General features: G+C 51.8%; 58 protein-coding genes, 1 pseudogene and 1 other annotated feature (2 of these 60 running past the window's edge). Of the genes and pseudogenes, 29 read left to right on the plus strand and 30 right to left on the minus strand.

What is annotated here, in order from left to right; all coding sequences use genetic code 11:
- Both AC6I8T_RS13505 and gcvA read right to left on the minus strand, forming a co-directional pair.
- Positions 1-650, minus strand: partial view of a hypothetical protein gene (locus AC6I8T_RS13505; RefSeq protein ID WP_497834014.1) — the start only. The gene continues 5659 nt to the left of window position 1, outside the view; only the first 650 of its 6309 coding nucleotides appear in the window; the start codon lies at positions 648-650; its stop codon lies beyond the left edge, outside the window.
- 113 nt (positions 651-763) lie between these two features.
- A complete protein-coding gene (gene gcvA / locus AC6I8T_RS13510) occupies positions 764-1648 on the minus strand; it encodes a transcriptional regulator GcvA (RefSeq protein WP_208724029.1) in 885 nt (294 codons plus the stop codon).
- Between the two features lie 146 nt (positions 1649-1794).
- Here gcvA and AC6I8T_RS13515 point away from each other — a divergent pair, with 146 nt between their 5' ends.
- Positions 1795-2403, plus strand: a complete 609-nt coding sequence (locus AC6I8T_RS13515; protein ID WP_021182732.1) for a glutathione S-transferase — start codon at positions 1795-1797, stop codon at positions 2401-2403.
- A gap of 67 nt (positions 2404-2470) precedes the next feature.
- On the opposite strand, the gene AC6I8T_RS13520 is transcribed toward AC6I8T_RS13515, so the two are convergent.
- A complete protein-coding gene (locus AC6I8T_RS13520; protein WP_021182731.1) occupies positions 2471-3493 on the minus strand; it encodes an LLM class flavin-dependent oxidoreductase in 1023 nt (340 codons plus the stop codon).
- Positions 3494-3712: 219 nt separating this feature from the next.
- On the opposite strand from AC6I8T_RS13520, the gene AC6I8T_RS13525 reads away from it, so the two are divergent.
- Positions 3713-4684, plus strand: coding sequence for a fatty acid desaturase (locus tag AC6I8T_RS13525; protein ID WP_497829213.1), 972 nt, complete (start codon positions 3713-3715; stop codon positions 4682-4684).
- On the plus strand, positions 4677-5465 hold the full coding sequence (locus AC6I8T_RS13530; RefSeq protein ID WP_497834015.1) for a phosphate/phosphite/phosphonate ABC transporter substrate-binding protein: 789 nt from the start codon (positions 4677-4679) through the stop codon (positions 5463-5465). The genes AC6I8T_RS13525 and AC6I8T_RS13530 overlap by 8 nt, the downstream gene beginning before the upstream one ends.
- A gap of 2 nt (positions 5466-5467) precedes the next feature.
- Here the strand turns inward: AC6I8T_RS13530 and fusA are convergent, their stop codons facing one another.
- Positions 5468-7564, minus strand: coding sequence for an elongation factor G (gene fusA / locus AC6I8T_RS13535; protein WP_497834016.1), 2097 nt, complete (start codon positions 7562-7564; stop codon positions 5468-5470).
- A 202-nt stretch (positions 7565-7766) separates the two neighbouring features.
- Between fusA and AC6I8T_RS13540 the strand changes: the two genes are divergently transcribed.
- Positions 7767-8678, plus strand: coding sequence for a ketopantoate reductase family protein (locus AC6I8T_RS13540; RefSeq protein WP_208724025.1), 912 nt, complete (start codon positions 7767-7769; stop codon positions 8676-8678).
- A gap of 86 nt (positions 8679-8764) precedes the next feature.
- Here AC6I8T_RS13540 and AC6I8T_RS13545 read toward each other — a convergent pair whose 3' ends face one another.
- On the minus strand, positions 8765-9691 hold the full coding sequence (locus tag AC6I8T_RS13545) for a LysR family transcriptional regulator (RefSeq protein ID WP_208724024.1): 927 nt from the start codon (positions 9689-9691) through the stop codon (positions 8765-8767).
- Positions 9692-9807: 116 nt separating this feature from the next.
- Between AC6I8T_RS13545 and AC6I8T_RS13550 the strand changes: the two genes are divergently transcribed.
- Genes AC6I8T_RS13550 through AC6I8T_RS13560 form a run of 3 tightly spaced genes read left to right on the plus strand, consistent with a single transcriptional unit; the run spans position 9808 to position 12588 of the window.
- Positions 9808-11247, plus strand: a complete 1440-nt coding sequence (locus AC6I8T_RS13550) for an NAD-dependent succinate-semialdehyde dehydrogenase (protein ID WP_497834017.1) — start codon at positions 9808-9810, stop codon at positions 11245-11247.
- 10 nt (positions 11248-11257) lie between these two features.
- On the plus strand, positions 11258-11590 hold the full coding sequence (locus AC6I8T_RS13555) for a carboxymuconolactone decarboxylase family protein (protein ID WP_021185921.1): 333 nt from the start codon (positions 11258-11260) through the stop codon (positions 11588-11590).
- Between the two features lie 17 nt (positions 11591-11607).
- Positions 11608-12588 (plus strand): NAD(P)H-quinone oxidoreductase, encoded by a 981-nt coding sequence (locus AC6I8T_RS13560; protein WP_497834018.1) that lies wholly within the window; start codon positions 11608-11610, stop codon positions 12586-12588.
- An 8-nt stretch (positions 12589-12596) separates the two neighbouring features.
- Here AC6I8T_RS13560 and AC6I8T_RS13565 read toward each other — a convergent pair whose 3' ends face one another.
- Positions 12597-13370 carry a YdcF family protein gene (locus AC6I8T_RS13565; RefSeq protein WP_208724022.1) on the minus strand — a complete coding sequence of 258 codons (774 nt, stop codon included), beginning with the start codon at positions 13368-13370 and terminating at the stop codon, positions 12597-12599.
- Between the two features lie 90 nt (positions 13371-13460).
- Here AC6I8T_RS13565 and AC6I8T_RS13570 point away from each other — a divergent pair, with 90 nt between their 5' ends.
- Positions 13461-14519 carry a LacI family DNA-binding transcriptional regulator gene (locus AC6I8T_RS13570; RefSeq protein WP_208724021.1) on the plus strand — a complete coding sequence of 353 codons (1059 nt, stop codon included), beginning with the start codon at positions 13461-13463 and terminating at the stop codon, positions 14517-14519.
- A 103-nt stretch (positions 14520-14622) separates the two neighbouring features.
- Here the strand turns inward: AC6I8T_RS13570 and tmaR are convergent, their stop codons facing one another.
- The 4 genes from tmaR to dacD form a co-directional block, all read right to left on the minus strand.
- The gene (gene tmaR, locus AC6I8T_RS13575) at positions 14623-14943 is read right to left on the minus strand and encodes a PTS system regulator TmaR (RefSeq protein WP_013509702.1); all 321 of its coding nucleotides are present in this window, start codon (positions 14941-14943) and stop codon (positions 14623-14625) included.
- Between the two features lie 161 nt (positions 14944-15104).
- The gene (locus AC6I8T_RS13580) at positions 15105-16163 is read right to left on the minus strand and encodes an FUSC family protein (protein WP_021185925.1); all 1059 of its coding nucleotides are present in this window, start codon (positions 16161-16163) and stop codon (positions 15105-15107) included.
- A 171-nt stretch (positions 16164-16334) separates the two neighbouring features.
- On the minus strand, positions 16335-16796 hold the full coding sequence (locus tag AC6I8T_RS13585; protein WP_497834019.1) for a GyrI-like domain-containing protein: 462 nt from the start codon (positions 16794-16796) through the stop codon (positions 16335-16337).
- 56 nt (positions 16797-16852) lie between these two features.
- The gene (dacD, locus tag AC6I8T_RS13590; protein WP_208724020.1) at positions 16853-18019 is read right to left on the minus strand and encodes a serine-type D-Ala-D-Ala carboxypeptidase DacD; all 1167 of its coding nucleotides are present in this window, start codon (positions 18017-18019) and stop codon (positions 16853-16855) included.
- A 196-nt stretch (positions 18020-18215) separates the two neighbouring features.
- Between dacD and sbcB the strand changes: the two genes are divergently transcribed.
- A complete protein-coding gene (gene sbcB, locus AC6I8T_RS13595; RefSeq protein WP_497834020.1) occupies positions 18216-19637 on the plus strand; it encodes an exodeoxyribonuclease I in 1422 nt (473 codons plus the stop codon).
- 33 nt (positions 19638-19670) lie between these two features.
- Here sbcB and AC6I8T_RS13600 read toward each other — a convergent pair whose 3' ends face one another.
- The 5 genes from AC6I8T_RS13600 to ltnD all read right to left on the minus strand — a co-directional run bounded on the left by AC6I8T_RS13600 (position 19671) and on the right by ltnD (position 24720).
- Entirely contained in the window at positions 19671-21023 is a 1353-nt protein-coding gene (locus AC6I8T_RS13600) for a GntP family transporter (protein ID WP_208724018.1), read from the minus strand.
- A gap of 121 nt (positions 21024-21144) precedes the next feature.
- The gene (locus AC6I8T_RS13605; RefSeq protein ID WP_497834021.1) at positions 21145-21924 is read right to left on the minus strand and encodes an HPr family phosphocarrier protein; all 780 of its coding nucleotides are present in this window, start codon (positions 21922-21924) and stop codon (positions 21145-21147) included.
- On the minus strand, positions 21924-22550 hold the full coding sequence (gene otnC / locus AC6I8T_RS13610; RefSeq protein WP_021185932.1) for a 3-oxo-tetronate 4-phosphate decarboxylase: 627 nt from the start codon (positions 22548-22550) through the stop codon (positions 21924-21926). Before otnC ends, AC6I8T_RS13605 begins: the two co-directional genes overlap by 1 nt.
- Positions 22547-23809, minus strand: coding sequence for a 3-oxo-tetronate kinase (otnK, locus tag AC6I8T_RS13615; RefSeq protein ID WP_497834022.1), 1263 nt, complete (start codon positions 23807-23809; stop codon positions 22547-22549). Before otnK ends, otnC begins: the two co-directional genes overlap by 4 nt.
- A 2-nt stretch (positions 23810-23811) precedes the next feature.
- Positions 23812-24720 carry an L-threonate dehydrogenase gene (gene ltnD, locus AC6I8T_RS13620; protein WP_497834023.1) on the minus strand — a complete coding sequence of 303 codons (909 nt, stop codon included), beginning with the start codon at positions 24718-24720 and terminating at the stop codon, positions 23812-23814.
- A 259-nt stretch (positions 24721-24979) separates the two neighbouring features.
- Here ltnD and ygbI point away from each other — a divergent pair, with 259 nt between their 5' ends.
- Complete coding sequence (ygbI, locus tag AC6I8T_RS13625) at positions 24980-25741, plus strand: DNA-binding transcriptional repressor YgbI (RefSeq protein WP_036627653.1); 762 nt, start codon at positions 24980-24982, stop codon at positions 25739-25741.
- A gap of 81 nt (positions 25742-25822) precedes the next feature.
- On the opposite strand, the gene AC6I8T_RS13630 is transcribed toward ygbI, so the two are convergent.
- From AC6I8T_RS13630 to AC6I8T_RS13640, 3 genes are all read right to left on the minus strand, one after another.
- Complete coding sequence (locus tag AC6I8T_RS13630) at positions 25823-27181, minus strand: APC family permease (protein WP_021185936.1); 1359 nt, start codon at positions 27179-27181, stop codon at positions 25823-25825.
- Positions 27171-27344: a hypothetical protein gene (locus AC6I8T_RS13635; RefSeq protein WP_021185937.1), complete on the minus strand. Its 174-nt coding sequence runs from the start codon at positions 27342-27344 to the stop codon at positions 27171-27173. The genes AC6I8T_RS13630 and AC6I8T_RS13635 overlap by 11 nt, the downstream gene beginning before the upstream one ends.
- 206 nt (positions 27345-27550) lie before the next feature.
- Positions 27551-28969 carry a glutamine synthetase family protein gene (locus tag AC6I8T_RS13640; protein ID WP_200864685.1) on the minus strand — a complete coding sequence of 473 codons (1419 nt, stop codon included), beginning with the start codon at positions 28967-28969 and terminating at the stop codon, positions 27551-27553.
- 207 nt (positions 28970-29176) lie between these two features.
- On the opposite strand from AC6I8T_RS13640, the gene puuD reads away from it, so the two are divergent.
- The 7 genes from puuD to AC6I8T_RS13675 all read left to right on the plus strand — a co-directional run bounded on the left by puuD (position 29177) and on the right by AC6I8T_RS13675 (position 34924).
- Positions 29177-29941, plus strand: a complete 765-nt coding sequence (puuD, locus tag AC6I8T_RS13645; protein WP_021185939.1) for a gamma-glutamyl-gamma-aminobutyrate hydrolase — start codon at positions 29177-29179, stop codon at positions 29939-29941.
- The gene (gene puuR / locus AC6I8T_RS13650) at positions 29938-30495 is read left to right on the plus strand and encodes an HTH-type transcriptional regulator PuuR (protein WP_021185940.1); all 558 of its coding nucleotides are present in this window, start codon (positions 29938-29940) and stop codon (positions 30493-30495) included. The genes puuD and puuR overlap by 4 nt, the downstream gene beginning before the upstream one ends.
- 24 nt (positions 30496-30519) lie before the next feature.
- Positions 30520-31797, plus strand: coding sequence for an NAD(P)/FAD-dependent oxidoreductase (locus tag AC6I8T_RS13655; protein ID WP_021185941.1), 1278 nt, complete (start codon positions 30520-30522; stop codon positions 31795-31797).
- Positions 31798-31914: 117 nt separating this feature from the next.
- A complete protein-coding gene (locus tag AC6I8T_RS13660) occupies positions 31915-32274 on the plus strand; it encodes a GtrA family protein (protein ID WP_208725570.1) in 360 nt (119 codons plus the stop codon).
- Positions 32271-33206: a glycosyltransferase family 2 protein gene (locus tag AC6I8T_RS13665; RefSeq protein ID WP_208724013.1), complete on the plus strand. Its 936-nt coding sequence runs from the start codon at positions 32271-32273 to the stop codon at positions 33204-33206. Before AC6I8T_RS13660 ends, AC6I8T_RS13665 begins: the two co-directional genes overlap by 4 nt.
- Positions 33193-33681 carry a hypothetical protein gene (locus AC6I8T_RS13670; protein WP_497829230.1) on the plus strand — a complete coding sequence of 163 codons (489 nt, stop codon included), beginning with the start codon at positions 33193-33195 and terminating at the stop codon, positions 33679-33681. Before AC6I8T_RS13665 ends, AC6I8T_RS13670 begins: the two co-directional genes overlap by 14 nt.
- Positions 33647-34924, plus strand: coding sequence for a DUF6056 family protein (locus AC6I8T_RS13675; RefSeq protein ID WP_497834024.1), 1278 nt, complete (start codon positions 33647-33649; stop codon positions 34922-34924). Before AC6I8T_RS13670 ends, AC6I8T_RS13675 begins: the two co-directional genes overlap by 35 nt.
- Positions 34925-34968: 44 nt before the next feature.
- Here AC6I8T_RS13675 and AC6I8T_RS13680 read toward each other — a convergent pair whose 3' ends face one another.
- Positions 34969-35796, minus strand: a complete 828-nt coding sequence (locus AC6I8T_RS13680) for an SDR family oxidoreductase (protein ID WP_208724010.1) — start codon at positions 35794-35796, stop codon at positions 34969-34971.
- A 181-nt stretch (positions 35797-35977) separates the two neighbouring features.
- Between AC6I8T_RS13680 and hisL the strand changes: the two genes are divergently transcribed.
- The 12 genes from hisL (at position 35978) to AC6I8T_RS13740 (ending at position 45858) form a co-directional block, all read left to right on the plus strand.
- On the plus strand, positions 35978-36025 hold the full coding sequence (gene hisL / locus AC6I8T_RS13685; protein WP_100396937.1) for a his operon leader peptide: 48 nt from the start codon (positions 35978-35980) through the stop codon (positions 36023-36025).
- Positions 36001-36122, plus strand: a sequence feature (His leader region). It overlaps the preceding gene by 25 nt.
- Positions 36123-36176: 54 nt before the next feature.
- On the plus strand, positions 36177-37076 hold the full coding sequence (hisG, locus tag AC6I8T_RS13690) for an ATP phosphoribosyltransferase (protein WP_013509717.1): 900 nt from the start codon (positions 36177-36179) through the stop codon (positions 37074-37076).
- 4 nt (positions 37077-37080) lie between these two features.
- The gene (gene hisD / locus AC6I8T_RS13695) at positions 37081-38388 is read left to right on the plus strand and encodes a histidinol dehydrogenase (protein WP_497834025.1); all 1308 of its coding nucleotides are present in this window, start codon (positions 37081-37083) and stop codon (positions 38386-38388) included.
- Positions 38385-39461 carry a histidinol-phosphate transaminase gene (gene hisC, locus AC6I8T_RS13700; RefSeq protein WP_497834026.1) on the plus strand — a complete coding sequence of 359 codons (1077 nt, stop codon included), beginning with the start codon at positions 38385-38387 and terminating at the stop codon, positions 39459-39461. The genes hisD and hisC overlap by 4 nt, the downstream gene beginning before the upstream one ends.
- Positions 39458-40525: a bifunctional histidinol-phosphatase/imidazoleglycerol-phosphate dehydratase HisB gene (gene hisB, locus AC6I8T_RS13705; RefSeq protein WP_021185948.1), complete on the plus strand. Its 1068-nt coding sequence runs from the start codon at positions 39458-39460 to the stop codon at positions 40523-40525. The genes hisC and hisB overlap by 4 nt, the downstream gene beginning before the upstream one ends.
- Complete coding sequence (hisH, locus tag AC6I8T_RS13710) at positions 40525-41115, plus strand: imidazole glycerol phosphate synthase subunit HisH (protein ID WP_208724007.1); 591 nt, start codon at positions 40525-40527, stop codon at positions 41113-41115. The genes hisB and hisH overlap by 1 nt, the downstream gene beginning before the upstream one ends.
- Positions 41115-41852: a 1-(5-phosphoribosyl)-5-[(5-phosphoribosylamino)methylideneamino]imidazole-4-carboxamide isomerase gene (gene hisA, locus AC6I8T_RS13715; RefSeq protein ID WP_208724006.1), complete on the plus strand. Its 738-nt coding sequence runs from the start codon at positions 41115-41117 to the stop codon at positions 41850-41852. The genes hisH and hisA overlap by 1 nt, the downstream gene beginning before the upstream one ends.
- Positions 41834-42610 (plus strand): imidazole glycerol phosphate synthase subunit HisF, encoded by a 777-nt coding sequence (gene hisF, locus AC6I8T_RS13720; protein ID WP_021185951.1) that lies wholly within the window; start codon positions 41834-41836, stop codon positions 42608-42610. The genes hisA and hisF overlap by 19 nt, the downstream gene beginning before the upstream one ends.
- Entirely contained in the window at positions 42604-43215 is a 612-nt protein-coding gene (hisIE, locus tag AC6I8T_RS13725) for a bifunctional phosphoribosyl-AMP cyclohydrolase/phosphoribosyl-ATP diphosphatase HisIE (protein WP_208724005.1), read from the plus strand. The genes hisF and hisIE overlap by 7 nt, the downstream gene beginning before the upstream one ends.
- A 69-nt stretch (positions 43216-43284) precedes the next feature.
- The gene (locus tag AC6I8T_RS13730; RefSeq protein WP_497834027.1) at positions 43285-43761 is read left to right on the plus strand and encodes a YbaK/prolyl-tRNA synthetase associated domain-containing protein; all 477 of its coding nucleotides are present in this window, start codon (positions 43285-43287) and stop codon (positions 43759-43761) included.
- A 65-nt stretch (positions 43762-43826) separates the two neighbouring features.
- A complete protein-coding gene (locus AC6I8T_RS13735; protein ID WP_208724003.1) occupies positions 43827-44624 on the plus strand; it encodes an ABC transporter substrate-binding protein in 798 nt (265 codons plus the stop codon).
- Between the two features lie 115 nt (positions 44625-44739).
- Complete coding sequence (locus tag AC6I8T_RS13740) at positions 44740-45858, plus strand: succinylglutamate desuccinylase/aspartoacylase family protein (RefSeq protein WP_497834028.1); 1119 nt, start codon at positions 44740-44742, stop codon at positions 45856-45858.
- 107 nt (positions 45859-45965) lie between these two features.
- On the opposite strand, the gene rfbA is transcribed toward AC6I8T_RS13740, so the two are convergent.
- From rfbA to tnpA, 11 genes and pseudogenes are all read right to left on the minus strand, one after another.
- Positions 45966-46835, minus strand: coding sequence for a glucose-1-phosphate thymidylyltransferase RfbA (rfbA, locus tag AC6I8T_RS13745; protein ID WP_497834305.1), 870 nt, complete (start codon positions 46833-46835; stop codon positions 45966-45968).
- Positions 46835-47914, minus strand: coding sequence for a dTDP-glucose 4,6-dehydratase (rfbB, locus tag AC6I8T_RS13750; RefSeq protein WP_497834029.1), 1080 nt, complete (start codon positions 47912-47914; stop codon positions 46835-46837). The genes rfbA and rfbB overlap by 1 nt, the downstream gene beginning before the upstream one ends.
- A 213-nt stretch (positions 47915-48127) precedes the next feature.
- Positions 48128-49405, minus strand: a complete 1278-nt coding sequence (locus tag AC6I8T_RS13755) for a rhamnosyltransferase WsaF family glycosyltransferase (RefSeq protein WP_497834030.1) — start codon at positions 49403-49405, stop codon at positions 48128-48130.
- A gap of 12 nt (positions 49406-49417) precedes the next feature.
- The gene (locus AC6I8T_RS13760) at positions 49418-50284 is read right to left on the minus strand and encodes an SDR family oxidoreductase (RefSeq protein WP_497834031.1); all 867 of its coding nucleotides are present in this window, start codon (positions 50282-50284) and stop codon (positions 49418-49420) included.
- Positions 50285-50353: 69 nt separating this feature from the next.
- Positions 50354-51073: an ABC transporter ATP-binding protein gene (locus AC6I8T_RS13765; RefSeq protein ID WP_497834032.1), complete on the minus strand. Its 720-nt coding sequence runs from the start codon at positions 51071-51073 to the stop codon at positions 50354-50356.
- Positions 51074-51075: 2 nt separating this feature from the next.
- Complete coding sequence (locus AC6I8T_RS13770; protein ID WP_497834033.1) at positions 51076-51855, minus strand: ABC transporter permease; 780 nt, start codon at positions 51853-51855, stop codon at positions 51076-51078.
- A gap of 57 nt (positions 51856-51912) precedes the next feature.
- Complete coding sequence (locus tag AC6I8T_RS13775) at positions 51913-52860, minus strand: rhamnosyltransferase (protein WP_497834034.1); 948 nt, start codon at positions 52858-52860, stop codon at positions 51913-51915.
- 5 nt (positions 52861-52865) lie between these two features.
- Complete coding sequence (locus AC6I8T_RS13780; RefSeq protein ID WP_497834035.1) at positions 52866-53807, minus strand: glycosyltransferase family 2 protein; 942 nt, start codon at positions 53805-53807, stop codon at positions 52866-52868.
- A gap of 60 nt (positions 53808-53867) precedes the next feature.
- The gene (gene rfbC, locus AC6I8T_RS13785; RefSeq protein ID WP_497834036.1) at positions 53868-54410 is read right to left on the minus strand and encodes a dTDP-4-dehydrorhamnose 3,5-epimerase; all 543 of its coding nucleotides are present in this window, start codon (positions 54408-54410) and stop codon (positions 53868-53870) included.
- Between the two features lie 747 nt (positions 54411-55157).
- Entirely contained in the window at positions 55158-56567 is a 1410-nt protein-coding gene (gene gnd, locus AC6I8T_RS13790) for an NADP-dependent phosphogluconate dehydrogenase (RefSeq protein ID WP_497834037.1), read from the minus strand.
- 623 nt (positions 56568-57190) lie between these two features.
- Positions 57191-57292, minus strand: a pseudogene (tnpA, locus tag AC6I8T_RS13795) (IS200/IS605 family transposase) (it continues 336 nt past the right edge of the window).

A 57292-nucleotide genomic window follows, 5' to 3' on the forward strand; every position in this document is an offset into this window, starting at 1 on the left:
CTCGCACGGAAAGCGACTTCGTCAACCGACACGGTTTTTTGCGGCGTATCGCTCAAAGAAAACACCCGATCTACCAGTTCCAGCAACTCAAATTCCGGATAGAGAAGAAAGCGGATCAGACTTTTAATATTGTTTTTATGGCGTTCAAATTGTTGACTATCATTTCGCCCGTCTTCACCACACGGCTTTCCACCGGAGTTGGCAACACGCTCTTCAGGTGGCTGAAGTCCGTCCATGATCCTCTCCAACGTGCCGATAAGTTTCTTGCGATCCTTTAAACAGTAGCGGTACAAGGCGGGCAGACGGTCAATAAAAGACTGTACGTCGCGTATTTTAGTTCTGTGTAACCCGGATGCCAGCACGTTGGCCCCTACCCCGATAATAGCGCCAGGAACCGGGGCCGTCGTCGAGCCACTAAGAAAAGCCGGATGGGCGAGAAAATAGGTGATGTTATTTAGCATGCCCAGTCCAAGGTCGCATGCCGAGCGGGGTAGAGATATCAATGAGCAGGCGTCAGACACCGGCCTGACCAGCGAGGTAGCGATGTCGGAGAGGCAATTTCCCCAGCTATAATTTATCCTCCCGTTATCAAGATCGGCACCAGATGGGCGGTTTATCGGTTTTTGCGTGGCGGATTGAGTATCAATCATTGAGGTTTCCTTTCTGGAATGGCGGTATGTTAATTTCCTGCATCCTGCTGGAAACAGAATCGATGCCGCCGCGAATATAAAGCATCCCCCCTGGTCGTATCGTGATTTTTCAATTAGTTATTTATGAAATGCGCCACTTCCTCCATCAGCCAACTAATAAACGCCGTCTCCTCCTCGCGCTTCTCACTCTCCTTACGCGTCACCAGCCAATACGGCCACGGGTAATCCACGCTGAACGGGCTGAGTTGCACCATTTCCCCCCGATCCAGCGCGTCCTGCACCAGCGATCGTCGTTCCAGCGCGATACCTTGTCCAAGTCGTACCGCCTGTAAAATCAGGTTTGAATCGTTAGTAACCAGGCCATTCGGTACTATCGGTTGACTCAATCCCGCCGCCTGGCACCAGTTATCCCAGGATTCGAGGGTAAAAAGGAGTTCACTGGCGGCAATTTGCTGTGGGGTCTGCGGCAGATTACCGCCATTAAACTGCGGTGACGCCACCACCAGCAGCGTATCGGCAAACAATAGCTGACTGTTGACGCCAGCCCAGTCACCTTTACCCATACGAATGGCGATATCGGTGGTGGCCTGCTGCATATCGTTGACGCTCAAGCTGGCCTGTAAGCGCAGATGAATATGTGGGAAACGTTGACGAAAACGTGGCAGCCGCGGCATCAGCCAGTGGCTGGCGAACGAAGGCACCGCCGCCAGGCTAAGTTCGGCGCGCCGCGGTTTGACCTGCACCTGACGCGTAGCATCGGCAATACGCCCCAGCGCTTCACGGATCTGCATCGCATATAACCGCCCTTCTTCGTTAATCTGTACTCCGCGGACCTGGCGAGTGAATAAGCGTACCCCCAACAGATCTTCTAACGCTTTAATCTGCTGGCTGATGGCCGAATGGGTAACATGCAACTCTTTCGCCGCCAGAGTAACGCTACCCAGTCTCGCTACCGCTTCAAAGCTACGCAGGCTGGCAACCGGGGGGAAATCTGCCATCACCGTTCCTCACATAATGAAAACCTAAGCCTGCCACAATAAGCGTAAGTTTTACTAACAAAAACGCTTAGAAAGCGTCGCTGGCTGAATCACGGCGGCTGGGGTACTGTCTGGGCAAAGAAACTGAGGATTTACAAGGAGTCATGATGAAACTGATTGGTATGCTGGATTCCCCTTATGTACGCCGCGTGGCAATTTCCCTCGCGCATTACGGCATGGCGTTTGAACATCAGTCGCTGTCGGTGTTTCGTCACTTTGATCAGTTCGCGCAGATTAATGGTGTGGTCAAAGCCCCCACGCTGGTGCTGGCCGATGGCAGCACGCTGATGGATTCGTCGCTGATTCTGCACTATCTGGAAAGCCAGGCCGCTACGTCCCGCAAGTTGCTTCCCACAGCGCCGACTGCGCTGGCTAAAGATACCCAGATTCTCGGGCTGGCGTTGGCCGCCAGTGATAAAGCGGTGCAGTTCCAGTACGAATGCACGCTACGTCCAGAAGAGAAGCAGCATCAACCGTGGCTCGACCGCGTGACACAGCAACTGCTGACGGCCTGTAAAGCCTGGAATGCCGAGCTGGAACAACGCGAGATCAATCCGCAACAGCCGGATCAGGTGGCGATCAGCAGCGCGGTGATTTGGGGATTTATTCAGTCGATTATTCCGCAGGTGGTGCCGGCAGAACATTATCCGCGTTTGCAGCAGGTGGCGCAGCAGATGGAAGACACCGCGTTATTTGCCCACTATCCGCCGGTGTAAAAAATGAAGGTGCGCATAATGCGCACCGATAAAATATCGCAGGATTTTGTAGCGGCGCGTTTTTGCGTTAACGCCAGCCCAGCTCCGGTGCCACATGGGTCAGGATCGCTTCCATCACATGCGCACAGTAATCCACCCCAAGCTGGTTCGGAATGGTCAGCAACAGCGTATCGGCTTCGGCAATCGCCTCATCCTGTGCCAGCTGTTTGATCAGCTGTTCCGGCTCTGCCGCATAGCTGCGACCAAAGATAGCGCGGGTTTTCTCATCGAGGAAACCGACGGAATCCTGATCCTGACCGCTGCGACCAAAATAGGCACGGTCGATATCATTGGTCAGAGCAAAAATGCTGCGGCTGACGGAAACACGCGGCGTGCGCTGATGACCGGCTGCCTGCCAGGCTTCACGGTACGCGCGAATTTGTTTCGCCTGCTGGATATGGAACGGCTCACCGGTTTCATCATCTTTCAGCGTTGAACTTTGCAGGTTCATCCCCTGCTGCGCGGCCCAGATGGCGGTTGCGTTCGAGCCGGAACCCCACCAGATACGCTCACGCAGGCCTTCAGAGAAAGGCTCCAGGCGCAGTAGCCCCGGTGGATTTGGGAACATCGGCTGTGGATTGGGTTTAGCAAAGCCTTCACCACGCAGCACTTCCAGCAACTCCTCGGTATGACGACGTCCCATATCGGCATCGCTTTCGCCGTCTTTCGGGTTAAAGCCAAAGTAGCGATAACCTTCAACCACCTGCTCCGGCGAACCACGGCTGATACCCAATTGCAGACGGCCATTGGAGATCAGGTCGGCGGCGCCGGCATCTTCCGCCATGTACAGCGGGTTTTCGTAGCGCATATCAATCACGCCAGTACCAATCTCGATGCTTTTGGTACGCGCCCCCACAGCGGCCAGCAAGGGGAACGGAGAACTTAACTGACGGGCAAAGTGGTGCACGCGATAGTATGCGCCATCGGCACCTAACTCTTCAGCGGCCACGGCCAAATCGATAGATTGCAACAACACATCCTGAGCAGAACGGGTGGCAGATTGTGATGATGGCGTCCAGTGACCAAAGGATAAAAAGCCAATCTTTTTCATGGAACTGTTCTCCTCGCGGGCGGGTTACGCCCCGGCGTAAGTAAGTCGTTTTCGATGCTGAAAGGTTACGTCAGCCGCGTCCGTACTGATAGCCAATTGTTTTCACCCGCTTCATCAAGTTTTTCGACATAAGTAAGAAAATTAAGGTCTTTGTGTTTTTTTTGACCTTGCCGCATCGTCTGGCGACACCCTTTCAGCCAGCAGGACAATGTCGCCATCATGCCCAAAGGTTCTTCCGCCTATATCAACGCACAACAACGTGAACAGGTTCATCAACTGGCGCGTAGCTGGTTATGGCGCAGTGAACTGCCAACCTGGCTGCTGATGCTGGCGGTGTATGGTGGTTGGTTTGGCACGTTATTTTTCGGGCAACAACTTGGCTGGCTGCCGACAACGTTGCTGATGATTATCTTTACCACCTGGTATATGTCGTTGCAGCATGAGTTGATCCACGGCCACCCTACCCGCTGGCCGCGCCTCAATCAGTTGTTCGGCACTCTGCCGCTGGCGGTGTGGTATCCCTATGGTCTGTATCGCGATTCACATCTGGCGCACCATCGTAACCACACCCTGACCGATCCCGATGACGACCCGGAAAGCTATTATCTGACACCGCAACATTGGGCGCGCTTGCAGCCCTGGCAGCGCCGGGTGATCCATCTGCGTAATACGTTCACCGGACGGCTGCTGCTGGGGCCATTGCTGGACATTCTTGCGACGCTGCGAGCGCTGCTGCTGGCGTTTCGTCAGCGCGACAGGCAGGCCATCGTCATGTGGGTGATTCACCTCAGCCTGTTGGCTGGGTTGTTCTGGTGGCTGGCGCAATGGGGTTATTCACCGCTGTGGTTAGTACTGGCGGTGAGTTATCCGGCGCTGGCGCTGACCAAAGTCCGGTCTTTCTATGAACATCGCGCCGAGGAGGAACCGCTGGCGCGTTCGGTGAATAACGAAGCGGGGCTGGTGTGGCGCGTGCTGTTCCTTAACCTCAACTATCATTCAGTACATCACGATCTGCCGGGCCTGCCGTGGTATGGCCTGCGTCGCGTTTACCTGCTTCATCGCGAGGACTATTTCCAACGCAACCAGGGGTTTCGCGTCGCGGGTTATGGCGAATGGCTGCGACGCTTTTGGGCCAGACCGGTTGCGGTTAACGCCCACCCGGCTCGCAAACAGGATGTACGCCATGACTAAAACGTTTTCCTTACCGATGTACGATATCAACCATGCCACCACCGAAGCGTTGACGGATGCGCTGGTGCAGTTGCTGGCCGCGCGCGGCGTGGCAGCCCGCGTGGCGTGGCACAGCGATCTGCTGCCGCACTGGCGCGATCACGACTTGTTGCTGAGCCAGACCTGTGGCTACCCATTGGTAAAACTGCTGCCGGATGTGCAACTGGTGGGCGCATTTCAATCCAGCGCACCGGGTTGTGAAGGTTTGCGTTATCGCAGCTGGCTGGTGGTTCGCGCCGAGGATGCAGCGCTGACGCTGGCCGATTTTCGTGGTCGCCGGGCGGTGTGCAACAGCGATGATTCGCACTCCGGCTACAACTCGCTGCGTTACGTGGTGGCCCCGCTGGCGCAGCAGGGAAGATTCTTTGCCGAAACAGGTTTCAGCGGCAGCCATCGTCAGTCGCTGGCCGCCCTGCGTCATCAGCAGGCGGATATTGCCGCCATTGATTGCATCACCTGGGCATTGTTGCTGCACAATTTTCCCGGGGAGCTGGCCGGGTTAACGATTATTGGTGAAACGCCGTTGTGTGCTGCGCTGCCGCTGATTACCGCCGCCAGCACCGATCAACCGACGCTGGCCGCCTTACGTAGCGCCTTGACACAGTTGGTGCAGGATGAGGCTTATCGGGAACTGTGCGCAACCAGCCTGATCGGCGGCTTCGCTACGCCGGATCGCGCCTTTTACGATGAAGTGTTGCAGTGGGAACAGCAGGCCGCCACGCGGGGCGTGACGGCGCTGTAAGTTTAATGCCGTGCCGCGATGATCGCGTCGGCGACGTTTTTCGGTGCTTCGGCGTAGTGGTTGAATTCCATGCTGTAGGTTGCACGACCCTGCGACATCGAACGCAGCGTGGTGGAGTAACCAAACATCTCCGCCAGCGGCACTTCGGCGTGAATAATTCGCGCGCCAAAGCGTTCTTCCATGCCCTGCAAGGTGCCACGGCGTGAAGAGAGATCGCCCATCACGTTACCGGCATACTCTTCCGGGGTTTCCACTTCCACCTGCATTACCGGTTCGAGGATCACCGGATCGGCCTGTTTTGCCGCCGCTTTGAAGCCGAAGATGGCGGCCATGCGGAATGCCATCTCGGATGAGTCGACATCATGATACGAACCAAAGGTCAGGGTGGCTTTGACGTCTACCACCGGATATCCCGCCAGCACGCCGCTGTTCAGTGCTTCACGAATCCCCTTCTCGACCGAAGGAATAAATTCACGCGGCACCACACCGCCTTTGGTGGCATCTTCGAAGGCAAATCCGCCCCCCGGCTGCTGCGGTTCCAGCGTCAGCACCACATGGCCGTACTGACCTTTACCACCTGACTGGCGCACAAACTTACCTTCAACATCGCGTACCGTTTTGCGGATGGTTTCACGGTAAGTCACCTGCGGGCGACCAATATTGGCCTCCACGCCAAACTCGCGTTTCATGCGGTCAACGATGATCTCCAGATGCAGCTCACCCATACCGGAAATAATGGTCTGGCCCGATTCTTCATCGGTATGCAGGCGGAACGATGGATCCTCCGCCGCCAGACGCTGCAACGCCAGCCCCATTTTTTCCTGGTCGCTTTTGGTCTTCGGCTCAATCGACAGCGAAATCACCGGATCCGGGAAGTCCATACGTTCCAGGGTGATCACCGCATTCGGGTCACACAGGGTTTCCCCGGTCGTGACCTCTTTCAGGCCGACGCAGGCGGCGATATCACCGGCGCGAATTTCTTCGATCTCGATGCGATCGTTCGCCTGCATTTGTACGATACGCCCGATGCGTTCTTTCCGTCCTTTCACCGCATTCCATACGCTGTCGCCTTTACGCAGCACGCCGGAATAGACGCGCACAAAAGTCAGCTGGCCAACGTAGGGGTCGCTCATCAACTTGAATGCCAGCGCCGAGAACGGTTCGTCATCATCAGCATGACGTTCAGCATGTTCGCCGTGCTCATCAATACCCGCCACCGGGGGTACATCCACCGGTGACGGCATCAGCTCAACCACCGCATCCAGCATGCGTTGCACGCCTTTATTTTTAAACGCACTGCCGCACAGCATCGGCTGGATCTCGTTCAGCAAGGTACGCTGGCGCAGACCGGCAATCACCTGCTCCTCGCTCAGGTCGCCCTGCTCAAGATACACATCCATCAAGGCGTCACTGGCTTCTGCGGCGGCAGCCACCATATTTTCACGCCACTCAGCGGCCAGCGCCTGTAATTCGTCAGGGATCGCAGCGTAGCTGAAGGTCATACCCTGCGTGGCATCGTCCCAGTAAATGGCGCGCATTTTGGTGAGATCCACCACGCCGGTAAAGTGCTCCTCGGCACCAATCGGGATCACAATCGGCACCGGATGGGCGTGCAGACGATCTTTCATCATCTGCACCACGCGGAAGAAATCCGCGCCCTGGCGGTCCATCTTGTTGACGAAGGCAATGCGCGGCACATGATATTTGTTGGCCTGACGCCAGACGGTTTCTGATTGCGGCTGCACGCCACCCACGGCGTCATACACCATCACGGCACCATCCAGCACACGCATTGAACGTTCCACTTCGATAGTGAAATCGACGTGTCCGGGGGTATCGATAATGTTGATACGGTGCGGCGCAAAGCTGCCATCCATACCGGGCCAGTAGCAGCTTACCGCTGCCGAGGTGATGGTAATACCTCGCTCCTGCTCCTGTGCCATCCAGTCGGTGGTTGCCGCGCCATCGTGCACTTCACCCAGCTTATGACTCATCCCGGTGTAAAACAGGATGCGCTCGGTGGTGGTAGTTTTACCGGCATCGATGTGCGCGGAAATGCCGATATTGCGATAACGTTCGATGGGTAGCGGTCGGGGCATGATGCGTCCTTAGTCAGTTCGACGGAAAAAGGCGGGCACCATTGCCCGCCGTTGCCAATCAGCTTAGACCTCGCGCAGGAAGAAATGCGAACAGATTGAGCTGTTTTTCATCAGTCCTTTACATGCATACGCATTTGTCCACTGGCATCCCTCAGCGCTGCGTTTTAAGGTAGGGGTCTCATTCACAACGGGAAACACAACCATGCGCATTCTGGTAGTCGGCGCCGGCGCAACCGGCGGGTATTTCGGTGCGCGTCTGGCGCAAGCAGGACGTGATGTGACTTTTCTGGTGCGCGAGCGCCGTTTTCAGCAGTTAAAAGCGAACGGGATGGTGCTGAAAACCCCCGACAGCACCGAAACCCTGCATCCGCAACTGGTACAGGCCGGCACGCTGGACGGCAGCTATGACCTGATTATCCTGACGGTAAAAAGTTTTGGTCTGGCGCAGGCGATGGAAGATATCGCCCCGGCTGTCGGCCCTGACACCCTGATTATGCCAATTCTCAACGGCATGCGGCATATCGATACGTTGCAAAAACGTTTTGGCGACAAGGTGATTGGCGGCCTGTGTAAAATCAACGCCACCCTCGGTGAGAACGGCGAAGTGGTGCAGATGACGCCGCTGCATATCCTGTTCTACGGGGCGCTGAACGGCGTGAATGACGCGCGTCTGCAACGGGTGGATGAGACGTTGCGCGGTGCGCAGTTCAACACCGTGTTTGCCGACAACATCAGCAGTGAGCTGTGGGAGAAGTGGTTGCTGCTGAGTACGCTGGGAGCCGTGTGCTGCCTCGGGCGCGGCAATACTCAGCAAATCCTGACATCACAGGGCGGGGAAGCGTTGTTGCAGGGCATCTTCGGTGAAGTGCTGAAGGTGATCAGCGCCGAAGGCTATCTTGAGCGCCCGGCGGTGACGGCGAAGATTCTTGAGACGCTGAATAATCCGGCCACCCCAATGACCTCTTCGATGTACCGTGACCTGACCCAGGGCTTTGATATTGAGGCGGATCAGATCATCGGTGACCTGGTGGCGCGCGCCACGCGCAACGGGGTGGCTACGCCGCTGCTGAATGCGGTGTATGTTAATTTGCAGGTGTATCTGAAGAACCGGTAATCGCCAACCGTAGCGGCGCGATTTTTCGCGCATTTTGCCTGCTGCACAAGGTCAAAGGCGCGCGATAAATCGCGCCGCTACGCCCATTAAATATCCTGCACTGACCAGATCGCCGGATTGCCAATCCGGGTGCGCAAGGCATCAAGAAACAGGGTGACGCGAGCCGGGGGATGACGTAACGCGCGTAACGCGTAAATCCCGGTTGCCGCCTGCGGCTGTGCCGACCACTCAGGAAAAATCTGCTGCAAAACCCCGGCCTTGATATCCTCCCCCACCACCCAATCGGGGAGATAAGCGATTCCTAGTCCCTCCACCGCCGCCAGACGCATCCCTTCAAAATCATCACAACCAAAAACCGGTGCGGTGTTGGATGCCCGTGTCGGATGCCCCAGCACCGCAGACCAACCCAACAGGTCGGAGCCATGTAATTTGTCGATCAGCCGATGTGCGGCCAGATCGGCCAGCGTGGCAGGTCCCTCGTGCTGCGCCAGATATGCCGGACTGGCGCACAACACGCGGGTCTGAACAGCAATGCGACTGCCAATCAGGGTACTGTCCGCCATATCCCCGATGCGGATCACCAGATCCAGACGTTCCGCTACCGGGTCAGCCAGACGTTCGGTCAGATCCAGCTCCAGCCGTAAATCCGGGTGCTGACGGGCCAGTTCCCCCATCACCGGCAGCACGTAGCGCTTGCCAAAGGTCGGGTAGCAGGCCACGCGCAAAATCCCGGTGACTTCCCCTTTCATCGACGCCAGCTCCTGCTGTGCATCCACCAGCGAATCCAGAATCTGTCTGGCACGGATCAACAAGGCTTCACCGGCATCCGTCAGGGTGAGATGGCGGGTGGAGCGCAGAAACAACGGCGTATCAAGATGCGCTTCCAGTGCATCAATCTGACGACCAATCGACGAGGGGGTACGGCCACGCCGCCGACCAGCAGCGGAAAAACTACTCTCGCGTGCGACGTCAACGAAGACGCCAAGGAACTCGGCAAATTTCTCTGATTGCATCTGTGCATTTCTTGCATAGCTGTTGTGGGGAAAGGCCATCTTATCAGCGAAGCTCGCCGGGCTTAACCTTCTTCTCAACGCAAATCAACAACATCATCCATCTGAGGAAGAAGACCATGCAAAACCCAACTTATGATTCACTTTACCTGTTCATCAATGGCAAGTGGCTGAACGCCGACGACCGCGATACCGCCGCCGTGGTAAACCCGGCGACTGGCAACGTACTTGGCCGCCTGCCGCTGGCGACCGAAGCTGACCTGGCGCTGGCGCTGGATGTTGCGCGTGACAGCTTTGACGTCTGGCGTCACACCGTCCCCGCTGAACGGGCGCGCATTATGAAGCGTGCAGCGGAACTGATGCGTGAACGCGCTGAGCATATCGCCACGCAGATGACCCTCGAAGAGGGCAAGCCGCTGACCGAGAGCCGTGATGAAGTGCTGCGCGCCGCCGAATACTTCGAATGGTTCGCCGAAGAAGCCCGCCGTATTCATGGCCGCGTGGTGCCCGCCAATCGTCCCGGCGTGCAGCAACTGGTGAAACGTCAGGCCATTGGCCCGGTCGCCGCCTTCACCCCGTGGAACTTCCCGGCTATCACCCCGGCACGCAAGTTGTCTGCCGCGCTGGCTGCGGGATGCAGCGTGATTCTGAAACCCGGTGAGGAAAGCCCGGCAACGGCACTGGCGCTGGCGCGCTGTCTCGACGAGGCTGGCCTGCCAAAAGGGGTGCTGCAAATTGTCTTTGGCGTACCGGATAAAGTCTCTTCTCAGCTCATCGCCTCACCGATCATTCGTAAGGTGGCCTTCACCGGTTCGGTTCCGGTCGGTCGTCTACTGTCAGAACGTGCCGCCGCCGGGGTAAAACCCATCACGCTGGAGCTGGGGGGACACGGTCCGGTGTTGGTGTTTGCCGATGCCGATATCGATGCCGCCGCAACCGGGGGCGCCGCAAATCGCTTCCGTGGCACCGGCCAAATCTGTATCTCTTCCACCCGCTTTCTGATCCAGCGTCCGGTATATGAACGCTTTGTCGCGGCCTTTGTCGCCGCAACCGAGAAGCTGGTGATTGGTGACGGTATGGCGGCAGGAACGCAGGTTGGCCCGCTGGCGAATCAACGTCAGCTGGAGAAGATGGAATTGCTGGTGGCGGATGCCGTCGCCCAGGGAGCAAAAGTACTGATCGGCGGCAAACGTATTGCGGGTCCCGGTTATTTCTTCCAACCCACCGTGCTGGCGGATGTGCCGATGAGCGCCCGCATCATGCATGAAGAACCGTTTGGCCCGATTGCCGTGATGCGCCCCTTCGACGCGCTGGAAGACGGCCTGGCAGAAGCCAATCGCCTGCCCTACGGACTGTCTGCCTATGCCTTTACCCGTGATGCCCGTACCGCCATTGATGTCGGCGATGGCCTCGAAGCCGGGATGATCGGCATCAATCAGTACCGCATCATTGCGACCGAGTTGCCGTTCGGCGGAATGAAGGAGAGCGGCCACGGCTCTGAAGGCGGTACCGAAGGCATTGAACATTACCTGACCAATAAATTTATCAGCCAGATTTAAGGAGATGACCATGAAACCGATTGATTTCACCAGCCCGCGCGCTGCCGCTCGTCCGTTTACCCCGAAACTGGCGGACTTTGTTGAACAGCCGCTGTATTCAGACGTCTGGAAAGATGCGGATCTGGCCCCGCGCGACCGCAGCCTGATCACCATCGCCTGTCTGATTGCACTGAACCACGCCAATGAGCTGCCCGCGCATTTACGCCGTGGTATCGAAAATGGCCTGACCCAAACCGAGTTAAGTGCCGTGATTACCCATATGGCGTTTTATGCCGGTTTCCCGGCCGCCATTACCGCGTCAGCCTATGCCAACGCCACCTTTGCCGATGACCAGAGCAATTGATAATTAAGGAAAAGACCATGAAAGCCATTACATTTGATCAGTTTGGACCGGCCGAGGTGTTAACCCTGACCGAGGTTGCAGAACCGGTTCTGCGCCCACAGGATTTACTGGTGCGCACCCGCGCCGCCGGGGTTAACCGGGCCGATCTCACCCATCGTCGTGGCGGCTATGGCCGCCCTGACTTCGGGGATTCCACCCTGATGGGGCTGGAAATCGCCGGTGATGTGATTGCCGTCGGTGCCGAAGTTTCCGGTTACAAGGTCGGTGACCGCGTAATGGGTATCGTTGGCGGTGGGGCTTACGCCGAAGTGGCGCGCATTGATTACCGCATGGCGATGCCGATCCCTGACAGCCTGAACTACGTCCAGGCGGCAGCCATCACCGAAGTGTTTGTCACCGCCAATGAAGCGCTGGTGAATCTCGGTAAATTGCAGGCAGGCGAGACGGTGTTAATCCATGCAGGGGCGGGTGGCGTGGGTGGTGCGGCGGTACAACTGGCGCATGCCATCGGGGCAACGGTGATCACCACCGCCCAGGCCAGCGCTCATCAGTTGGTACGTCGTATGGGGGCAGATTATGTTATCGATTATGTGCATGAGGATTTCGCCACGGTGGTCGACAGCCTGACGGAGAAACGCGGCGTCGATTTGATCCTCGACTTTATCGGTGCGCCCTACTTCGAACGTAACGTTAATGCGCTCAACTTCGGCGGTCGCCTGGTGCAGATTGGTATTATGGGCGGCATCGAAAATGCCAAAATTCCACTGGATCGGCTGCTGTATCGCCACCTGCAAATTTTCGGCACGGTGATGAAATCGCGCAGTCAGGATGTCAAACACGCGATGTCACAACGCTTCCGTGAACGCTGGTTATCCGAATTTGGCAAGGAGGGACTGGCACCGATTATCGACAGTGTCTATCCCCTTGCTGAAGCAGCGGCGGCCCATCAGCGCATGGAAGAGGGCCTTAACGTCGGGAAAATCGTGTTGACGGCGTAGAAGGTTAATTATCCATTGATGCGCGACTGCACCCCTGGCAGGCGCATCAATCTTTGCCAGCCCGCTTCGACCGCATCCGGGACATCAACATGACCGAAGAACCCTTTGCCGCGCGGGCCATAGCCGTTTTCATCATCACGCAGACGCTGCACTTCCCCCATCAGCAACGACAGAAAACGTTCCATTGACCACAACCCCTGCGGTGGCGCGCCGATAATACGCAGCATACCGGCATCCATCATCACCTGCGGGGTAAACACCGGCCAGCTGATAAACTCAGGCGCATCGTCACGATCGCGCCACTGCCAGCGGAAGGTTTCCCAGGTACGACGCTGCATCAGCGGATCCTGCACCAGAATCACCCGCTGCGGCTGCCACGCCAGTTTGTCTAATAACTGCTGGCTGAAGGCCGCATTTTCGCCACAGTTGCGCGATTTATCTTCCAGCAACAGTTGGTCGTCCGGCAACGCGGCAAACAGACGCGCCATATCGCCCAGCATCTCTGCTTCGCTTTTACCCTGAGTCGCGATTTGCCGGTACAACGGATGCGCCGCCATCATTTGTGCCAGCAGTGGCGTGGAGTGACCGATACCGCCGCTGATAAGCAAAGGGAGCTGATATTTTTTGGTCAGTGCGACCACACCTTCAATATTCGGCAGCACCGCATGTCCGGCCAGAATGGCTAAATCGGCCTCCAGCGTACCCTCCTGCGGAATATGATCCAGCGCCAGCCATGCCGCCAGCGCATTGATATCCTGAATATGTTCACCATTAAGCTTCATGCTGTTCTCCTTAGGTTTTCATCCTGGCTTAAGACCTCGCCGAAGGGAAAAAATTTGCTACACTCGCAGCTTCATCTTCAGGAGAGATCAATGACTTCGCGCTCCGTAACCCTCGATGACGTTGCCCAACTGGCGGGGGTTTCTTACCAGACTGTCTCCCGCGTGCTTAACCGCGCCGCACAGGTTTCTCCCCGCACCCGCGCCAAAGTGGAAGCGGCGATGCAGCAACTCAACTATGTGCCGAACCGGGTGGCGCAGCAACTGGCAGGTAAAGCCACGCGCACGCTGGGGCTGGCAACCAGCGATCTGGCGCTGATGGCTCCGGCGCAGATTGCCTCCGCCATCCAGCAACGCGCGACGGCGCTCGGTTACCATCTGGTGATTGCAATGACCGCAGGCAATGCGCAGGACACGGTTAATGAGCTGCTGGCCCAGCGGGTCGATGCGCTGCTGATCAACCTGCCGCTGGATGCGGCTGAAGCGGAGCAAATCCAGCAGCAGTGTGGCACAAAACCCGCGCTGTTTCTTGATGTGGAACGCCATGCCGGGGTAGCGCAATGCCAGTTCCTGAGCGAGTCCGGTGCGCGTCAGGCGGTAGATCATCTGGTGGCGCTCGGCCATCGCCAGATTGGCGTATTGAATGGCCCGACGAGTTCCGCCTCGGCACGCAGCCGCTTTCTGGCCTGGCAACAGGCGCTGGCAGCTCATCAACTGGAAGCCTGTTGCGTGCTGGAGGGGGACTGGAGCGCGGCATCGGGTTATCAGGCCTTACTTAGTTTGTTGCCTCACACGCTGCCGCAGGCGCTGTTGGTGGCGAACGACCAGATGGCGCTGGGCGCGATGCGCGCGCTACACCAACATGGCGTGCGGATTCCCGGCGAAATATCGTTGATTGGCTATGATGACACCGCAGAGAGCGCCTGGTACCAGCCGCCCCTCACCACGGTGCGTCAGGATTTACAGCAGTTGGGCGCGGAAAGTGTGGATCACCTGCTGGCACGGCTCAATGACGTCAGTGCTGAAATGCCATCGCTGGAAACCCAATTGGTGATCCGGGAAACCACCGCTGCACCGCAGCAAAACGGGCTGGATGCGGCAGAGGTGGCGCAGCAGTTGCAGGCGCTGGCCCGGCGGCTAATGCGCAACTAACCCTCACCCCGGCCCTCTCCCGCAAGACGGTAGAGGGAGATGTGCAATATGTTAGTGAGTGCAGTATCGGCAAAAAATTCAGGGGCCAAATGGCCCCTGAATCTTATTGCGGTTTGGGTTCGCCCATCGCTTTGAGCTTTTTCGACAGCTCGCGACGCTCTTTGGAGAGGTCGGCATTTTTGATGATGTATTCGTCAACGCGATCTTCATAATCCACGCGCATGCTGGCGATAATTTCCTGAATCGCCTCAACGCTCATGCCCGGTTTGATGTATTCGCTCAGGTTGTCCAGCAGCAACACACGTTTCTGGTTATCACGGATTTTCTTTTCGTTATCCGTAATTTCGCGCTGTAGTTTGTTTTTACGACGAAACATACGCACAAACTCCAGAACGTCCTGAAATGATTGCTTGGCATTTTCCATGTTGGCACCTTTCTTAGGGCCTGCTTGAGCAGGCGAGATAGTCATAACCTTTAGCTTAGCGGCTTGCCAGCCCTGTAAGCAATTCTCACATCTAAAATCGGACTGGCACTTATCTTAGCGCAAAGAAAGGGCGATTCACATTAAGTCATTGCCCCGGAAAACTATTTACGTAACGCCAGCCTTACCAGATCGGTCATACGCTCCAGTTGACGCGCCTGTTCCAGACTCAGCCAGACGTAGCCGTAGATCGAGGTGGTTTCCAGTTGCTTGCTGCCAGTGGCAATCAACTGCTCCAGCTCCTGCATGATGCTGCCCAGCTCGTGGCTGTTGGCTGTCACCTGCTCCGTCTCCCCTTTCACCATTAACGCCGCCAGTGCGTTCAGGGTGTTTTCCGTCATTTGCTGCGTGCGGCGCAGGGTCGGTGCGTTGAGCAGCAAATAGTGGCTTTCGCGTGACGCCCACCACGCATCAATTTGCATCTGCATGGTGTTAACCATATTACGGTTAATGGTCTGAATGGCTTCAAACACCGATTTGGGAATGCGTGTCTCTTTACTGGCGGGTTCCAACAAGGCACGCATCTTGATCACATTGGTGAGTAGCTTCTGGAACGGTTTGTTCAGGCGCGGCTTATCCACCAGGTTAGCTGAGAAGCCGGTATGATGAATTTTCGCCATGCTGATAAAGGCGTCCGACAACTGGATGCGCCAGTGGGTATAAGCGCGCTGCGCCCAGATAGCAGTAAACAGCAGCGCCATTAGCGATCCGAGAATCACATCGCCACCACGCCATAACGCGACGGTGAAATCCCCTGCCGGTGCGCCAACCACGACGCTGAGGGTGATACCAATTAACAACGCCATATACGGATGTTTGCCGAGGGTGAGATAACCACAAATCACCATCACCGCAAAACACCACACCAACATCACGGGCAAGGATATCAACTCCAGCTTCAGCGCGATCAATCCGGAGATCGCCCCGGCAAAGGTGCCAATGATGCGCTGTACTACGCGCGGAAAGACATTACCCCAGGTCGAGATTGGCCCCATCACCACCACCAGCGTAATCAGTGGCCAGGTGCCTTCCGGAATGTCCGTCAGACGGACAAACAAAAAGCTCAGGACAAAAGCGATAGCGATACGCACGCCGTGTACGGCGCGATAGTGGCGGTAGAACCAGAACTCAATCGACGAAATGGGCTTGTCAGCGCGTAACATGATTATCCGGGTGCGGGAAAATTTTGCGCGCTATGTTACCCTGGCGAAACCAGATCCCTTAACACCTGACACGCGTTTTTCCTGACTTTTTGACCACTGCTTACAAAAATCAACATCAACGCAACATCAAATTTCCCCAATAGAAACATAGATGTAACGCCAGCCCCTTTTTTAGTGGGGCCGAACCGGGATGTACATGTTCAGTAGCCAGTTACCACTTTGCGATCCATCCGAAAGATAGTGTTCATAACAGGGACGATTATCCACCTGCCAGTCACTGCGCGCCTGCAATTGTGCAAAAAATTCATTCCAGGCCGCGAAGAAATCGTTGTTCAGTACTTCCGTGCAGGTGTGGAAATAATGGCCGCCGGCCAGAGTGCCATGCTGAATATCGCCACCCGCTGCCAGCGCATAATCGGCCGGGACGGTCAGCACCGTTTCTACCCTGAGTTCTTCCGGGGGCAGCTCCTGCGGATTACCATAATAAATGGCCATCCACTCGCCTGACAGGCCGTGACGCGCGGCCCAGACTTTAAGCTGAGCAAAGCCCTGTGGCACCGTCTCCTGCCACGGACCTTGCAGATGATAGCCGACCCAGTGTTGCGCCGGACGTTCAACGACAGATGTTTTCATGATTGACCTCGATATCAGCGACACTCTACGGCACTGATACCGAAGTTAGTTCATGCTTACAGTTTTTGCTTCAGGTAATCTTCAATGCGCGTCACGATACCCGCTTTATTGACCGCGTTGAGCGCGTAAAGCGGATAGCTCGCCAGCTGTTTATCTTTGTCCATCACCTGAATCTCGCCGATCTGTTCATTGGCCTTTAACGGCGCTTCCAGATCCTTACGATCGATAACGTATTTGGCTTTAACGTTTTGCACTTCGCCGCGCGGCAGTGACAGGTAGATATCCTGGGTAGTACCGACATCAACCTGATGCGGATTGCCGTACCAGACGTTTTCCGTGCCGATTTTTTTCCCGGCATGGAACAACTGGACGGTGTCGAAGTTATTTTGTCCCCAGACCAGCAGCTTACGCGCCTGTTCTTCACGCCCTTTGGAGCTTTTGCCGCCCATGATCACCGCAATCAGCCGATGCTGACCAACGATGTTTGACGCGATGATGTTAAAACCGGCGGTTTCGGTGTGGCCGGTTTTCAGGCCATCGACGTGCAGGTTGTTATCCCACAGCAATCCGTTGCGGTTGTTCTGCGTAATACCGTTCCAGGTGAGGGTTTTCTCGCTGTACATGGCATAGAAATCGGGTTCGCCACTGATGATGGCGCGTGACAGTACCGCCAGGTCGCGCGCGGTGGTGTGCTGACCGGGTGCATCCAGACCGTGGACGGTTTCAAAATGGGTATGGGTCAGGCCGAGCTTTTGCACGTAGCTGTTCATCATGGTGACAAAGTTTTGTTGGCTGCCCGCGACGTAGTCGGCCAGCGCCACACAGGCATCGTTACCGGAATCGATGATCACGCCACGGCTCAGATCACGTACCGTGACCTTATCGCCGGGTTTGAGAAACATCAGCGAGGAACCTTTGAATACCGGGTTGCCGGCCGCCCAGGCATCTTTACCCACCGTCACCACATCGTCACGGCTGATTTTGTGTTGGTCGATGGCACGATCCACCACATAGCCAGTCATCAGCTTGGTGAGGCTGGCGGGGTTGCGCTCCTCATCGGGATTCCCGGCGGTGAGAATCTGTCCGGTTGTGGCGTCCATCAGTACCCAGGAAGCCGCATCAATCGCCGGAGGCGTCAGGGGGAACGGCATGCTGTCGTCAGCCTGCGCCAGCGATGCCCAAACAATCATTCCAGAAACAGTAACCAGCAGACGCCTTTTCAACACTTCTTCCTCAAAAAATGAATTTACCGCCGCACGTTTTACGGCAAATGGCTTTAAGAGGTTTGAATAAATTGAAAAAAAGTATGAACTGAGGACAAATTCTGCGCGCTGGCACGCAGACCCCGGGAGGAAGGTTGTACTGTGTCAGCCGGGCGACTATCCTGTGCGTTGATTTTTCCATTGCCAGGATAACGCCGTGCCCGCCTCCGACTTCACCTTTTTGTTTCACGATTACGAGACTTTCGGCAAAAGCCCGTCACTCGACCGACCGGCGCAGTTTGCCGGGCTGCGTACTGATAAAGATTTCAATGCCACAGGTGAACCGCAGGTGTTTTATTGCCAGCCAGCGGATGATTATTTGCCGCAACCGGAGGCGGTGATGATCACCGGCATTACGCCGCAAACCGCGCAGGCGCGTGGCGTCACGGAAGCGGCCTTTGCCGAACGTATCCACAGCCTGTTTAGCGAGCCACAGACCTGCGTGGTGGGTTACAACAACGTGCGTTTTGATGACGAAGTCACCCGCAACATTTTCTATCGTAATTTCTTCGATCCCTATGGCTGGAGCTGGCAGAACGGCAATTCACGCTGGGATCTGCTTGATGTGATGCGTGCCTGCTATGCATTGCGCCCGGAAGGCATTGTCTGGCCGGAAAATGATGACGGCTTCCCCAGCTTTAAGCTGGAACATCTGACCAAAGCCAATGGCGTGGCACACGAGCAGGCGCATGATGCGATGTCTGACGTTTACGCCACATTAGCGATGGCGAAGCTGGTCAAAGAGAAACAACCAAAATTGTTTGAGTTCCTGTTTACTCATCGTAATAAACAGAAACTGATGACGCTGATCGATATTCCGCAAATGAAGCCGCTGGTGCACGTTTCGGGAATGTTTGGTGCGGCACGCGGCAATACCAGTTGGGTCGTGCCGCTGGCGTGGCATCCGGATAACCGTAACGCGCTGATTGTGGCTGATTTGGCGGGGGATATGAGCACGCTGTTGACGCTGTCGCCAGATGAATTGCGTGAGCGGCTGTATACCCGCCACACCGAGCTGGGCGACCTCGCGGCGGTGCCCATCAAACTGGTGCATATCAACAAATGCCCGGTGCTGGCCCCGGCGAATACCCTGCGCCCGGAAGATGCGGAACGCCTGAATATCGATCGTCAGCACTGCCTCGCCAACCTCGCCCTGCTGCGCCAGCATGCGGAAGTGCGCGAAAAAGTGGTGACGTTGTTTGCCGAAGCTGAGCCTTTTACCCCCTCGGATGATGTGGATGCACAGCTCTACAACGGATTTTTCAGCGATGCCGATCGTGCAGCGATGAATATCGTGCGCCAGACACCGCCGCAGAATTTACCCGCGCTGGACTTAACCTTTGATGACAAGCGTATCGCGAAGTTATTGTTTCGCTATCGGGCGCGCAATTTCCCCGGCACGCTGGATGACGCCGAGCAGCAACGCTGGTTACAGCATCGTCGCGAAGCGCTGAATGCTGAACGCGTGCAGGCGTTTCTGCTGGAGCTGGAGTCGTTGGCGAGTTTGCATGAAGGGAATGCGGAGAAGCTGGGTTTGTTGAAAGCGCTGTATTTGTACGCGCAGGAGCTGGTTTCTTAATCAAGAGCAGGCGGATGCCCGCTCTCACCTCAGTTAGATCAACGCCCACACCAGCCAGGTCAGTGCAAAACCGCTCAGCCCCATCAATGTGGTCAGGACTGTCCAGGTCTTCAGGCCATCGGCGACTGACAGCCCCAGATAACGGGTCACTACCCAGAATCCGGCATCATTTACATGTGACAAGCCGAGGCCACCAAAACAGGCTGCCAGCGTCACCAGCACACGCTGCATATCGGTGACATCACCGACCGCCTGACTCAGCAGGCCGCTGGTGGTGAGAATTGCCACGGTGGCGGAACCCTGCGACGCACGCAGCGCCAGCGACAGAATAAATGCGGCCGGAACCAATGGCAGGTGGAGTGTCTCCAGCGTTACCGCCAGCGCTTTGCCCACGCCTGACTCGACCAGCACTTTACCAAAAGCGCCACCCGCGCCGGCGACCAGAATGACACTGGCGGAACTGGGGATAGCGCGGCCGGTCAAATCTTCCAGTTTGTCCTTGCTCCAGCCACGACGCACGCCGAGCAACCATGCTGCCAACGCCAGGGCAATCAACAGCGCAATCGGTGGGGTGCCGATGACGGTCATAATTGACCTTAAAACACTGCCCTCAGCCAGCATGGAGTGTGACAGGGTACCCAGCACAATTAATACAATCGGCACCACGATCAAACCAGCAATGGTCATCGCGCCCGGAGGGGTTTCCTGGGTGCTGGTCGTCCCTTCTGGTTTTGCCAGTTGCAATTGTTCCAGTACATCAACGGACAGATGGTACTGACGGCGATTCATCATTTTCGCCACGTAGTAACCAACAATGCCGACCGGGATGGAGATCAGAATGCCGAGCATCATCAGCCAGCCCATATCGGTATGCAGTATGCCCGCCGCTGCCGCCGCCCCTGGATGGGTTGGCAATGCCACATGCACCGTCAACATCACACCGGCCATCGGCAGACCAAATTTCACGGGCGAGACGCGTGCCACTTTGGTGAAACCGTAAATAAGCGGGATAACGATGATAAAGCCCACTTCGAAAAATACCGGAATACCGAGGATAAATGCCGCCATTGTCAGCGCAGCGACGGTACGTTTCATACCCAGCGTTTTACTGAAACGCTGGGCCAGCGACTCCGCGCCGCCAGAGGCTTCAATCACTGCGCCGAGCATCGCCCCCAGCACGATAATAATGGTGATATGTCCCAGCAGGCTGCCCATGCCGCTATAAATGGTCTCCATGATTTTTTCCGCCGGGATTCCGGTAGCAATCGCCACCAGCAGGCTGACAATCAACAGAGCGACAAACGGATGAACTCTGGCTTTAATCACCAGCAGCAGCAGGATCACAATGCTGGCGACAGCGATGGTTAACAACAACGCGGTTGACATGATAGTCCTCTGATTTAATTAGTATATTCGGGTACAGATTTCTCTGGCTCAGGCAAAACAAAGGTTACAAAAGCCCCACGGGGCAACGTGTGTCCTGTGTGTGGGGCGGTAAAACTCAGGGTTATTGTGCGTAAGGTGCGAACCAGCCCAGACCCGCTTCCGTGGTGGTGCGAGGAAAATATTCACAGCCAACCCAACCGTCGTAACCCACCTCATCCAGCAGGTTGAACAGCCACGGATAGTTGATTTCACCTTCATCCGGCTCATGGCGATGCGGTGCAGAAGCAATCTGGATATGACGATAGCGACCCGCATAGGTCTTAATCAGGTGACTGAGATTGCCATCCACCAACTGCGCGTGGAACAGATCCAATTGGGTGAAAACATTCGATCTGTCGATGCGCTCCATCATCGCCAGCGTCTGGTACTGACTGGCGTAGAAGTAATGCGGTTTGGTTACCGGATTTAGCGCTTCCAACAGCAGACGAATCCCATGCGGGGCAAAACGTTCAGCTGCGTAGTGCATGTTGCTGACAAACGTTGTTTCATACGCCGTACGGTCAGCCCCTGGCGCGACGGTCGCCGCCATCACATGTACCTGCGGGCAGTTGAGCGCCAGTGCATACTCCAGCGCACGATCGATATCCGCGTGCGCCTCCGCTTCGCGGCCCGGAATGGCTGAAACACCCCACTCCCCTGCGGCAACATTGCCTGCGGCGGTATTGAACAGCACCAGTTCCAGTTGATATTTCTCCAGTTCGGCTTTCAGCACCTCTGCCGGGTAGTCATAAGGAAACAGGAATTCAACGGCGCGAAACCCCGCGTTGGCTGCCGCAGCGAAACGTTCCAGAAACGGCACTTCATTGAATTGTGTAGATAAATTAGCAGCAAACTTTGGCATCAGTAATTCCTCAACTCTGCCACTTCGTCATCACTCAGATAACGAATGGCACGATCGCCCAGCGTGAACATCAGGCGTGCCGTTTCTTCCAACTCTTCGGTGTTATCCGCCGCTTCGCGTAACGTTTTCCCGACCACCACCGGCCCGTGGTTTGCCAGTAAAAAGGCGCGATAACGTGACGCCAGTTGTGCCAGGTCTTCCGCCAGGCGCTGATCGCCTGGCTTGTAATACGGCACCACCGGCACATCCCCCACGCGCATCACCACATAAGGCGTAAATGGACGGATGCAGTTTTCCGTGTCCAGCCCCTGCAAGCAGGAGAGCGCCGTCAGGTAATGACTGTGCAGATGAACCACCGCTTTGCATTGTGGGTTGTTCAGATAGAGTGCGCGGTGAAAAGCGATCTCTTTTGACGGCTTATCACCGGAAATCCATTCGCCCTGCATCGTCACTTTCGACAGACGGTCGGCCTGTAACTCGCCAAGGCAGGAACCGGTTGGCGTCGCCAACAGGTTGCCATCTTCCAGTAACAGCGACAGGTTTCCTGCCGAGCCGGTCGCGTAACCACGCTGAAAAAACGAGGCGCCGAGTTGCACCATCTCCAGGCGGGCTTGTTGTTCGGTCATGCAGAGAACTCCGTTTGTGCGCGGGCGAAAAATTGTTCATCGCCAAAGTTGCCTGATTTCAGGGCCAGCGACAGCGGTTGATGAATATCACGCACCCAGGGTACGCCGGGTGAAATCGTCGGACCAATATGGAAGGCGGTCACACCGAGGGTTTGTGCCACCACTCCCGAGGTCTCACCACCGGCCACAATAAACCGCTGCCAGCCGCGTGCCTTCAGCTCACGGGTAACGGCGGCAAACAGCAGCTCAACCGCTTCACTGCTGCGTGCGGCACCGTACTGCTGCTGAATCGCCTGCAACTGCTGTGCATCGGCAGTGGCGTAAAGCAGCGGAGCCAGAGCCTGCTGGCTGTTCGCCGCCACCCAGTCGCACAATTCATCGGCATAGCTGGCCGCATCTTCGAGACAGCGCTCAACCTGCACCTCGAATGAGGGTGCGATCTGGCGATAGGCGTTGACCTGGCGGTTGGTCATTTGCGAGCAGGAACCTGAGATGACAACCGCACGCTGGCCCTGTGGCCGCCCGGCCCACTCCGCTTCGGCCGCATTCTGCTGCGCCGTTGACCAGGCGCGAGCAATACCGATTGCCAGCCCGGAACCGCCGGTCACCAGGCGCATCTCTTTTAAGGCCTCACCCTGGGTCAGCAGGTGTTGCTCATGCAGCGCATCCAGCACCACATAGTTGATACCCTGGGTTTTCAACGTTGCCAGTTGGTCACGCACCACATCTGCGCCTTTATCCAGTTGGCTGGCATTGATCACGGCAGCCTTACCCTGCGCCTGACGCGTCATCAGACGTACCAGGTTGCTATCCGTCATCGGTGTCACCGGATGATGGCGCATGCCGGATTCCGACAGCAGTTGATCAGCGACGAACAGGTAACCCTGATAGACGGTACGACCATTGACGGGTAAAGAAGGTGAAATCACCGTCTGGCTTTCACCTAATTCAGCCAGCAGTGCATCCGTCACCGGACCGATATTGCCCTGTGCGGTGCTGTCAAAGGTGGAGCAATATTTAAAGTAGAAACGATCGCAGCCCTGCTGCTGCAACCAGCGCAGTGCCGCCAGCGACTGATCAATCGCCTGCTGGGGTGGGCAAGAGCGTGACTTCAGGCTGATAACTATCGCCCGTGCACTCAGGCTATCCACACTTTCCGGCACGCCGTTGTACTGAATTGTCGGCAGGCCGTTTTGCACCAGAAAACTGGCGATATCAGTCGCGCCGGTAAAATCGTCAGCAATGACACCTAAACGCATGGTTACTTCCCCTTCGGCTGGGGCAGCGTGATGCCACTGAAGATTTTGATCACCGCACTGTCGTCTTCACGCCCGTAACCCGCGTTGCTGGCTTCGGTAAACATGTTGAGTGCAGTCGAGGCCAGTGGTAGCGGGAAATGCAGGGATTTGGCGGTGTCGGCCACCAGGTTGAGGTCTTTGACAAAGATATCGACCGCTGATTTCGGTGAATAGTCGCCATCCACCACATGACGCATGCGGTTTTCAAACATCCAGGAGTTTCCTGCCGCATTGGTCACGACGTCATACATGGTTTCCAGCGGGATGCCTGCTCGCGCAGCCAGGGCCATCGCTTCTGCACCAACGGCGATATGCACGCCTGCCAGTAACTGATGAACGATTTTCACTGTTGAGCCAAGACCGATGTCGCTACCCACGCGGTAGACTTTCGCGGCAACCGCGTCCAGTACCGGTTGCAGGCGAGCAAAGGCTACCTCGCTACCGGATGCCATCACCGTCATGTCGCCGGTTGCTGCTTTCGCTGCGCCGCCGGATACCGGCGCATCCAACATCACCAGTTGATGCTGCACCAGTTGTTGTTCAATGGACTGCGCGTCCTGGGCTGAGATGGTGGAGGACACCATGACCACGGTACCGGGTTTGAGTTGTGCCGCCAGACCGTTGTCGCCGAACAGAATCGCTTTAACCTGCGCGGCATTGACCACCAGCAGTAACACCGCATCCAGTTCCTGAGCGAACGCGGCAGCGGAGGTCTGTGCGTCACGCGCGCCGGCCTGACGCAGGGTTTCCAGCGCCTGGGGATTGAGATCAACCCCCCAGGTGTTTAAACCGGCACGAATACAGGACTGCGCCGCGCCCATACCCATCGAACCCAAACCCACTACACAGATATTATTGACGGTTGCTGACACAGCGAACCTCCATTGTTAATTTAAGTGATTATTTGTTCATTGCTGTTAATTCTGCCGCAGACACTGGCGGATAAATGTGCGGAGAATCACAAAAATTAACTTCGACGCATCTCTCATAACAACATTTCACACAGCCACGACGTGGCTTATCCGCAGACTTTTGGCGATTTTTGCTTACATTCCACAGGGATAATATCTACTGCATGTAAAGAAGCGATGCTCTACAATGTGAAAAAATGATAATTTCATGGAGGCGATTGTGATTCCGGTTGAACGTCATCAACAGATTTTAGCGCTGGTTGCCGAGCGTGGCGTGGTCAGTATCGCCGAGCTAACCGAGCGGCTGGGGGTATCCCATATGACCATCCGCCGTGATGTGCAGAAGCTGGAGGAACAAGGCGCGGTGCTCTCGGTATCAGGCGGCGTGCGGTCGGCAGACAGACTGGCGGCAGAACCGTCTCATCTGGCAAAAACCAGCATGTACAGCAACGAGAAGATGGCGATTGGCCAGTTGGCGGCGCGTCATATTCCGCGTAACAGTTGCATATACCTTGATGCCGGCACCACTACGCTGGCCCTCGCACGGGAACTGCTTGACCGGGAGGATTTACTGGTGGTCACCAATGACTTTGTCATCGCGCGTCTGTTGATGGAAAGCAGCAACTGTAAGCTGATCCATACCGGGGGAACCGTTTGTCGGGAAAACCGTTCCAGCATTGGTGCCGCTGCGGCGCGCAGTTTGCGCCAACTGGCGATTGATATCGCGTTCATCTCCGCCTCGTGCTGGGGACCGCGCGGATTATTTACCCCTGATGAAGAGAAAGTGCCGGTAAAACAGGCAGCGAGCGATGTCAGTAGCAAGCGGATATTGTTAAGCGACAGTTCCAAGTACAACAAGATTGCCACGCATCTGGCATTGCCGCTGGAACGGATTGATACGCTGATTACAGATAACGAATTGAGTAAAGCGGCGCGCGAGACGTTAAGTTTGGGGAGTTGGGAATTACAGATTGCCGGTTAACGGATGAACGCGATGTCGATGACAAAGGCGCGGTGACCCGCGCCTTTACGGAAGGTGCGCATTAGCGCGCACCTTGCCGACTTACACTTCTTCGCTGTACTGCGGCACCGGGTTACGGAAGGTGCGCGTAACCACCGCGAGGTAAATAATCCCCACCGCAGCCCAGACCAGACCCAATACCATTGAAGTCTCTTCCAGGTTAATCCACAGCGCGCCAACAGTCATCGCACCCAACACCGGCAGCACCAGATAGTGAATGTGATCTTTCAGCGTTTTGTTGCGCTTCTCACGCACCCAGAACTGGGCAATCACCGACAGGTTCACAAAGGTAAACGCCACCAGCGCACCGAAGTTGATCAGCGCGGTTGCAGTAACCAGGTCAAAGTTGATCGCCAGCAGCGCAATGGCACCGACCAGCAGCACGTTCAATGACGGGGTACGCCATTTCGGATGGATATAACCGAAGAAACGCTCCGGGAATACACCATCACGGCCCATCACATACATCAGACGGGAAACACCGGCGTGCGCCGCCATGCCAGATGCCAGCACCGTGACCACCGAGAAGATCAGGATACCAACCTGCAAAGCTTTACCCGCCACAAACAGCATGATTTCCGGCTGTGATGAGTCCGGATTCTGGAAGCGTGAGATATCCGGGAAGTAGAGTTGCAGGAAGTAAGACACCGCAATAAAGATCACGCCACCAATCAACGCGGTGAGGAAAATCGCGCGCGGAATGGTACGTTCAGCGTCTTTGGTTTCTTCCGACAGCGAACTGATGCCGTCAAAGCCGAGGAACGAGAAACACAAAATGGTCGCACCGGTGATCATCGGTACCACATGGGCATCCTGTGACCAGAACGGTTTGCTGCTGGTCAACGTACCTGCGCCAACACCGTGGACAACACCGTAAATTACCATGCCGGTAATCACGATCATCACCAACACCTGCAACACCACAATCACGCTGTTGAAGTTGGCTACGGTTTTGATGCCGCGCAGGTTGGAGAGCGTCATAAAGCCCACCAGCAGCACGACAAAAATCCACGACGGGATCCCCGGCACCAGCGTTTCAAAATAGCTTTTCGCCAGCAGGATGTTGATCATCGGCATGAACAGATAGTCCAACAGGGATGACCAGCCCACCATAAAGCCAACGTGTGGGCTAATGGCCTTCTGTGCATAGGTATAAGCGGAGCCCGCAGATGGGAAGCGGCGTACCAGCTTACCGTAGCTAATAGCAGTGAACAGAATGGCGATCAGCGCGAACGCATACGCAGTGGCGACGTGGCCGTCGGTCAGACCCGATACGATGCCGAAAGTATCAAACAGGGTCATTGGCTGCATATAGGCCAGGCCCATCATGACCACCGGGATCAGAGTCAGGGATTTTTTCAGATGTGCACGCTGTGGTGCGCTAGAGGTATTAAGCGACATCGTTCAGCCCCCCTACAGCAACAACCTGACTGGGTTGTACCACAGGGAAACTGCGCAAATTGCGACAGGAGGTGGGTTGATAAGCAAGAGTGCTCATCACAGCGCCGTAGTCATCACGAAAGCGAGAACCAGCCAGCGCTGGTGCAGTTGAAAACATCCCCATCTTTTTTCCTCAAAATCTCACGCACAACGCGTGTTTGTAGTGTCTATCTATCCGGATGCGTGTCCGGCCTCGGTTGAAGTAGAGTGAAATCACTATGCAAAAAATAACCGACGCGATAAGCGTCGGTTATGTTGGTATTTTGCAGGGCGCATATTTTGCCTTAATTACTGGCATCAATACAAGATGTTGCGCTAAATCTCCCTGCTTCAGGCGTTCTTCAGCATCCAGTCAATCTCGGTGGCGGTGATAAGTCGCTCAAACTGCATCAGTTCATACTGTTTGCAGCTGTGCCACACCGCGCTGAAACGCTCGCCCAGCAGCTTCTGTAGCGGATAGCTGTTCTCAAATTCGTACAGCGCATCGCTCTGACGAATCGGTAGCGCCAGTCCTTCCGCTTCATGGCCGTTGCCTTTCACCGGATGCGGCAACGGCAATTGATTGTCCAGTCCGTGTACAATACCGGCAAGAATGGTTGACACCACCAGGTAAGGATTCGCATCGGCCCCCGCCACGCGGTATTCCACGCGATGATTATCGACATCGCCACAGGGAATGCGCAGCGCCACGGTACGGTTGTTGTGCCCCCATGAGGCCTGAAGGGGGACAAAAGCATCCGGCAGAAAACGACGATAGGCGTTCACGTTGGGAGCCAGCAGTGCCATTGATGCAGGCATTAAATCGATCATGCCTGCCAGCGCACGTTTCAGCAGCGGCGAATCACTACCGTCATCAAGGGAAAAGGCGTTGTGGTCGGCGGCATCCAGCATACTGATATGCACATGCATGCCGCTACCGGCGTACTCTTCATAGGGTTTCGCCATGAAAGTCGCCGTCATGCCGTGATTTTCTGCGACCTGACGAACCAGACGTTTGAGTTGAATTGCGTGATCGCAGGCTTTCAATACATCGCGCGTATGGTGCAGATTGATCTCGAACTGTCCCGGTGAGGCCTCCGCCAGGGCACCATCGGCCGGTATCCCCTGCTGCTTCGCCAGGGAATCAATATCCCGTAACACATCGGCAAAGTGATCAAGGTTATCCACCGAATAGACCTGGCTTTGCATGTTGCGCTCATCGCTACCGGGTGCGCACGGCGGTTGGATATAGCCTTCCGCATCGCGTTTTTTATCGACCAGATAGAACTCCAGCTCTACCGCTACCACCGGAAATAATCCCCGATTGCGCAGTTGTTGCCACAATTGATTGAGGACATTACGGGGTTCAACGTCAAAGGGAGTGCCATCTTGGTTGCACATGGTCAACATCAGTTGCGCGACACGTTGCGGATCGGCGGCGGAAGGCATTAAAGAACCGGGAACAGGAAAGCAGATATTGTCAGGTTCGCCGAGTGCCTGTCCCAGTCCAGCCTCTTCGACGGTATTACCCAAAATATCCATAGCGAAAACCGAAGCCGGGAAGTAACACCCTTTTTCCAGCTTTGCCAGCGCTGAGACGGGAATGCGCTTACCGCGAAATACCCCATTCAGATCGTTCAGAAGAATATCGACATACTGCGTTTCAGGATGGCGTTCCAGCCAGGTTTTCACCTCCAGCTGGAACGCGCTGGTTCGCTTCTCTTCACTATGTCGCGTGAAGTCTTCTACTTCTACGAGGTTCGTCATGATCCCACCCGCCCTTTACCGTTTGTCAGGTTTGCGCAATGCTCAAAATAACAGCCACAAATCTAAGATAGCTCCTGGAGAAAAAGTGTGCAAATGTAACAAATCTGTTTGAAGATTAGCCAGACGGTTGCTAGATTGACATTATATTGCACACTTTTACGTCAGGTGCGCTTTATCGGCGAAAATATTGAACAGCGACGCGGAGACGTAATGGGCATTATTTTTGACAAACCCTTGATTGGCGTAGTGATGTGTCAGAACAACATCGGTAGCCATCCTGGGCAGACCGTCCATAACAAGTATCTTGATGCCATCGTGCTCGCCGGTGGCCTGCCCCTCCCTTTGCCGCATCAACTGATGCAAGCCCCTCATCTATTAGAAAACAGTATGACGTTGCTGGATGGCATTTTGCTGACGGGCAGCCCGAGCAACATAGAACCCTGGCATTATGGCGAAGAAGGTGTGGAGCCTCATGCCGATCCGGCCCGCGACCGTCTCGCATTCGGCCTGATTACCCATGCGGTGGGAAAAAAGATGCCGATATTGGGTATTTGTCGGGGATTGCAGGAGATGGTGGTGGCAAATGGAGGGTCGTTGCATCGCTATCTTCACCTCACTCATCAATTCCAGGAGCATCGTGAGGATGACACGCTGCCGCTGGAACAACAGTATGCCCCTGTACATGAGGTAAAACCGGAAGCCGATGGTCTGCTCAGCCACATACTTGGTAGCGATGCCGCTTTTAGAGTGAATTCGCTCCATCAACAGGGGGTCCGTGAACCCGGCCCCCAACTGCGCATCGAGGCGCGCGCGGCCGATGGCCTGCCAGAAGCGGTCAGTTTACGTCAGCACCCGTTTGCTCTGGCGGTACAGTGGCATCCGGAGTGGCATTCAACCGACGATCCGGTTTCGCGCCAGTTGTTCGAGGCATTTATTCACGCCGCTGTTCGTTATCACAAGGAAAAACGACCATGAACGACGCCACTCTGGCGCCCGGACGACGTTTATCGCAAATCCGGCAGGAGTTGGGATTGTCTCAGCGTCGCGTCGCTGAGTTGTCAGGTTTGACCCATAGCGCCATCAGCACCATCGAGCAGGATAAAGTCAGCCCGGCGGTGAGTACCCTACAAAAACTGCTGAAGGTGTACGGCTTATCGCTATCAGAATTTTTTTCCGAGCCGAAGCAGGACTACACACCACGCGTGATTGTTCGCCCCGATGATCGGGTGGAGATTGGCAGCCTGGGGGTGTCGTTACAGCTGATTGATAATGGGGCATCGCAGCGCGCGCTGGCGATGCTGTTGGAGCATTACGCGCCAGGTTCCAGTACCGGTGAAAAACTCCGCCATCCCGGCGAAGAGACTGGCACCGTGCTGGAGGGTGAAATTACGCTGGTAGTGAATGGTCAGAGCTATCATCTGTACGCCGGAGAAAGCTACGTCATCGATACCGGTTTACCGCATAGCTTTACCAATATGTCTGATCAGCCGTGCCGAATTGTGAGCGCCCATTCGCCGGCAAATTTCTGAGCCCACGCGCAGAAGGAGGTTGTGATGCAACATGTGGAGAGTTATTACGCCGCAACAGCGAATGCGCATGAACCCTGGCCAGAATTGCAGGAGAGCATTCGATGTGACGTCTGCATTATCGGTGGCGGCTTTACCGGCCTGTCATCGGCGCTGTATCTCACTGAAGCGGGTTACGATGTGGTGCTGTTGGAGGCGGCGAAAATCGGCTTTGGTGCCAGTGGACGTAATGGCGGCCAGGTGGTCAATTCTTACAGCCGCGACGTTGATGTGATTGAACAACGTTACGGCAAAGACACCGCTAAGATGCTTGGCAGCATGATGTTCGAAGGTGCGGATATTATTCGCGACCGTATCGATCGCTATGCCATCGCCTGTGACTATCGCCCCGGCGGAATTTTTGCCGCGTTAAATAATCGCCAGATGGGCCATCTGCGTAACCAGAAAGCCAGTTGGGCGCGCTATGGCAACCATGAGCTGGAATTGCTGGATGAGCGTGGTATCCGCCGTGAAGTGGCGACCGACCGTTACGTTGGGGGATTGCTGGACAAACGCGGCGGGCATCTGCATCCATTGAATCTGGCGCTGGGCGAAGCCGAGGCCATCCGGCGGCATGGTGGGCGTATCTATGAACAATCTGCCGCGTTGAAAGTGGAGTATGGCACACCGCATCGGGTAAAAACGGCGCGCGGCGATGTTAGCGCCACCTTTGTCATTTTCGCTGGCAACGCCTATCTCCCGACGCAACTGGAACCACGTCTGGGCCGTAAAAGCATGCCTTGCGGCTCACAAATCGTCACCACCGAACCGCTGAGTCGCGATTTGGCGCTCAGTCTGCTGCCGAATAATCATTGCGTAGAAGACTGTAATTATCTGCTCGACTATTTCCGTCTCACCGCAGACAACCGCCTGTTATACGGCGGCGGTGTGGTGTATGGCGCACGCGAGCCGGAGGATATTGATGCATTGATTCGCCCGAAGCTGCTGCGCACCTTCCCGCAGTTGCGCGATGTGAAACTGAGCTATCGCTGGAGCGGAAATTTCCTGCTGACGCTGTCACGGATGCCGCAGTTTGGCCAACTGGAGAAGAATGTTTACTTTATGCAGGGTGACAGTGGTCATGGCGTGACCTGTACCCACTTATCCGGCAAGCTGATCGCGGAAGTCCTGCGCGGCCAGGCGGAACGGTTTGATGCCTTTGCCCGATTGCCGCATCTGCCCTTCCCCGGCGGCAGACGCTTTAAAGTGCCACTCACGGCAATGGGTGCGGTGTGGTATGCGTTGCGGGATCGATTGGGGGTGTAACCTTAGAAAGGGGAAATACAGCCTTATCTTACAGTTAATAACGTTATCCTTACCAAAACTTGCTATATCGCTGTTCTGGTGACAAGATCGTGAGCGTTTTCCAGAATGGGTGGCAAAATGCTCAAACGGTTTACCCGATATGCCTCAATTGGTGTCCTTAATACTCTGATTCATTGGGTTATTTTTGGCACATTGTACAATCTTGGTTTTAAGCAATCCGTCTCGAACTTCATTGCGTTTTGCACGGCTGTCACCTTTTCATTTTTTGCCAACGCCCGATGGACATTTAACGCGCAAGCCACCACGGCGCGATATATTTTCTATACCGTGTTTATGGGGGCCACCGCGCTTGCTGTGGGATGGGCTGCTGATAACGCACATATCAATCCACTGCTGACTCTGATCCTTTTCTCGGCGATAAGCCTGGTTTGCGGTTTTTTCTGGTCAAAATTATTCGTTTTCAGGGTGCGAAAATGAAAATCTCACTGATAGTTCCTGTTCTTAACGAAGAAGAAGCACTGCCGGTCTTTTATAACGCCATCCGGAATTTCAATGGATTTGGCGATGATGACGTTGAGATTGTCTTTATTAATGATGGAAGCACGGATAGCACTGAACAGATACTGCAAAATATTAGCCTCGATGATCAGCTGGTTAAATATGTCACCTTTACCCGCAATTTTGGCAAAGAGCCCGCTCTCTTTGCCGGACTTGAAGCCTCAACGGGAGATGTGGTTATCCCGATTGATGTCGATTTGCAGGACCCGATTGCGATAATTCCCCAACTTGTTGAGAAGTGGCGGAACGGTGCTGATGTGGTATTGGCAAAACGTATCGACAGATCGTCAGATACTCATCTGAAGCGCAAAAGTGCCGAGTGGTTCTACCATTTACACAATAAGATTAGCAAACCACAGATTGAAGAAAACGTGGGCGATTTTCGACTGATGTCTCGTGAAGTTGTCGAGAACATCAAGTTGCTGCCTGAAAGAAATTTGTTTATGAAAGGCGTTTTGAGCTGGGTAGGTGGTAAAACTGAAGTCATTGAATATACCCGAGCAGAGCGCGTTGCGGGCACAACTAAGTTCAATGGCTGGAAACTCTGGAACCTTGCATTGGAAGGTATCACCTCCTTTTCCACCTTTCCTCTACGTATGTGGACCTATATTGGCCTGTTTGTTGCCGGGTTATCCTTTATTTATGGCACCTATATGGTGTTAAACACCCTTATTTTCGGCAACCCGGTACGAGGTTATCCTTCAATTCTGGTTTCAATCCTTTTCCTCGGTGGCATTCAGCTGATTGGGATTGGCGTTCTTGGGGAGTATATTGGCAGAATTTATATTGAGACGAAGAAAAGACCGCGCTATATAATAAAGAACGACGAGAATAAGAATGAGCCAAAATAAATATATAAATTCAAGGCGAATAAATATAAATCTAAACATGGTATTTGTTGTCATGCTAGTTACCTCTGTAATTATGACCTATTTGTTTTTCAGGTCATGGAACAATGCCTCGCCAGCCACACCTGAAGCAGCCGAATATCAGCTCGAAAGCTTTTCTGTCAACACCTGTCATTTTGAAGAAAAAAAGATAACCGTGACAGGATGGGCATTCGTTCCAGGAAACACAAAAGTTCTGAACAGGATTTATGCAAAAGAAAAAAACGGTGAATGGATTGAGTTAATGAGTTCCACCGTAGTTAGAAAAATTGATGACTCTGCACCTTCCATCCCCTCTAATCATGACAAGTCAGGATTCATTGCTACCAGGAGTGGTTTTTTATCAAGAAGCAGTTTCACGCACGATATCATGATTATTTCAATGGACAGCAAAGGAGCAGGCCATGCAGCCAAATATCATTGCAAACAAATGGATTAAAACATCTGTCCTCATTTGTGCGTTTACATACCTATTTATTATTGTGAGAAAATTACATCTCCGTGATTTTTCTGATGACCAGTACTTTATTAGCATATTTAATTCAAACCATATCATCCAAATCCTTGTTGAAAGATATTTTACATGGACGGGCCGATTCCCTATTGAACTATTGATGACAACTACCATTAGCTTTAAGGCTTTCTGGAAGATTGGCGTCCCTCTGGCTGTCATTGTTTTGTGTTTTTCACTATCAAGAATTGTAAATAAGAAAGTCAGTGTAATATCTTTTGCTATTACACTGGGGTTATTTGCCACCATCCCAAACAATATAAACACGGATGCATCATGGTGGATTACCGGATTTTATAATTATCTTCTTCCCGTAACCCTTGCTATATACTCTTTCTCTGTGACGTATACCAACAGCAACAAGCCAATTGAGAAAGCTTTCTGTTTTATCGCAGTTTTTTATTTTTCATATATGGAGCAGGCAGGCATTGCATATGTAATAGCAATCAGCTGCATCTTGCTGTCAAATAAAGAATCAAGGAGCAAGTTTAATATAACAATTCTTACAATAAGCATAATAAACCTGGCTATTTGCCTCAAGGCGCCGGGAAACGAGCAAAGATTATTACTTGAACCATGGAATTGGTATCCACAATATACCACTTATGGCCTTATAAATAAACTTTCGCTTGGCTTTGATAAGTTACATCAGCTAATGACGTTCAGATGCAATATCCCATTGATCGGTCTTGTCGCAGCTATTATTGCCCTGAGATCTGTGGGTGGTAAGATGCTGCTATCAATCAAGATTGCGATGGTTGTCATGATGACATTTATTGCATTATCCATAACAAACTCACTGACTGGTTTCTTCTCTAATATTTCCTTTTTCTATAGCACGACACTGGATGCATCTAACTGGTCATCAGAGAAAATTTTTCTTTCTTACTTGTATTTATTTATTGTCATTTCGTCCCTGTTTATCATTATGTTGGACATGTTGATAAACAAAATGATCTCGACCCTCCCAATTATTGCTATTTTTCTGGGGTTTATGACCGTAACAATGCTGGGAATGTCTCCTACTGTTTACGCTTCAGGATTTAGAGTTGATTTTGTATTTGAAATAATGTGCATCCTTTCTTGTATGTATATTTTTAAAAAACTATTTATTTTGCGAAGTAACGCCATCGAATCACCAATGCAACATAATGCTGCGGTAGAGAGTTAATCCCTCACCATGGGGCCTTATGACAGGCCCCATGATTTACGCCACTATTCCAATGGCATCGTCATCGGGTCATTCCAACTGTATTCGAAGCCCAGTTCATCGCAAATCGCATTGCCATCAATGGTTTTGCCTGCATTCCCCGTCTGCTCAGCCACAAAGGTTGGCGCGGTCAGTCCAAGCTGACGCGCTACTGTCGGATAAAATTCACGACGCGTCGGATGTTTCGGCGCACACAGGTTATATACATGCCCACCTTTCGGCGTCTGCAACAACAGCACAATTGCATCCACCACATCATCCAGATGCACCAGATTCACCACATGTGCGCCATCGCGTAAATCCGTTTTCCCGGCAAGGAAACGTCCGGGATGACGATTGGGTCCCACCAGCCCGGCGAGACGAACAATATCCACTGAGGTTCCCGGCAAATCGTGCAACCAGTTCTCCAGCGCCACCAGCGTTTTACCCGCCACGGTTTCAGGTTGCAACGGACTGTGCTCCTTCATCACCCCCGGACCAGGACCATACACTGAAGTGGAACTGGTGAAGATAATCCGCGGGACCTTAAAGGCTAATGCGGTATCCACCACATTTTGTACCGCCTGCATATAATCTTCACCGCCCTGCACCGTACGACTGGCGGGTAAGGTCACCACCAGCGCATCCACCGACATCAGCGCTTCCAGATCTTCTGCCTCACACTCCAGCTCAGGTGTCAGCACCAGTTGAAACGCCTCAATGCCACAACGACGAGCCGCATCTACCCCATCTGGCGAGGTTTTGCTGCCCGTCACCTGCCAGCCGCGTGTCGCCAGCGCCATCGCCAGCGGCATGCCCAGCCATCCCAGCCCCACAATCGCGACCTTTTTCATATCGACTCCCGGCTTCGCTGCTCAAAGACACTTCATCTTAGTGCTGTCGTGGGTGTCAAACCAGCGCTAACTGTTGCGGGAGATTCCAGAAATTGACGTTAAAAAAGGCTTGCCACACGGCGCTATCTTCGCTAGGTTAATCAGCACGCAAATGAATACCCATTCAGCAACGGAATTTTTTATGACACGCGTTCAGTTCAACCACCATCATCACCATCATCCTGACTAGTCTTTCAGGCGATGTGTGCTGGAAGACGTTTAGGATCTTCCAGTGGTGTGAGCGCAAAGAGAGCCCCCGGAAGATCATCTTCCGGGGGTTTTTTTATGGGCTGACGCAACCCAACTGAGTTCAGACAGGAATGAATAAGAGGACAGGAACCATGTTAGATAACACCCGTTTACGCATAGCTATGCAGAAATCTGGCCGTTTAAGTGATGAATCACGCGAACTGCTGGCACGCTGTGGCATTAAAATTAACCTTCAGCAGCAGCGTCTGATTGCGTTTGCGGAAAACATGCCAATCGACATCCTGCGCGTGCGCGATGACGATATTCCCGGACTGGTGATGGATGGCGTGGTGGATCTTGGCATCGTGGGCGAAAACGTGCTGGAAGAGGAGCTGTTAACGCGCCGCGCCCAGGGTGAGGATCCGCGTTACTTTACCCTGCGTCGTCTCGATTTTGGCGGTTGCCGCCTGTCGCTGGCAATGCCGGTTGACGCGGAATACACCGGTCCGCAATGCCTTGATAAATCCCGCATTGCCACCTCTTACCCTCACCTGCTGAAAAAGTATCTCGATAAACAAGGCGTTGCTTTTAAATCCTGTCTGCTGAATGGTTCAGTTGAAGTGGCACCCCGTGCCGGTCTGGCCGACGCGATTTGCGACCTGGTGTCCACCGGCGCCACGCTGGAGGCCAATGGCCTGCGCGAAGTTGAAGTCATTTATCGCTCCAAAGCGGTATTGATCCAACGTGACGGTGAGCTGTCCGGTGCCAAACAAGAGCTGGTCGACAAACTGATGACACGTATTCAGGGTGTCATCAAAGCGCGTGAGTCCAAATACATCATGCTGCACGCGCCGAGCGAGCGTCTGGAAGAAGTGATTGCCCTACTGCCAGGTGCGGAGCGTCCTACCGTCCTGCCGTTGGCCGGTGAAGTCAGCCGTGTGGCGATGCACATGGTGAGCAGCGAAACGCTGTTCTGGGAAACCATGGAAAAACTGAAAGCCCTGGGTGCCAGCTCAATTCTGGTGCTGCCGATTGAAAAAATGCTGGAGTGACCGAATGAGCGCCCTGATGACCCCGATTGATTGGCAGCAATGCAGCACCGAGCAGCAACAGGCGTTACTGATGCGTCCGGCGATTTCCGCCTCCGACAGCATCAGCCAGGTGGTGCGTGATGTCCTGGCACAGGTAAAAGAGAACGGTGACGATGCGCTGCGTGAATTCAGCGCGCGATTTGATAAAGCGCAGGTGGATAACCTGCGTGTGACGGCCGAGCAGATGCAAGCCGCCAGTGACCGCCTGAGCGACAGATTGAAGCAGGCAATGGCCGTGGCCGTGGGCAATATCGAAACTTTCCACAACGCACAGATTCTGGCGACAGTGGATGTGGAGACGCAACCCGGCGTGCGCTGCCAACAGATTACGCGCCCGGTGCAATCGGTTGGCCTGTACATTCCTGGCGGTTCTGCCCCGCTGTTTTCCACCGTATTGATGCTGGCAACCCCGGCACGCATCGCCGGTTGTGGCCGTGTGGTACTGTGCTCACCACCGCCGATTGCCGATGAGATCCTCTATGCCGCTCAACTGTGCGGCGTGCAGGAAGTGTTTCAGGTTGGTGGCGCGCAAGCGATTGCCGCCCTCGCTTTCGGCACCGACACCGTACCAAAAGTGGACAAGATCTTTGGTCCAGGCAACGCGTATGTCACCGAGGCCAAGCGTCAGGTGAGCCAGCGTCTGGATGGTGCAGCGATAGATATGCCTGCCGGTCCGTCTGAAGTGTTGGTGATTGCCGATGCTGGCGCAACCCCAGCCTTTGTGGCTTCTGATTTGTTGTCCCAGGCCGAACATGGCCCGGATTCGCAGGTGATTCTGCTGACGCCATCACTGGACCTGGCAAACAACGTTGCAGCCGCAGTTGACGAGCAACTGGCGCAGTTGCCGCGTGCCGCCACCGCGCGTCAGGCGTTAGCCAGCAGCCGCCTGATTGTGGCGCAAGATCTGGCGCAGTGCGTCGCCATCTCGAACCAATACGGCCCTGAGCACCTGATTATTCAGACGCGTACTCCGCGTGACCTGGTCGATAGCATCACCAGCGCCGGTTCGGTGTTCCTTGGTGACTGGTCACCTGAGTCAGCCGGTGATTATGCCTCCGGCACTAACCATGTGCTGCCGACCTACGGCTACACCGCCACCTGCTCGAGCCTCGGTCTGGCGGATTTTCAGAAGCGTATGACCGTGCAGGAACTGACGCCACAGGGTTTCCTTAACCTCGCGGCCACCATCGAAACCCTGGCCGCCGCTGAGCAGCTGGAAGCCCACAAAAACGCCGTTACCCTGCGTGTTGCGGCCCTGAAGGAGCAAGCATGAGCCTGAATGTTGAAGATTTGGCCCGCGCCAATGTGCGCGCGCTGACGCCGTATCAATCAGCCCGTCGCCTGGGGGGGAACGGTGATGTGTGGCTGAACGCCAACGAATTCCCGCTGCCGGTGCCGTTTGAGTTGTCGCAGCAGACGCTGAACCGTTACCCGGAATGCCAGCCGAAGCTGGTGATCGAGCGTTACGCCGGTTATGCCGGCGTCAGGCCGGATCAGGTGCTGGTGAGCCGTGGTGCGGATGAAGGTATTGAACTGGTGATGCGTGCTTTCTGTGAGCCAGGCAAAGACGCGATTCTGTTCTGCCCGCCAACCTATGGCATGTACAGCGTCAGCGCTGAAACCATCGGTATCGAATACCGCACCGTGCCAGCGCTGGACAACTGGCAGTTGAATCTGCCCGCCATTGCTGACCAGCTCGACGGGGTAAAAGTGGTGTATATGTGCAGTCCGAACAACCCGACCGGCAACCTGATAAACCCGGACGATATCCGCGCCCTGCTGGATATGACCGCCGGAAAAGCGCTGGTGGTGGCGGATGAAGCCTATATCGAATTTTGCCCGCAAGCGACGCTGGCAGGCTGGTTGAAAGATTATCCTCATCTGGTGATCCTGCGTACCCTGTCGAAAGCCTTTGCGCTGGCTGGCCTGCGCTGCGGCTTTACGCTGGCGAACAAGCCAGTGATCGACCTGCTGCTGAAAGTGATTGCACCTTACCCGCTCGCCACCCCGGTAGCGGATGTGGCGGCTCAGGCGCTGAGCGATCAGGGGCTGGCGCTGATGCGTGAACACGCGCTGCAACTGAATGCCAACCGTAGCTGGCTGCTGGAACAGCTGCCGCAGATCGCTTGTGTGGAAGCGGTATTCCCAAGCGAGACAAACTATATTCTGGCGCGTTTCACCGATTCACCGAAAGTGTTTAAAACCCTGTGGGATGAAGGCATTATCCTGCGTGACCAGAATAAAAACCCCGGCCTGGAGGGATGCCTGCGCATCTCAATCGGCACCCGTGAAGAGTGCGAGCGCTTGATCGCCGCGCTGCAAGCCTTACCTGTGGAGCAAGCATGAGTCAGAAGACCCTTTTTATCGACCGCGACGGCACCATCATCTCTGAACCCCCGGTGGATTTTCAGGTGGATCGCATGGACAAGCTGGCCTTCGAGCCAAACGTGATCCCTGCCCTGCTGGCGCTGCAAAGCGCCGGTTACCAGCTGGTGATGATCACCAATCAGGATGGTCTGGGCACCGACAGCTTCCCGCAGGCCGATTTTGATGGGCCGCACAACCTGATGATGCAGATCCTGACGTCGCAGGGTATTCGTTTCAGTGACATTCTGATCTGCCCGCATAAGCCGGAAGACAACTGCGATTGCCGTAAGCCAAAAACCAAAATGGTTGAAGCCTGGCTGGCAGAAGGCGCGCTGGATGTGGCGAACAGCTATGTGATCGGCGATCGTCACACCGATATCCAGCTGGCGCAAAATATGGGTATTCAGGGCCTGCGTTACGGTGCAGAAGGTGAAGACTGGAACGCTATCCAGCAACGTCTGACCAAGCGCGATCGCTATGCGCTGGTTAACCGCAACACCAAAGAGACGCAGATTAAAGTTGAAGTGTGGCTCGACCGTGAAGGCGGCAGCAAGATCAACACCGGCGTCGGCTTCTTTGACCACATGCTGGACCAGATTGCGGTACACGGTGGCTTACGCATGAATATTGATGTGAAAGGCGACCTGTATATCGACGACCACCACACGGTAGAAGATACCGGTCTGGCGCTGGGCGAAGCCCTGCTGAAAGCGCTGGGGGATAAACGTGGTATTGGCCGTTTCGGCTTCGTGTTGCCGATGGACGAATGTCTGGCGCGTTGTGCGTTGGATATCTCCGGTCGCCCGCACCTCGAATACAAAGCGGAGTTCAGCTATCAGCGCGTGGGCGACCTCAGCACTGAGATGGTCGAGCATTTCTTCAGCTCCCTCTCCTACGCCATGATGAGCACCCTGCACCTGAAAACCAAAGGACGCAACGATCACCATCGCGTGGAAAGCCTGTTTAAAGCCTTTGGTCGCACTCTGCGCCAGGCGATCCGCGTGGACGGTAACACCCTGCCGAGCTCGAAAGGAGTGCTGTGATGAACGTGGTGATTCTCGACACCGGCTGCGCCAATCTGTCGTCGGTAAAGTGGGCGGTTGAGCGCCTCGGATATACCCCGGAAGTGAGCCGTGATCCTGATGTGGTGCTGCGCGCAGATAAACTGTTTCTGCCGGGTGTCGGTACTGCTCAGGCGGCCATGAACCAGTTACAGGAACGCGATCTGATCGAGCTGGTAAAAGCCTGTACGCAGCCAGTACTGGGGATTTGCCTCGGTATGCAACTGCTGGGACGCGGCAGTGATGAGAATGGCGGCGTCACCACGCTCGGCATCCTTGATGAGCCGGTAACGCTGATGGATACCAAAGGTTTACCTCTGCCGCATATGGGCTGGAATCAGATCACCTCGCAGGCCGGAAACCACCTGTTTCGCGGTATCGACGACGGTAGCTATTTCTACTTCGTGCACAGCTACGCCATGCCGGTCAACGCCAATACCATTGCTCAGTGCGAGTACGGCTTGCCGTTCACTGCCGCCTTGCAAAAAGATAACTTCTTCGGCGTGCAGTTCCACCCGGAGCGTTCCGGTAAAGCGGGTGCGCAGCTGCTGAAAAATTTCCTGGAGATGTAATGATTATTCCCGCTTTAGATTTAATCGACGGCAAAGTGGTGCGTCTGCATCAGGGCGATTATGGCCAGCAGCGTGACTACGGTAGCGATCCGCTGCCACGCTTGCAGGACTACGAACGCCAGGGGGCGCAGGTGCTGCATCTGGTGGATTTGACCGGTGCCAAAGATCCGGCCAAACGTCAGATCCCATTACTGCAAACCCTGCTGCGCGGCGTCAGCGTTCCGGTGCAAGTCGGTGGCGGTATCCGCAATCGTGAAGATGTCGCGGCGTTGCTGGCGGCAGGTGCCAGTCGCGTGGTGGTGGGTTCCACCGCCGTGAAACAACCGGAAGAGGTGAAAAGCTGGTTCCGGGAGTTTGGCGCAGATGCCATCGTGCTGGCGCTGGATGTGCGTATCGACGCCGACAATCGCAAAGAAGTGGCGATCAGCGGCTGGCAGGAAGCAGCAGGCGTAACGCTGGAAGAGGTCATTGGCTGGTATCAGCCGGTTGGTCTGAAGCATGTGCTGTGCACCGATATTTCGCGTGATGGCACGCTGAGCGGTTCCAATGTCGCCCTGTATCAGGAAGTGTCTGATGCGTTCCCGGATATCGCGTTTCAGTCATCCGGCGGCATTGGTTCGCTGGACGATATCGCCGCCCTGCGCGGCAGCGGTGCGCAGGGCGTGATTGTCGGTCGCGCACTGCTGGAAGATAAATTTACGGTTTCGGAGGCCATTGCATGCTGGCAAAACGGATAATTCCCTGTCTCGACGTTCGTGACGGACAGGTGGTGAAAGGGGTTCAGTTCCGCAATCACGAAATCATTGGCGACATCGTACCGCTGGCGCAGCGTTATGCACAGGAAGGGGCCGATGAACTGGTGTTCTACGATATCACTGCCTCGTCTGATGGCCGTGTGGTGGATAAGAGCTGGGTATCACGGGTAGCGGAAGTGATTGATATTCCATTCTGTGTGGCAGGTGGCATCAAGAGTGAAGCGGATGCCGCGCGCATTCTGGAGTTCGGTGCCGATAAAATTTCTATCAACTCGCCCGCGCTGGCTGACCCGTCACTGATTACCCGCCTGGCCGATCGCTTTGGCGTGCAATGTATTGTGGTGGGTATCGATACCTGGTTTGACGAAGCAACCGGTAAATATCACGTTAACCAGTATACCGGTGATGAGTCCCGCACCCGCGTTACCCAATGGGAGACGCTGGATTGGGTGCAGGAAGTGCAGAAGCTGGGTGCAGGCGAGATCGTGCTCAACATGATGAACCAGGACGGCGTGCGCAACGGTTACGACCTGGTACAACTGAAGAAAGTGCGTGATGTGTGCAAGGTGCCGTTGATTGCTTCCGGTGGTGCGGGCACCATGGCACACTTTCTCGAAGCGTTTGAGCAAGCCAATGTTGATGGCGCGCTGGCAGCTTCGGTGTTTCACAAACAGATTATTAATATCGGTGAGCTGAAAAGCTTCCTGATTGACAACGGTGTGGAGATTCGCGCGTGTTAACTGCAGAACAACTGACCCGTCTGGATTGGGTCAAAACCGCGGGCATGATGCCCGTTATCGTCCAGCACAGCGTCTCTGGCGAAGTGCTGATGCACGGGTATATGAACGAGGAAGCGTTGCAGAAAACCCTCGCGGAGGGCAACGTCACCTTCTTCTCGCGCACCAAAAATCGTCTGTGGACCAAAGGCGAAACCTCGGGTCATTTCCTGCAAGTGGTCAGCATTACACCAGATTGCGACAACGATACGCTGCTGGTGCTGGTAAACCCGATAGGCCCTACCTGTCATCTCGGTACTTCCAGCTGTTTCTCTCCGGCAGCACCGGACTGGACTTTCCTGTATCAACTGGAGCAACTGCTGGCAGAGCGCAAACATGCTGACCCGGCCAGCTCCTATACCGCGAAGCTGTACGCCAGCGGTACCAAGCGCATTGCACAGAAGGTAGGTGAAGAAGGCGTAGAAACCGCGCTGGCTGCGACGGTCAATGATCGTCACGAGCTGACCAATGAAGCATCAGATTTGATCTACCATCTGTTGGTGTTGTTGCAGGATCAGGAGCTTGATCTGAGCACCATTATCAACAATCTGCGTGCGCGTCATAAGTAAGCGATTGTGCAACATGCTGCTCAACATCGTTGAGCAGCATACGCCCCATTTTCTAAAGGACCCCACACCATGACCCCCCATGAAAAACTGCTTACCCTGCTTGATCAGCATCAGGCGCGTTATCGTCTGATGTCGCATGAAGCAACAGGTAAGTGTGAAGCGGTGGCCGCTATTCGTGGCACCGAAGTTGGTCAGGGGGCAAAAGCGCTGGTGTGTCATGTCAAGGGCAACGGTATCAAGCAACATGTGCTGGCGGTGCTACCTGCCGATCAGCAGGCAGATTTAAGCAAAGTCGCGGAAGCCGTGGGGGGGCGTCGCGCTTCACTCGCCAGCCCGGCAGAAGTTGATGTGCTCACCGGTTGTGTGTTTGGCGCTATTCCGCCCTTCAGTTTTCATGCCGACTTAATGCTGGTGGTGGATCCCTCGCTGTTTGAACGCTACGACGAAATTGCGTTTAATGCCGGGGTGTTGGAGAAGTCAGTGGTGTTGAATACTGAGGATTACAAAGCGATACACAATGGTAACGTGATGAAAATAATCCAGTAATTGCTATAACTTTCTCTGGACGGTACTCTGCGTGATTCCACATCACGATAAAAGAAGACCGTTTTATGGCAAGTTCACGTTTTACCGCCCGCCTGCGTCAGACGCTGACAATGGCTGTGCTGGCAAGCTGCGCGTTCGGCGCACAGGCAAAAATTGACCAGGTTCGTTTCGCCGTTGATCCCACCTACCCTCCTTTTGAATCCAAAACGCCGCAGGGTAAATTGGTCGGTTTTGACATCGATCTGGGCAATGCGCTTTGCGAACAGATGAAAACCAAATGTGTGTGGGTAGAAAGTCAGTTTGACGGCATGATCCCGGCCCTGAAAGCACGCAAATTTGATGCAATTCTTTCTGATATGGGCGTGACTGAAGAACGTCTGAAGCAGATCGATTTCACCGTGCCGCTTTACGACACCAAAACTCAGCTGATCGCACGTAAAGGTTCCGGCCTGTTACCCACTGCTGAATCGCTGAAAGGCAAAACTGTCGGTGTTGAGCAAGGCACGGTACAGGAACGCTATGCGCGTGCGAAATGGCAACCTCATGGTGTTAACGTTGTCCCTTATGGCGACCAGGCTCAGGTAGAGAGCGATCTGGTTTCTGGCCGTCTTGATGCGGTGTTTACCGATGCTGCGCAAGCCGCTATCGGCTTCCTGAAGCAGCCACAAGGCAAAGATTTTGAACTGGCAGGACCGACGGTCCAAGACCCGATTATCGGTCCGGGAACGGCGATTGGTCTGCGCAAAGGTGATACCGAGCTGAAAACTGCACTGGATGATGCCTTTGCTGAAATCAAAAAGAACGGCACCTTCGACAAGATCCAGAAAAAATACTTCGCGACAGATATCTCCATTCAGCAGTAAATCTGGGGCGGCATGAGCCGCCCTTCTTTTCAGTCGCACTATAATAATTGCCATTCGAAACACCAATGTCTGCGTGTAGCTCACGCGCGGCAGCAAACAGGACATCATTAACGCCATGCAACAACAACATCACCCTCTTTTAAGCGCTTCGCTGGGTACGCAGCGTGAAATCTATAGTTTTCACTTCAGCGGCAGCGACACACACAAACGTGTCTATATTCAGGCTGCTTTACATGGTGATGAATTGCCAAGCATGGCGGTGGCCTGGTATCTGAAACAAAAATTGCTGGAGCTGGAGTCCACCGGGCAGCTAAAAGCTTCATTTACGTTGGTGCCGGTAGCCAATCCGCTGGCTTTGGGGCAGCACTGGCATGGTACTCATCTGGGGCGGTTTCATACGCTCTCCGGGCAGGACTTTAACCGTCGCTTTCCGGCATTGGGTGAGACATTAGTTGCGGAGCTGGCCGGTTCACTGACACAGAGTGAGTACGAAAACAAACGGCTGATTCGGGATGCTATTGACCGCCACTACCGTGACACCATCGCCAAAACCGAGCTGGACGCACAACGTTTCACACTGATGCGGATGGCCAGTCAGGCCGATTTAATGATTGACCTGCATTGCGACTGGGATGCACTACCCCATTTGTATACGACCCCTTTAGCCTGGCCAGATATTGAGCCTATGGCACGTTGGCTAGGCAGTGAGGTGCAATTATTAGCGCAAGTTTCCGGCGGAGAACCCTTTGACGAGGCATGCTGCGAGCCGTGGCTGACGCTGGCGGCACACTATGGAGATGAGTATCCCATGCCATCAGGTCTGCTGCCGGTGACACTAGAGTTACGAGGCGTAACCGATGTTGACCCGACACAGGCGGAAAAAGATGCTAACGCAATCATAAATGCATTAATCGAGGGTGGTTACATCATGGGAGACATCCCTGACCCCCCTGCGTTAATAAACCCAGCAACTGAACTGGCAGGTTGCGAGTATATTTTTGCGCCACACTCGGGATTAATTCTTTATCGCCGCCATCTTGGTGAGTGGATCAAGGCGGGAGAAGTAGTTGCAGAGATTGTCGATCCGATCACGGATCAAGTAACGCCGCTGATCGCTGAATTTGGTGGGATTATCTATGCACGGCATTTGATGAAGTTTACTACTGCGGGAATGTTGGTGGTTAGACTTGCAGGTGAGAATGCAGAGCGTAGGGGAGATTTACTGGTTGGTTGATGGTGCGTTTTTAACGAGTTTGTTAACTAACAAAAATCACCGGAGAAGGATTATTATTTCTCCGGTGAGAATCATTAACTTAGCTTTAAATTTCAACAGGATAAAATTTATTGGTGGCTAATCAAGTTTGAAAGATATTTTCCGTATTGCGTCTTAGCCATAATTTTAGCTTCAGCAAGTACCTGTTCTGTCGACAGCCAACCATTACGCCAGGCGATTTCTTCAAGACAAGCAATTTTAAAAGCTTGACGACTTTCGATGGTGTGGACGAACTGAGCTGCTTCAATCAAACTTTCATGTGTACCTGAGTCGAGCCATGCAAAGCCTCTACCCAAAAGTTCAACATCCAACTCACCAAGTTCGAGGTACATTTCATTGATAGTTGTGATTTCCAGTTCGCCACGGGGCGACGGGCGAACTTGTTTCGCCATTTCAACAACACGATTATCGTAGAAATAAAGCCCGGTGACCGCCCATGACGATTTCGGATTTTCAGGTTTTTCTTCGATTGAGAGAGCACGGAAATTCTCATCAAACTCGACGACACCAAAACGTGCCGGGTCAACAACCTGATAGCCAAATACGGTCGCTCCACGTTCTTTCTTTGCAATTCCACTGAGCTTTTTGGCAAAGTCTTGCCCAAAGTAGATATTGTCGCCCAAAACTAACGCGCAGCGATCATCGCCGATAAACTCTTCACCGATAATGAAAGCTTGGGCAAGTCCATCCGGACTGGGTTGTATTTCATAGCTGAGATTGATACCAAAGCGGCTACCATCACCCAGTAAGCGCTGGAAACTGGCCAGGTCATCAGGTGTCGTTATCAGTAAAATATCTCTAATCCCTGCCAACATCAGGACAGAGATTGGATAATAAATCATAGGCTTATCATAGACAGGCAACAGTTGTTTCGAAATACCCCGGGTAATAGGATACAGTCTGGTTCCTGATCCGCCAGCAAGTACGATTCCTTTCATCATTTTGCACTCTTCGTTGTTTTTAAGCCAAGGCGTTCACCAGCATAAGAACCATTTTTTACGCGCTGCCACCAGTTCTCATTGGCAAGATACCATTCAACAGTCTTACGAATGCCACTTTCAAACGTTTCCTCAGGCTTCCATCCTAACTCTTTTTCAATTTTCGACGCATCAATTGCATAGCGTAAGTCATGACCAGGGCGGTCAATAACAAATGTAATTAACTCTTCGTATTTATTAATTTGAAGATTAGTCGGTGAGACTAATTCATCAAGTAAGCTACAAATAGTTCGCACAACTTCAATATTTTTACGTTCGTTATGTCCACCAATGTTATAGGTCTCGCCTACAACACCTTCTGTCACCACTTTGTACAGCGCGCGCGCATGGTCTTCAACATACAGCCAGTCTCTTATCTGGCCACCATCACCATAAACTGGGAGAGGTTTGCCTTCTAATGCATTCAAGATAATTAACGGGATAAGCTTTTCAGGAAAATGATATGGACCATAATTATTGGAGCAGTTAGTAACAATAGTTGGTAAACCAAAGGTTCTTAACCAGGCACGCACTAAATGATCACTTGCAGCTTTACTCGCGGAATAAGGACTGCTCGGAGCATACGGAGTTGTCTCGGTAAAAAGATCATCCGTATTATGTAAATCACCATAAACTTCATCTGTAGAAATATGGTGAAATCTGAAATTCTGCTTCTTGCTTTCATCCAGCGCGGTCCAAAAATGACGCGTCGCTTCAAGCAGCGTGTAAGTTCCGGTAATATTTGTATGGATAAATTCAGCAGGACCATCAATTGAACGGTCAACATGACTTTCTGCAGCAAGATGCATAATTGCGTCAGGTTTGAACTGGGTAAGAATCTCTTCAACAGCATGACTGTCACAAATATCTGCCTGAACAAAATGGTAACGATCGCTTGAGGATACGTCACTAAGCGAGTCCAGATTACCAGCATACGTTAGCTTATCTAAAACTAATACTTCATCAGTAGTATCGTTGATAATATGACGAACTACCGCGGAGCCAATGAAACCTGCGCCACCCGTAACAATAATTTTCATAAAACCTCTAAACGATCTTCACTCAAACATTTCAATCATATGATGCATTTGACACCAAAATTCTTAATAGCAGTACATTAAGAATGTCGGTATCACATCACTACAGAAATCAATGCATCAAAAATTCAACATACAAGTTGTTTTATGGATCTTGATAATCCAATTGCAACAAGCCACCTAATCTGGTGTGGCTTGTTGCTAAAATACACTTACTTAATCAATATTTTCTGAGACGTACTCGTAAATTTGAGACATTTGAGATTCCCATGTTAATGGGGCCATTGTTTTCAGGCCACCATCAACCAGACGTTGTCTCAGCTCACGATCATTGTACAACTCGGTAAACGCTTCCAGAACGGCTTGCGGCGTGGGGTCACATAAATAGGCATTCTCATTGTGCTTACAATGCCATTCTACCTGCGGACCGTTATTTGAAATGACAGGCAGGCCAGAAGACATGAGTTCAACAGGCAAATAAGAAAGGTTAGTACCAGAAAATGCGAGACCAATATCGCATGTTCTATACAAATCACCAGTTGCTTTTAATGTCATGTTGCCCAACATCGTAGCACGGAACGGTGGCTCAGCTTTCAAATCAAGGCCAGCAATGATGATTTCAACGTCCGGGAACTTTTCGGATATTTTCATCAATGACGCCATACCTAAATCGAAGCAACGACGTTCAGTTGAGGGACGACCGTAGAAAAACAAACGAGTGACTTTATCTCTGACTTTAGCTTCTGGTGTTGAAGGATAGAAAATATCTTTATCCGTAGCAAACAGATAGTTTTTAGCTTTACCACCATGTGACTCGTAACATTTCTTCAGCCAGCCGCCACCTGTGATGCCGGTGAAACCAAAGGTATAAGTCGCGTTAGCCTGCATTGAAGCCGTACCATAAGCATAGAACTGGCTTTCATAATCCTGCATGAAATAGAATTTCTTCTGCGCGAATGGAAATGCTCTTACGTCGTAAGCGGATTGCCATGTTGTTGCAATTGCGCCAGTACATTCAGGCAGCAACTTTGGATCAATTATAACTTCAAGGCGACAATCAGGAACTGCATGATCTAACTCACCCTGCAATTGTGCAGGAGAAGTATGTCGCTCATTGTTATAGATATAAATGATGTTTCTGGTGCCGTATTTTGCGAAATGATTAGCAAAGCGGAACAGAGTATAATGTCCGCCACCCCAAACATTCGACCAGTCCGGTACAAACCAAATAAAAGTGCGTTGGTTATCGTTGGATTTAACAGGTTTTACTGCCCCACCAAATTCAGTCCAGGGTTTATAATCCAAGACTGCACCAATGGACATTACAGGATCAACAGTCGACATCTCAGGCCAGACATTATTAGTTCCAGCATTGACCTTTTGGTGCATCAAAACAAAAAATCGGGGAAACAATTTAAACATGGCAAAAACAAGAGCATTACCGTAGCCAAATTGTTTCGCATAAATCATGAAATACTTAATTTTATTATTCATACTCAATAACCATTACTCAAAAAAAGTTGAAACGTAGTTAGAAAGATCATCCTTCCAATTTCCTGGTGCAGGACAACCCTCAAATGAATTTAAATAAATTGATTCGATGCCTTCTGAGAATGGTCTTGGTGCTGATAGAGGGAACATAGATGATTGGACAGGTTCAATTTTCCCTTTAAAACTCAACATCTCACCAATTGCTACAGCAATATCAAAGCGACTCACTACACCGCGGCTTGCAAAATGAACTGTACCTGTTGGACGATTTTCGATTGCCCAAAGGATAAATTTCGATAATTGCTGAGCTGACGTGATAGATCCCAAACGATCATTCACAGCTTTTAGTTCAGTAGCTCCATCTTTAATTTGCTGAACAATTTTCCCAACAAATTTGTGGTCGCGGGTCGGCCCACCTCCGATCATCCAACCCGAACGAATAATCAAATGATTCGTGGGACAAAATGAACGCACCTCTTGTTCACCAAAAAGTTTAGAACGCCCATAATAGTTTAGTGGAGACGGTAAATCCAATTCGTTATATAAATATTTCGATTCAACGCCAAAAACATTCGAAGATGAAATATACAGAATCCAAGCATTACAATCGCGAGCTGCCTTTGCGATCTCTCTGGTGGCCAAGTGATTATATTCACCCGCTCTTCCAGGCTCGCGCTCACAAAGATCAACATTTGTCTCTGCAGCAATATGCAAAATTATTTTGGGATTAACACTTTTGACATAATCGTAGATTTTTCCAGACTTGGATAAATCGAGGTCATTGCGAGTTGTAACAATTACGTCTGCATTTAATTGGGCAAGTGCATCCGTAACGTATGCACCTAACATTCCAGTGCCACCTGTGACCAGTATCTTACTCATAGAAAATTCCTTTCAATATAAAAATCAATTGACACTTTATGACACTTAAACCATTTTCGGTTTTGTTAACTAAAACGAGTCGACTGATACTTCTTCAATTGTCCCATGTGCCAGTCTAAAGAACCTATTACAAAGCCTTTTTATCAATCCCAAATCGTGCGATGCAAAAACAAAAATATCTGAAGCAGAAATCCAGTCATGCATTCTTTTTTCTGCTTTGTTTTGAAAATCACTATCTCCAGTACCAAACATCTCATCTATTAACAGGATCTCGGGTTTAACGGAGGTAGCGACCGCAAACATCAAACGCATTGTCATACCGGAAGAATACGTTCTGACAGGCAGTTGAAGAAAATCGCCCAACTCACAAAACTCTTCAATTTCAGGGATTTTACCTTTAACCGAACTACGGGAAAAACCCATCAACATCAACATACGCATGATGTTTTCATAGCCAGAAAGCTCAGGATCCATACCTGCACCCAGTTCAAATACAGTCGCCACTCTCCCTTGACGAATAATATCTCCGGATGTTGGTGAATAGATGCCAGCCATTGTTCTAAGAAGAGTACTTTTGCCTGCACCATTATGGCCAATTAATCCCACTGCATCGCCATTCTTCAGCTCAAAGCTAACATTTTCAACAGCAGTAACTGTTACTATTCTTTCGTCCTGATTACCAATTCGCCCCCCCGTGCCTATTCTTACGAGTTGCTTTCGAAGAGATTGGGAGCTGGCATTATAAATAGGATATTTAACAGTTACATTTTCAAATTTCAGTATTGACATGGTTAGATCCAAAATGCAATTCGGTTTGAATATTTATTAAATATCAATGCGGTAAAAAACCAGCCGACACAGGCTATGCCAATGCTAATATAGAAGACAAAAGCCTCAGGCATTACCCCAAACAGTGGATCTCTTACGAGAGTAATAAAATAGGTGAATGGGTTAAGCCAAATTACAAACTGATTCAAACCCGCGTGTCCTGTTTTAAATAGAACAGGTGTAAGAAAGAATATGATAGGCATCAACGCCTGAATAATTTGCTCTACATCACGGAATCTTGCACCAACCATAGCAAAAAACACTGATATCCATGACAAATTAATTAATAATAAAACAAAACCAACTATAGATAGCAAACTGACATAGCTAAGAGCAGGTGGATATATCATGAACACGATGACAACAATAATTAAGTTGTGTGCCAGGGTGATAAGTTGTTTAACAATTAGTTGGATAGGGTATATCAGATAAGGGAGCTTCAAGTTTCTGATGATCTGAGACTGTCGAACAAATGCAGATGAACTTTCAGTAACGCACGCTGACATAAATTGCCATAACAGCAGGCCAATTGTCAGGGACGGAATTAAAACGCTTTTGTCCTGATTAAGTAGTCCACTCCACACCAGTCCCAATCCAACTACACCAATAGCAGCGCCTAATGTTAACCAAAGTGGGCCTAACATACTCCTTTTATATCTTGCCTTTGTATCGCTATATGCCATGTGGAACAGCAATGGCATCTGCTTTAACGACTCACCTAACTCTTTGAAAGTCTTGGACATTACTAAAACCTTAAAAATAGTTAAAAAAGCATAACATCAGCAAAAAAAACCAATCACTCATTCATGCCTATTATATTGCCCCATCCGAGTTTTCATACCATCGGAAATACCCTGGAACATAAACTTCCATCTTTTCTTACTCGCATTACACAATAATCCGAAGAAAAACAGGAAGATAGACAATCGATATAGATGTGCAATTTTCCAACTGGTTGCCATTGGCACATTTTTGATCATGACAATAGTATTTCGGAATATATAATAATAGCGAAAATCATTATGTCTGGGCACTTCTCTCCAACGTCCAAACCATATTTTCACCACTTTCTCACCAAGGTGATGATTTAGGAATGCATTTCTTGCACCAAAGATTTTATAACCAGCATCAGTAACCCGAAAACACCATTCTGTATCTACATGATCAATAAAATAACCACTATTCATACCACCAACGTCCTTTAACACAGACGTTCTTACAAGCGTTCCAGAAGAAATAATGAAATCTGTCTCAACAAATTCTACATTTTCATTCTGTGGATATTTTCTTGAAATAAATATCCCATTTTTCTTGACGAACCCTGATTTGGACTTTGTTCGCCGATCGATCAACGTAGGCCCAACTGCGCCCACTTTCAAACCTTGCTCTAGTATTTTCGTTTCAACACTTATCAGGTTTTTTACCATATTTACTTCAGGAATACTGTCATGGTCCATGAAGATAATATGATTACAGGGATAGGTATAAGCCTTAGAAATCCCTATATTTTGCGCCTCTGCAATTCCTGAGTTTTTAGAGAGAGATATAACATCATAGCTATCCTTTTCACCTGCGCAAAACTCTTCAATTTTTCCAAGTAAATCAGAATTTGAATTATTATCGACAATAATAACCTTATCTACTTGTTTACTCAGTTCTTGCAACGTCTTGACTAAAGAAGACACTTTAGGATTAAAAGTTACAACTATGGCACAAATGTAATCTTCAATATCTTGCACAGTGGTCATATTCTTCACAACTTCCTGAATATTGTTGCAACAACAAGCGCTATATTCCCAAAGAAAGTTTGCCTGTAGAGTGGAAATCTAATCAGGCAAAACAGCCTCTCAATTAGATTTCCGCGTTTAATTTTACAAACTTTTTTTATAATCGCTTTGTTTTCCTCAGGCATCAAATTATTTAATGGTTCTAATGCTTTGATATTTTGCCATATCCACAGCGAGTAGTTGCCCTGGAAGAGACTGAAAATTCTTTTCAATTTCTGCTTTATTCCATTATTCGTACCCACAAGATTATTATGATGTTGTCGATACTTAACAGATGGCTCAAGATCATAAATTATGATGCCATCACAAGCAGTAATAGCTATATAAGTCCACCAATCATGAGATACAATTTTTGCCTCACCAGCCTGTTCTAATATTTTTTTTGCTGCATGATTAAAAACCATCGTATTACCACCCGCAATGCTCTGCACCATTGCATTGCAAAAACCAGGTTTTTTTTGAAATGCAGGCGATGAACCTATATGATTATTTTCTTCATCGATTAATGACGTTCGGGAACAGTATAACGCTGGGATTGAACTTTCTATTTCTTTAAGTTTATTAATAGCCTTGGAAAGCTTATCCTCGTACCAAACATCATCCTGATCTGAATATGCATAATAATCAGCTCTAATGTTGGAATCACAAACCAATGACATAAAATTAGCTGCAAAACCAATTTTTGGACCATCCTTTATGCTACTGCGCTCTCCAGTTGCAGCATTAATAAACTCACTAACTTTGTGGACAGTATCATCTGAAGACCCATCATCAGAAACATATAACTTCCAAAAAGGATATGTTTGATCTGAAAATGACAATAATTGCTCTTGAAGAAATGTTCCGGCATTATAAGTTGCCATTAAAATGGCAACTTTACCGTCACTAATTTTATTAGAATAACTCATTATTAGATGTCATACCATTATATTAGCCGCTAGTAAATCTTGTCACGCTACACACAGAAATTAAAACCTTAACTCACTGAGAAGCTTGCCTACCTTATCTTTTTCAGATAGTTTAAATTCAACATCTATTTCAGGCCACTCAATTCCGACCTGAGGGTCATTCCATAATAAACTAAATTCAGAAGATGGATCATAATATGTGGTGCATTTATACTCGAAATCCGCAATATCGGATAATACAACGAAACCATGTGCAAGGCCTGGTGGAATCCAGAACTGTTTTTTATTCTCTTCACTTAACAGGACTGCTTCCCATTGCCCAAAAGTGGGTGAGCCAGGTCTGACATCAACAGCAACATCAAACACTTCACCACGAACAACGCGTACCAGCTTCCCTTGTGGATTACTCTGCTGAAAATGAAGACCTCTTAATACACCTTTTGAAGAACGAGAATGATTATCCTGAACAAAGTCGAGGTCAATATTAAGCATCTCCTGATAGCGTTTTTGGGAAAACGACTCAAGGAAAAAGCCTCTGTTGTCACCGAAGACTTTTGGTTCGATAATTTTCACACCTTCAATTTTCGTGTCGATAACCTTCATAACTTCTCCATTTGCGTTGGTTAATATCTAATAAAATCAAGTAGTTGTGACATCACCAATTCAGGCATAAACAGCGACCGGTGAGAACGCAAGAATTATACCAACGCTACCGCCCTTGGCTTTAGAGATACCAGCGTTCTCAAACTACAAATCTGTTGTCCGTCCTTTCGTATTCAGCTTTTACCTATCGAAGCTGAAGACTGGTACAATATGCTCTCAAAAAATTCAGTTTCACACTTTATCGTGTTAACAGTACATTTTCACTGTAAACGTCAGAGATTATAAACTTTTTTATTCATCATTCCAGCACTAATTGCTAAAAAATAGCGTGTCTCTGGTTGCTTTTTAATGACAGATCAATTAAATACCGCTAATTCTTCGATAGTCGTTTTAACATTCCTATCGAAAGCCACATCCGCTTAATGCCCTTCAATATGGAACATTCCGAAAATAGCAGTTCCAATACGGCCAGGGAAGGACATAAATAACAATAATGATTCCCATATTGATTATCTATACTGACACCTTTGCACTAATTATGATCCTTAAATTTTTCATTTCAGTATCGAGATAAACATTTGAATCTGTTTTATACAAGAGTATTCAATTAATGAGAACCACGCAATCAACGTAAACCTACATAATAAGAATTAAAAAGGGTTCATGTTTAACATGAACCCTTTTAACCTGCTCTATACATCTACTTAATGAGGGTTAGAGAAGTTTGGACTGCGCGCCAGGAGAAAGTTAATCCAACCACTCAGTATGGAATACGCCTTCTTTATCAATGCGTTTATACGTATGTGCGCCAAAGTAGTCACGCTGTGCCTGAATCAGGTTAGCAGGCAGCACTTCAGAACGGTAGCTGTCGTAGTACGCAATCGCTGCTGAGAATGTAGGAGTTGGGATGCCGTTCTGCACCGCGTAAGCCACAACATCACGTAACGCTTGCTGATACTGATCAGCGATATCTTTGAAATAAGGAGCCAGTAGCAGGTTAGCGATCTTTTTATCTTGTGCGTAAGCATCGGTGATTTTTTGCAGGAACTGAGCACGAATAATGCAACCGGCACGGAAAATTTTCGCAATTTCACCGTAGTTCAGATCCCAATTATTTTCTTCCGATGCAGCACGTAACTGTGAAAAGCCCTGTGCATATGAAACGATCTTACCTAAATAGAGCGCACGACGAACTTTCTCAACAAATTCAGCTTTGTCACCCGTAATGACCTGAGCCTGTGGACCGCTCAACACTTTAGACGCTGCAACACGCTGCGACTTCAATGAAGAAAGGTAACGCGCAAATACAGACTCAGTAATCAGGGACAACGGCTCTCCGAGATCCAGTGAACTCTGGCTGGTCCATTTACCTGTCCCCTTGTTTGCCGCTTCATCCAGGATTACATCGACCAGGTATTTACCTTCTTCATCTTTTTTAGTGAAGATATCCTTGGTGATATCGATCAGGTAGCTGCTCAGTTCGCCGTTATTCCACTCAGTGAAAGTTTTAGCCAACTCTTCATTGTCAAGTTGCAGTGCTCCCTTCAACAAAGCATAGGCTTCCGCGATCAGCTGCATATCGCCATACTCAATGCCGTTATGCACCATTTTCACGTAGTGACCAGCACCATTCGGGCCGATGTAAGCTACACAAGCCTCGCCATCTTCAGCGCGTGCTGCGATTTTGTCCAAAATTGGGGCAACCAGCTCATACGCTTCTTTCTGCCCACCGGGCATAATGGAAGGTCCTTTCAGTGCCCCTTCTTCACCGCCGGAAACACCGGTTCCGATGAAATTAAACCCTTGATCTGACAGCTCTTTATTACGACGGATAGTGTCTTTATAAAAAGTATTGCCACCATCAATAAGGATGTCGCCCTTATCCAGATGCGGAGTCAGAGAAGCAATCGTCTTGTCGGTCGCTTCGCCTGCCTGAACCATAAGCAGAATACGACGTGGTTTTTCCAGAGAGTCAACGAACTCTTCAACGGTATAGTAGGGAGCGAGTTTCTTACCTTGGTTTTCTGAGATGACTTCATCGGTCTTCTCACGAGAACGGTTGAAGATGGAAACGGTGTAACCACGGCTTTCAATGTTAAGTGCCAGATTACGCCCCATAACAGCCATACCTACAACGCCAATTTGTTGCTTGGACATTACATACTCCTGTCTGAAGGTCTCTCGTGATGTTATCAGTAACATCACGCGGATAAGTAGCGAACATGTTAACTCACTATCCTCGCGAAGAGGTAGTTTTGAATGCTCAAAGTGAGCATTAAGTACCTGGTAACACGTTAATTCCCCTACATCTATGATATATTTTACCAGTACTTATCCAAAACGATTAAGATCTCGCACTCAAAAAACACGAAATGCTAATTATATTTATAAATAGTCATAGCATTTAAATTTCAGAAAAATGATCATCGAAAGTTATTATTTAATATTCACTGTTACTTTAACACCTAATTATTGTATGACTTCTTTATCAAAAGAATCCGTTCCGATAAGCTAAATCCATACTGAAAACCGCAAATTATAAAAATAACACACTGATTTAATATATAAAAAATAAAACCCAAGATTGGGCGATGCTGTTCAACATATTTATACAAACTGATTTCACACTGCGTAACTATTAGCGACATACACTTCTATATCAGAATTGTCATATCTGCTTACCGACAACCATTTTTCAAGTAAAAATCCGCCTTCATAGAAGGCTGCTTTGATTACGCCCCAGAGGGGCGCTCTAAGTTCGGACTCATAGAGCCCTCTCTTCACACCTCATGAAGCGAAAGTTGTTTATCTTCCACTTCATGCTTCTCTTGATACTTGACGTATTTCCGGATCATCTCCGCATTCACACCTACGGTGTCCAC

It is taken from the genome of Pantoea sp. X-Soil-OKNW-556 (genome assembly GCF_059730695.1).

Bases quoted from the DNA above. Each gene is read 5' to 3' on its own strand.
- hisF (WP_021185951.1), top strand. From the start codon at position 41,834: ATGCTGGCAAAACGGATAATTCCCTGTCTCGACGTTCGTGACGGACAG.
- AC6I8T_RS13655 (WP_021185941.1), top strand. From the start codon at position 30,520: ATGCAACATGTGGAGAGTTATTACGCCGCAACAGCGAATGCGCATGAA.
- puuD (WP_021185939.1), top strand. From the start codon at position 29,177: ATGGGCATTATTTTTGACAAACCCTTGATTGGCGTAGTGATGTGTCAG.
- AC6I8T_RS13530 (WP_497834015.1), top strand. From the start codon at position 4,677: ATGACTAAAACGTTTTCCTTACCGATGTACGATATCAACCATGCCACC.
- hisB (WP_021185948.1), top strand. From the start codon at position 39,458: ATGAGTCAGAAGACCCTTTTTATCGACCGCGACGGCACCATCATCTCT.
- hisA (WP_208724006.1), top strand. From the start codon at position 41,115: ATGATTATTCCCGCTTTAGATTTAATCGACGGCAAAGTGGTGCGTCTG.
- AC6I8T_RS13540 (WP_208724025.1), top strand. From the start codon at position 7,767: ATGCGCATTCTGGTAGTCGGCGCCGGCGCAACCGGCGGGTATTTCGGT.
- AC6I8T_RS13565 (WP_208724022.1), bottom strand. From the start codon at position 13,370: ATGAAGCTTAATGGTGAACATATTCAGGATATCAATGCGCTGGCGGCA.
- fusA (WP_497834016.1), bottom strand. From the start codon at position 7,564: ATGCCCCGACCGCTACCCATCGAACGTTATCGCAATATCGGCATTTCC.
- AC6I8T_RS13635 (WP_021185937.1), bottom strand. From the start codon at position 27,344: ATGGGGATGTTTTCAACTGCACCAGCGCTGGCTGGTTCTCGCTTTCGT.
- AC6I8T_RS13560 (WP_497834018.1), top strand. From the start codon at position 11,608: ATGAAAGCCATTACATTTGATCAGTTTGGACCGGCCGAGGTGTTAACC.
- AC6I8T_RS13735 (WP_208724003.1), top strand. From the start codon at position 43,827: ATGGCAAGTTCACGTTTTACCGCCCGCCTGCGTCAGACGCTGACAATG.
- gnd (WP_497834037.1), bottom strand. From the start codon at position 56,567: ATGTCCAAGCAACAAATTGGCGTTGTAGGTATGGCTGTTATGGGGCGT.
- AC6I8T_RS13770 (WP_497834033.1), bottom strand. From the start codon at position 51,855: ATGTCCAAGACTTTCAAAGAGTTAGGTGAGTCGTTAAAGCAGATGCCA.
- AC6I8T_RS13545 (WP_208724024.1), bottom strand. From the start codon at position 9,691: ATGCAATCAGAGAAATTTGCCGAGTTCCTTGGCGTCTTCGTTGACGTC.
- AC6I8T_RS13780 (WP_497834035.1), bottom strand. From the start codon at position 53,807: ATGAGTTATTCTAATAAAATTAGTGACGGTAAAGTTGCCATTTTAATG.
- AC6I8T_RS13515 (WP_021182732.1), top strand. From the start codon at position 1,795: ATGAAACTGATTGGTATGCTGGATTCCCCTTATGTACGCCGCGTGGCA.
- AC6I8T_RS13670 (WP_497829230.1), top strand. From the start codon at position 33,193: ATGAGCCAAAATAAATATATAAATTCAAGGCGAATAAATATAAATCTA.
- AC6I8T_RS13600 (WP_208724018.1), bottom strand. From the start codon at position 21,023: ATGTCAACCGCGTTGTTGTTAACCATCGCTGTCGCCAGCATTGTGATC.
- AC6I8T_RS13630 (WP_021185936.1), bottom strand. From the start codon at position 27,181: ATGTCGCTTAATACCTCTAGCGCACCACAGCGTGCACATCTGAAAAAA.
- hisC (WP_497834026.1), top strand. From the start codon at position 38,385: ATGAGCCTGAATGTTGAAGATTTGGCCCGCGCCAATGTGCGCGCGCTG.
- hisG (WP_013509717.1), top strand. From the start codon at position 36,177: ATGTTAGATAACACCCGTTTACGCATAGCTATGCAGAAATCTGGCCGT.
- AC6I8T_RS13680 (WP_208724010.1), bottom strand. From the start codon at position 35,796: ATGAAAAAGGTCGCGATTGTGGGGCTGGGATGGCTGGGCATGCCGCTG.
- AC6I8T_RS13740 (WP_497834028.1), top strand. From the start codon at position 44,740: ATGCAACAACAACATCACCCTCTTTTAAGCGCTTCGCTGGGTACGCAG.
- AC6I8T_RS13580 (WP_021185925.1), bottom strand. From the start codon at position 16,163: ATGTTACGCGCTGACAAGCCCATTTCGTCGATTGAGTTCTGGTTCTAC.
- AC6I8T_RS13585 (WP_497834019.1), bottom strand. From the start codon at position 16,796: ATGAAAACATCTGTCGTTGAACGTCCGGCGCAACACTGGGTCGGCTAT.
- AC6I8T_RS13555 (WP_021185921.1), top strand. From the start codon at position 11,258: ATGAAACCGATTGATTTCACCAGCCCGCGCGCTGCCGCTCGTCCGTTT.
- AC6I8T_RS13570 (WP_208724021.1), top strand. From the start codon at position 13,461: ATGACTTCGCGCTCCGTAACCCTCGATGACGTTGCCCAACTGGCGGGG.
- puuR (WP_021185940.1), top strand. From the start codon at position 29,938: ATGAACGACGCCACTCTGGCGCCCGGACGACGTTTATCGCAAATCCGG.
- AC6I8T_RS13660 (WP_208725570.1), top strand. From the start codon at position 31,915: ATGCTCAAACGGTTTACCCGATATGCCTCAATTGGTGTCCTTAATACT.
- rfbB (WP_497834029.1), bottom strand. From the start codon at position 47,914: ATGAAAATTATTGTTACGGGTGGCGCAGGTTTCATTGGCTCCGCGGTA.
- rfbA (WP_497834305.1), bottom strand. From the start codon at position 46,835: ATGAAAGGAATCGTACTTGCTGGCGGATCAGGAACCAGACTGTATCCT.
- AC6I8T_RS13730 (WP_497834027.1), top strand. From the start codon at position 43,285: ATGACCCCCCATGAAAAACTGCTTACCCTGCTTGATCAGCATCAGGCG.
- AC6I8T_RS13605 (WP_497834021.1), bottom strand. From the start codon at position 21,924: ATGCCAAAGTTTGCTGCTAATTTATCTACACAATTCAATGAAGTGCCG.
- AC6I8T_RS13765 (WP_497834032.1), bottom strand. From the start codon at position 51,073: ATGTCAATACTGAAATTTGAAAATGTAACTGTTAAATATCCTATTTAT.
- hisH (WP_208724007.1), top strand. From the start codon at position 40,525: ATGAACGTGGTGATTCTCGACACCGGCTGCGCCAATCTGTCGTCGGTA.
- rfbC (WP_497834036.1), bottom strand. From the start codon at position 54,410: ATGAAGGTTATCGACACGAAAATTGAAGGTGTGAAAATTATCGAACCA.
- AC6I8T_RS13755 (WP_497834030.1), bottom strand. From the start codon at position 49,405: ATGAATAATAAAATTAAGTATTTCATGATTTATGCGAAACAATTTGGC.
- gcvA (WP_208724029.1), bottom strand. From the start codon at position 1,648: ATGGCAGATTTCCCCCCGGTTGCCAGCCTGCGTAGCTTTGAAGCGGTA.
- hisD (WP_497834025.1), top strand. From the start codon at position 37,081: ATGAGCGCCCTGATGACCCCGATTGATTGGCAGCAATGCAGCACCGAG.
- AC6I8T_RS13675 (WP_497834024.1), top strand. From the start codon at position 33,647: ATGCAGCCAAATATCATTGCAAACAAATGGATTAAAACATCTGTCCTC.
- AC6I8T_RS13550 (WP_497834017.1), top strand. From the start codon at position 9,808: ATGCAAAACCCAACTTATGATTCACTTTACCTGTTCATCAATGGCAAG.
- AC6I8T_RS13665 (WP_208724013.1), top strand. From the start codon at position 32,271: ATGAAAATCTCACTGATAGTTCCTGTTCTTAACGAAGAAGAAGCACTG.
- AC6I8T_RS13525 (WP_497829213.1), top strand. From the start codon at position 3,713: ATGCCCAAAGGTTCTTCCGCCTATATCAACGCACAACAACGTGAACAG.
- AC6I8T_RS13520 (WP_021182731.1), bottom strand. From the start codon at position 3,493: ATGAAAAAGATTGGCTTTTTATCCTTTGGTCACTGGACGCCATCATCA.
- AC6I8T_RS13760 (WP_497834031.1), bottom strand. From the start codon at position 50,284: ATGAGTAAGATACTGGTCACAGGTGGCACTGGAATGTTAGGTGCATAC.
- otnK (WP_497834022.1), bottom strand. From the start codon at position 23,809: ATGCGTTTAGGTGTCATTGCTGACGATTTTACCGGCGCGACTGATATC.
- otnC (WP_021185932.1), bottom strand. From the start codon at position 22,550: ATGACCGAACAACAAGCCCGCCTGGAGATGGTGCAACTCGGCGCCTCG.
- AC6I8T_RS13775 (WP_497834034.1), bottom strand. From the start codon at position 52,860: ATGACCACTGTGCAAGATATTGAAGATTACATTTGTGCCATAGTTGTA.
- tmaR (WP_013509702.1), bottom strand. From the start codon at position 14,943: ATGGAAAATGCCAAGCAATCATTTCAGGACGTTCTGGAGTTTGTGCGT.